The sequence below is a fragment of the Trinickia mobilis genome, assembly GCF_017315705.1.
GTDB lineage: Bacteria > Pseudomonadota > Gammaproteobacteria > Burkholderiales > Burkholderiaceae > Trinickia_A > Trinickia_A mobilis.
Genome location: NZ_JAFLRF010000009.1, coordinates 1 through 55,920, shown reverse-complemented (window position 1 = coordinate 55,920; position 55,920 = coordinate 1). Strand labels below are relative to the sequence as shown.

At 65.4% G+C, this 55,920-nt stretch carries 53 protein-coding genes, 1 tRNA gene and 1 riboswitch (1 of these 55 only partly in view); of the genes, 26 read left to right on the top strand and 28 right to left on the bottom strand.

Annotation, left to right across the window (positions count from 1 at the left end; translation table 11 throughout):
• On the top strand, nt 1-918 hold the 3' portion of the coding sequence (gene purM, locus J3489_RS14515; RefSeq protein ID WP_206999110.1) for a phosphoribosylformylglycinamidine cyclo-ligase. The gene continues 144 nt to the left of window position 1, outside the view; the window shows 918 of its 1,062 coding nt (coding positions 145-1,062); its start codon lies beyond the left edge, outside the window; its stop codon occupies nt 916-918.
• A 42-nt stretch (nt 919-960) separates the two neighbouring features.
• Here purM and miaA read toward each other — a convergent pair whose 3' ends face one another.
• Together miaA and mutL are read right to left on the bottom strand one after the other, a co-directional pair.
• Nucleotides 961-1,920 carry a tRNA (adenosine(37)-N6)-dimethylallyltransferase MiaA gene (miaA, locus tag J3489_RS14510; protein WP_309491371.1) on the bottom strand — a complete coding sequence of 320 codons (960 nt, stop codon included), beginning with the start codon at nt 1,918-1,920 and terminating at the stop codon, nt 961-963.
• 23 nt (nt 1,921-1,943) lie between these two features.
• On the bottom strand, nt 1,944-4,082 hold the full coding sequence (gene mutL / locus J3489_RS14505) for a DNA mismatch repair endonuclease MutL (protein ID WP_206999107.1): 2,139 nt from the start codon (nt 4,080-4,082) through the stop codon (nt 1,944-1,946).
• A 206-nt stretch (nt 4,083-4,288) separates the two neighbouring features.
• On the opposite strand from mutL, the gene J3489_RS14500 reads away from it, so the two are divergent.
• Both J3489_RS14500 and J3489_RS14495 read left to right on the top strand, forming a co-directional pair.
• Entirely contained in the window at nt 4,289-4,978 is a 690-nt protein-coding gene (locus tag J3489_RS14500; RefSeq protein ID WP_206999106.1) for a VTT domain-containing protein, read from the top strand.
• Between the two features lie 62 nt (nt 4,979-5,040).
• Nucleotides 5,041-5,667: a ParB-like protein gene (locus J3489_RS14495; RefSeq protein WP_206999105.1), complete on the top strand. Its 627-nt coding sequence runs from the start codon at nt 5,041-5,043 to the stop codon at nt 5,665-5,667.
• A gap of 34 nt (nt 5,668-5,701) precedes the next feature.
• Here the strand turns inward: J3489_RS14495 and xylB are convergent, their stop codons facing one another.
• Nucleotides 5,702-7,183, bottom strand: a complete 1,482-nt coding sequence (xylB, locus tag J3489_RS14490) for a xylulokinase (RefSeq protein ID WP_206999104.1) — start codon at nt 7,181-7,183, stop codon at nt 5,702-5,704.
• Between the two features lie 102 nt (nt 7,184-7,285).
• On the bottom strand, nt 7,286-8,608 hold the full coding sequence (gene xylA / locus J3489_RS14485; protein WP_206999103.1) for a xylose isomerase: 1,323 nt from the start codon (nt 8,606-8,608) through the stop codon (nt 7,286-7,288).
• Nucleotides 8,609-8,998: 390 nt separating this feature from the next.
• On the opposite strand from xylA, the gene J3489_RS14480 reads away from it, so the two are divergent.
• Together J3489_RS14480 and J3489_RS14475 are read left to right on the top strand one after the other, a co-directional pair.
• Nucleotides 8,999-10,225 carry a XylR family transcriptional regulator gene (locus tag J3489_RS14480; RefSeq protein ID WP_206999101.1) on the top strand — a complete coding sequence of 409 codons (1,227 nt, stop codon included), beginning with the start codon at nt 8,999-9,001 and terminating at the stop codon, nt 10,223-10,225.
• Between the two features lie 34 nt (nt 10,226-10,259).
• Nucleotides 10,260-11,342, top strand: coding sequence for an aldose epimerase family protein (locus tag J3489_RS14475; protein ID WP_206999099.1), 1,083 nt, complete (start codon nt 10,260-10,262; stop codon nt 11,340-11,342).
• A 61-nt stretch (nt 11,343-11,403) separates the two neighbouring features.
• Here J3489_RS14475 and J3489_RS37640 read toward each other — a convergent pair whose 3' ends face one another.
• The 10 genes from J3489_RS37640 to ydfG all read right to left on the bottom strand — a co-directional run bounded on the left by J3489_RS37640 (nt 11,404) and on the right by ydfG (nt 18,965).
• A complete protein-coding gene (locus J3489_RS37640) occupies nt 11,404-12,129 on the bottom strand; it encodes a hypothetical protein (protein ID WP_242540026.1) in 726 nt (241 codons plus the stop codon).
• Between the two features lie 316 nt (nt 12,130-12,445).
• Nucleotides 12,446-12,521, bottom strand: a tRNA-Lys gene (locus J3489_RS14465).
• A gap of 159 nt (nt 12,522-12,680) precedes the next feature.
• Nucleotides 12,681-13,430 carry a tol-pal system protein YbgF gene (gene ybgF, locus J3489_RS14460; RefSeq protein ID WP_206999097.1) on the bottom strand — a complete coding sequence of 250 codons (750 nt, stop codon included), beginning with the start codon at nt 13,428-13,430 and terminating at the stop codon, nt 12,681-12,683.
• 15 nt (nt 13,431-13,445) lie between these two features.
• Nucleotides 13,446-13,952, bottom strand: coding sequence for a peptidoglycan-associated lipoprotein Pal (pal, locus tag J3489_RS14455; protein WP_206999096.1), 507 nt, complete (start codon nt 13,950-13,952; stop codon nt 13,446-13,448).
• 19 nt (nt 13,953-13,971) lie between these two features.
• A complete protein-coding gene (gene tolB / locus J3489_RS14450) occupies nt 13,972-15,264 on the bottom strand; it encodes a Tol-Pal system beta propeller repeat protein TolB (RefSeq protein WP_206999095.1) in 1,293 nt (430 codons plus the stop codon).
• 117 nt (nt 15,265-15,381) lie between these two features.
• Complete coding sequence (gene tolA / locus J3489_RS14445) at nt 15,382-16,392, bottom strand: cell envelope integrity protein TolA (protein WP_206999094.1); 1,011 nt, start codon at nt 16,390-16,392, stop codon at nt 15,382-15,384.
• Nucleotides 16,389-16,838, bottom strand: coding sequence for a protein TolR (gene tolR, locus J3489_RS14440; RefSeq protein ID WP_206999093.1), 450 nt, complete (start codon nt 16,836-16,838; stop codon nt 16,389-16,391). The genes tolA and tolR overlap by 4 nt, the downstream gene beginning before the upstream one ends.
• Nucleotides 16,839-16,848: 10 nt before the next feature.
• Nucleotides 16,849-17,526: a protein TolQ gene (gene tolQ / locus J3489_RS14435; protein ID WP_136893234.1), complete on the bottom strand. Its 678-nt coding sequence runs from the start codon at nt 17,524-17,526 to the stop codon at nt 16,849-16,851.
• Between the two features lie 153 nt (nt 17,527-17,679).
• A complete protein-coding gene (gene ybgC / locus J3489_RS14430) occupies nt 17,680-18,159 on the bottom strand; it encodes a tol-pal system-associated acyl-CoA thioesterase (RefSeq protein ID WP_206999092.1) in 480 nt (159 codons plus the stop codon).
• 59 nt (nt 18,160-18,218) lie between these two features.
• The gene (gene ydfG / locus J3489_RS14425; RefSeq protein ID WP_206999091.1) at nt 18,219-18,965 is read right to left on the bottom strand and encodes a bifunctional NADP-dependent 3-hydroxy acid dehydrogenase/3-hydroxypropionate dehydrogenase YdfG; all 747 of its coding nucleotides are present in this window, start codon (nt 18,963-18,965) and stop codon (nt 18,219-18,221) included.
• A 331-nt stretch (nt 18,966-19,296) separates the two neighbouring features.
• Nucleotides 19,297-19,397, top strand: a riboswitch (ZMP/ZTP riboswitch).
• Nucleotides 19,398-19,565: 168 nt separating this feature from the next.
• Between ydfG and glyA the strand changes: the two genes are divergently transcribed.
• The 7 genes from glyA to J3489_RS14390 all read left to right on the top strand — a co-directional run bounded on the left by glyA (nt 19,566) and on the right by J3489_RS14390 (nt 24,223).
• Nucleotides 19,566-20,813, top strand: coding sequence for a serine hydroxymethyltransferase (gene glyA / locus J3489_RS14420; protein ID WP_206999090.1), 1,248 nt, complete (start codon nt 19,566-19,568; stop codon nt 20,811-20,813).
• A 6-nt stretch (nt 20,814-20,819) separates the two neighbouring features.
• The gene (gene nrdR / locus J3489_RS14415) at nt 20,820-21,302 is read left to right on the top strand and encodes a transcriptional regulator NrdR (protein ID WP_206999089.1); all 483 of its coding nucleotides are present in this window, start codon (nt 20,820-20,822) and stop codon (nt 21,300-21,302) included.
• Nucleotides 21,303-21,462: 160 nt separating this feature from the next.
• Nucleotides 21,463-22,038, top strand: a complete 576-nt coding sequence (locus J3489_RS14410) for a GspH/FimT family pseudopilin (protein ID WP_206999088.1) — start codon at nt 21,463-21,465, stop codon at nt 22,036-22,038.
• Complete coding sequence (locus J3489_RS14405; protein WP_206999087.1) at nt 22,035-22,457, top strand: type IV pilus modification PilV family protein; 423 nt, start codon at nt 22,035-22,037, stop codon at nt 22,455-22,457. The genes J3489_RS14410 and J3489_RS14405 overlap by 4 nt, the downstream gene beginning before the upstream one ends.
• Before the next feature lie 16 nt (nt 22,458-22,473).
• Nucleotides 22,474-23,307: a PilW family protein gene (locus J3489_RS14400; protein WP_206999086.1), complete on the top strand. Its 834-nt coding sequence runs from the start codon at nt 22,474-22,476 to the stop codon at nt 23,305-23,307.
• Nucleotides 23,304-23,783: a pilus assembly PilX family protein gene (locus J3489_RS14395; protein WP_242540025.1), complete on the top strand. Its 480-nt coding sequence runs from the start codon at nt 23,304-23,306 to the stop codon at nt 23,781-23,783. Before J3489_RS14400 ends, J3489_RS14395 begins: the two co-directional genes overlap by 4 nt.
• Nucleotides 23,780-24,223: a type IV pilin protein gene (locus tag J3489_RS14390; RefSeq protein WP_206999084.1), complete on the top strand. Its 444-nt coding sequence runs from the start codon at nt 23,780-23,782 to the stop codon at nt 24,221-24,223. Before J3489_RS14395 ends, J3489_RS14390 begins: the two co-directional genes overlap by 4 nt.
• Nucleotides 24,224-24,250: 27 nt before the next feature.
• Here J3489_RS14390 and J3489_RS14385 read toward each other — a convergent pair whose 3' ends face one another.
• From J3489_RS14385 to J3489_RS14375, 3 genes are all read right to left on the bottom strand, one after another.
• Nucleotides 24,251-24,715 carry a DUF3318 domain-containing protein gene (locus tag J3489_RS14385; protein WP_206999083.1) on the bottom strand — a complete coding sequence of 155 codons (465 nt, stop codon included), beginning with the start codon at nt 24,713-24,715 and terminating at the stop codon, nt 24,251-24,253.
• Between the two features lie 41 nt (nt 24,716-24,756).
• Nucleotides 24,757-25,146, bottom strand: a complete 390-nt coding sequence (locus tag J3489_RS14380; RefSeq protein WP_206999082.1) for a phage holin family protein — start codon at nt 25,144-25,146, stop codon at nt 24,757-24,759.
• Nucleotides 25,147-25,283: 137 nt separating this feature from the next.
• Nucleotides 25,284-25,586 (bottom strand): ElaB/YgaM/YqjD family protein, encoded by a 303-nt coding sequence (locus tag J3489_RS14375; RefSeq protein ID WP_206999415.1) that lies wholly within the window; start codon nt 25,584-25,586, stop codon nt 25,284-25,286.
• A 318-nt stretch (nt 25,587-25,904) separates the two neighbouring features.
• Between J3489_RS14375 and J3489_RS14370 the strand changes: the two genes are divergently transcribed.
• Nucleotides 25,905-26,543 carry a peroxiredoxin gene (locus J3489_RS14370; RefSeq protein WP_206999081.1) on the top strand — a complete coding sequence of 213 codons (639 nt, stop codon included), beginning with the start codon at nt 25,905-25,907 and terminating at the stop codon, nt 26,541-26,543.
• Nucleotides 26,544-26,601: 58 nt separating this feature from the next.
• Here J3489_RS14370 and J3489_RS14365 read toward each other — a convergent pair whose 3' ends face one another.
• Entirely contained in the window at nt 26,602-27,792 is a 1,191-nt protein-coding gene (locus J3489_RS14365; RefSeq protein WP_206999080.1) for an acyl-CoA dehydrogenase, read from the bottom strand.
• Nucleotides 27,793-27,964: 172 nt separating this feature from the next.
• Here J3489_RS14365 and J3489_RS14360 point away from each other — a divergent pair, with 172 nt between their 5' ends.
• Nucleotides 27,965-28,774, top strand: coding sequence for an IclR family transcriptional regulator (locus J3489_RS14360; protein ID WP_206999079.1), 810 nt, complete (start codon nt 27,965-27,967; stop codon nt 28,772-28,774).
• A gap of 14 nt (nt 28,775-28,788) precedes the next feature.
• Here the strand turns inward: J3489_RS14360 and J3489_RS14355 are convergent, their stop codons facing one another.
• Nucleotides 28,789-29,607: an EAL domain-containing protein gene (locus J3489_RS14355; RefSeq protein WP_206999078.1), complete on the bottom strand. Its 819-nt coding sequence runs from the start codon at nt 29,605-29,607 to the stop codon at nt 28,789-28,791.
• Between the two features lie 250 nt (nt 29,608-29,857).
• On the opposite strand from J3489_RS14355, the gene hmgA reads away from it, so the two are divergent.
• The gene (hmgA, locus tag J3489_RS14350) at nt 29,858-31,180 is read left to right on the top strand and encodes a homogentisate 1,2-dioxygenase (RefSeq protein ID WP_206999076.1); all 1,323 of its coding nucleotides are present in this window, start codon (nt 29,858-29,860) and stop codon (nt 31,178-31,180) included.
• Nucleotides 31,177-32,466: a fumarylacetoacetase gene (gene fahA / locus J3489_RS14345; protein ID WP_206999075.1), complete on the top strand. Its 1,290-nt coding sequence runs from the start codon at nt 31,177-31,179 to the stop codon at nt 32,464-32,466. The genes hmgA and fahA overlap by 4 nt, the downstream gene beginning before the upstream one ends.
• 24 nt (nt 32,467-32,490) lie before the next feature.
• Here the strand turns inward: fahA and J3489_RS14340 are convergent, their stop codons facing one another.
• From J3489_RS14340 to J3489_RS14330, 3 genes are all read right to left on the bottom strand, one after another.
• Complete coding sequence (locus J3489_RS14340; RefSeq protein ID WP_206999074.1) at nt 32,491-34,155, bottom strand: PQQ-binding-like beta-propeller repeat protein; 1,665 nt, start codon at nt 34,153-34,155, stop codon at nt 32,491-32,493.
• A 217-nt stretch (nt 34,156-34,372) separates the two neighbouring features.
• Nucleotides 34,373-35,545: an MFS transporter gene (locus J3489_RS14335; protein WP_206999073.1), complete on the bottom strand. Its 1,173-nt coding sequence runs from the start codon at nt 35,543-35,545 to the stop codon at nt 34,373-34,375.
• 225 nt (nt 35,546-35,770) lie between these two features.
• Nucleotides 35,771-36,586, bottom strand: coding sequence for a crotonase/enoyl-CoA hydratase family protein (locus J3489_RS14330; protein ID WP_206999072.1), 816 nt, complete (start codon nt 36,584-36,586; stop codon nt 35,771-35,773).
• 133 nt (nt 36,587-36,719) lie between these two features.
• On the opposite strand from J3489_RS14330, the gene J3489_RS14325 reads away from it, so the two are divergent.
• On the top strand, nt 36,720-37,196 hold the full coding sequence (locus J3489_RS14325) for a plasmid fertility inhibition factor family protein (RefSeq protein ID WP_206999071.1): 477 nt from the start codon (nt 36,720-36,722) through the stop codon (nt 37,194-37,196).
• Nucleotides 37,197-37,256: 60 nt separating this feature from the next.
• On the opposite strand, the gene J3489_RS14320 is transcribed toward J3489_RS14325, so the two are convergent.
• Together J3489_RS14320 and J3489_RS14315 are read right to left on the bottom strand one after the other, a co-directional pair.
• Nucleotides 37,257-38,231 (bottom strand): LysR family transcriptional regulator, encoded by a 975-nt coding sequence (locus J3489_RS14320; protein ID WP_206999070.1) that lies wholly within the window; start codon nt 38,229-38,231, stop codon nt 37,257-37,259.
• Between the two features lie 526 nt (nt 38,232-38,757).
• A complete protein-coding gene (locus J3489_RS14315; RefSeq protein WP_206999068.1) occupies nt 38,758-38,988 on the bottom strand; it encodes a hypothetical protein in 231 nt (76 codons plus the stop codon).
• Nucleotides 38,989-39,153: 165 nt separating this feature from the next.
• On the opposite strand from J3489_RS14315, the gene J3489_RS14310 reads away from it, so the two are divergent.
• Nucleotides 39,154-40,374 carry a pyridoxal-phosphate-dependent aminotransferase family protein gene (locus J3489_RS14310; protein ID WP_242540024.1) on the top strand — a complete coding sequence of 407 codons (1,221 nt, stop codon included), beginning with the start codon at nt 39,154-39,156 and terminating at the stop codon, nt 40,372-40,374.
• A 49-nt stretch (nt 40,375-40,423) separates the two neighbouring features.
• A complete protein-coding gene (locus tag J3489_RS14305; protein WP_206999066.1) occupies nt 40,424-40,759 on the top strand; it encodes a cupin domain-containing protein in 336 nt (111 codons plus the stop codon).
• 98 nt (nt 40,760-40,857) lie between these two features.
• Here the strand turns inward: J3489_RS14305 and J3489_RS14300 are convergent, their stop codons facing one another.
• Complete coding sequence (locus J3489_RS14300) at nt 40,858-42,069, bottom strand: MFS transporter (RefSeq protein ID WP_206999064.1); 1,212 nt, start codon at nt 42,067-42,069, stop codon at nt 40,858-40,860.
• Nucleotides 42,070-42,468: 399 nt separating this feature from the next.
• Between J3489_RS14300 and xdhA the strand changes: the two genes are divergently transcribed.
• The 6 genes from xdhA (at nt 42,469) to J3489_RS14270 (ending at nt 50,617) form a co-directional block, all read left to right on the top strand.
• Nucleotides 42,469-43,992 (top strand): xanthine dehydrogenase small subunit, encoded by a 1,524-nt coding sequence (xdhA, locus tag J3489_RS14295; protein ID WP_206999062.1) that lies wholly within the window; start codon nt 42,469-42,471, stop codon nt 43,990-43,992.
• 26 nt (nt 43,993-44,018) lie between these two features.
• Nucleotides 44,019-46,388, top strand: a complete 2,370-nt coding sequence (xdhB, locus tag J3489_RS14290) for a xanthine dehydrogenase molybdopterin binding subunit (protein ID WP_206999060.1) — start codon at nt 44,019-44,021, stop codon at nt 46,386-46,388.
• Nucleotides 46,385-46,969 carry a xanthine dehydrogenase accessory protein XdhC gene (gene xdhC / locus J3489_RS14285; protein WP_206999058.1) on the top strand — a complete coding sequence of 195 codons (585 nt, stop codon included), beginning with the start codon at nt 46,385-46,387 and terminating at the stop codon, nt 46,967-46,969. Before xdhB ends, xdhC begins: the two co-directional genes overlap by 4 nt.
• 314 nt (nt 46,970-47,283) lie before the next feature.
• Entirely contained in the window at nt 47,284-48,774 is a 1,491-nt protein-coding gene (locus J3489_RS14280; RefSeq protein ID WP_206999056.1) for a TAXI family TRAP transporter solute-binding subunit, read from the top strand.
• A 154-nt stretch (nt 48,775-48,928) separates the two neighbouring features.
• Nucleotides 48,929-49,573: a DsbA family protein gene (locus tag J3489_RS14275; RefSeq protein ID WP_206999054.1), complete on the top strand. Its 645-nt coding sequence runs from the start codon at nt 48,929-48,931 to the stop codon at nt 49,571-49,573.
• Nucleotides 49,574-49,657: 84 nt separating this feature from the next.
• A complete protein-coding gene (locus tag J3489_RS14270; protein ID WP_206999053.1) occupies nt 49,658-50,617 on the top strand; it encodes a LysR family transcriptional regulator in 960 nt (319 codons plus the stop codon).
• Here the strand turns inward: J3489_RS14270 and J3489_RS14265 are convergent.
• Nucleotides 50,603-51,568, bottom strand: a complete 966-nt coding sequence (locus tag J3489_RS14265; RefSeq protein WP_242540023.1) for a GlxA family transcriptional regulator — start codon at nt 51,566-51,568, stop codon at nt 50,603-50,605. The genes J3489_RS14270 and J3489_RS14265 overlap by 15 nt on opposite strands.
• 285 nt (nt 51,569-51,853) lie before the next feature.
• On the opposite strand from J3489_RS14265, the gene galU reads away from it, so the two are divergent.
• The gene (gene galU, locus J3489_RS14260) at nt 51,854-52,762 is read left to right on the top strand and encodes a UTP--glucose-1-phosphate uridylyltransferase GalU (RefSeq protein WP_206999049.1); all 909 of its coding nucleotides are present in this window, start codon (nt 51,854-51,856) and stop codon (nt 52,760-52,762) included.
• A 394-nt stretch (nt 52,763-53,156) separates the two neighbouring features.
• Here galU and J3489_RS14255 read toward each other — a convergent pair whose 3' ends face one another.
• On the bottom strand, nt 53,157-53,612 hold the full coding sequence (locus J3489_RS14255) for a GDP-mannose mannosyl hydrolase (protein ID WP_206999047.1): 456 nt from the start codon (nt 53,610-53,612) through the stop codon (nt 53,157-53,159).
• Between the two features lie 146 nt (nt 53,613-53,758).
• On the bottom strand, nt 53,759-55,756 hold the full coding sequence (locus J3489_RS14250; protein ID WP_374193454.1) for a hypothetical protein: 1,998 nt from the start codon (nt 55,754-55,756) through the stop codon (nt 53,759-53,761).
• Between the last annotated feature and the right edge of the window lie 164 nt (nt 55,757-55,920).

Genomic DNA, 55,920 nt, shown 5'->3' with positions numbered 1-55,920 from the left:
GGCATCGGCGGGTTCGGCGCGCTGTTCGAAGTGCCCAAGAAATATCGCGAGCCGGTGCTCGTGGCGGGCACCGACGGCGTGGGCACCAAGCTCAAGCTCGCGTTTCACCTGAACAAACACGATACGGTCGGCCAGGATCTCGTCGCAATGAGCGTCAACGACATCCTCGTGCAAGGCGCCGAGCCGCTCTTCTTCCTCGACTACTTCGCGTGCGGCAAGCTCGACGTCGGCACGGCGGCCACCGTCGTGAAGGGCATCGCTCAAGGCTGCGAGCTGGCGGGCTGTGCGCTGATCGGCGGCGAGACCGCTGAAATGCCGGGCATGTACCCGGACGGCGAGTACGATCTCGCGGGCTTCGCAGTCGGCGCGGTCGAAAAGAGCACGATCATCGACGGCAGCACGATCGCCGCGGGCGACGTGGTGCTCGGGCTCGCGTCGAGCGGCATTCATTCGAACGGTTTTTCGCTCGTGCGCAAGATCATCGAGCGCGCGAACCCGGACCTGTCGGCCGATTTCCACGGCCGCCCGCTCGCCGACGCGCTGATGGCGCCCACGCGCATCTATGTGAAGCCGCTGCTCGCGCTGATGCAGAATCTGACGGTCAAGGGCATGGCACATATCACGGGCGGCGGCCTCGTCGAGAACATTCCGCGCGTGCTGCGCGAAGGCCTCACCGCCGAGCTCGACAAGAACGGGTGGCCGCTGCCGCCGCTTTTCTCGTGGCTGCAAGAGCACGGCGGCGTTGCCGACGCGGAAATGCATCGCGTGTTCAACTGCGGGATCGGCATGGCGGTGATCGTTTCGGCGGCGGATGCCGACGAAGCGGTGCGCCAACTGACGGCTGCCGGCGAGCAGGTTTGGAAGATCGGCTCCGTGCGTGCCAGCCGCGAGGGCGAGGCGCAGACGGTGGTGGTGTGATATCGATGCGCGCGGTGACGGGCGCTGCGGAGTCCTTTTCGACTAGTCAGCAGCTTGCAGCACTTGCTCGATTGCGTTGACCGCTTGCGCCGTCGCGTCCTCCGCGCAGCAATCGACGACGATCCGCTCCGGCATCGCGCGCAGCCACGTCAGCTGCCGCTTGCAGAGCTGGCGCGTCGCGAACACGCCTTTGTCGCGCATCGTCGCGTAGTCGGTCGCGCCGTCGAGGTACTCCCACGCTTGCCGGTAGCCGACGCAGCGCATCGACGGCAAGCCCAAATGCAAGTCCCCGCGCGCGCGCAGGCGTTTCACTTCGTCGACGAAGCCGGCTTCCAGCATCGCGTCGAAGCGTTGCGCGATGCGTTCGTGCAGCACGCTGCGCTCGCACGGTTCGAGCGCGATCGGCACGAAGCGGTAAGGGACTTCCGCTTCGCGCGCGGGCGACGCGAGCAGCGCCGACATGGGCACGCCCGTGAGCATGAACACTTCGAGCGCGCGCTGGATGCGCTGCGAATCGTTCGGCGCAAGGCGCGCGGCCGTCGCCGGATCGACTCGCGCGAGGCGCGCGTGCAGCGCGGGCCAGCCGTCGCGCACGGCGTCGGCGTCGAGTTCGGCGCGCACGCCGGCATTCGCGGGCGGCAGGTCGTTCAAGCCTTGCGTGAGGGCCTTGTAGTAGAGCATCGTGCCGCCGACCAGGAGCGGTTCGTTGCCGCGTTCGAGGATCTCGGCGGCGAGCCGCAGCGCGTCGGTGCGGAAATCGGCGGCGGAGTAGCTGGCGGCGGGATCGATGATGTCGATCAGATGATGGGGGGCGGCCGCGCGTTCGGCGAGCGTCGGTTTCGCGGTGCCGATGTCCATCTCGCGGTAAACGAGCGCCGAATCGACGCTCACGATTTCCACCGGCCGCCGCGCGGCGAATGCGAGCGCGGCGGCGGTCTTGCCGGAGGCCGTCGGCCCGAGCAGGCAGGCGATCGGACGCGCGCTCGATGACGTCGAATTCACGTGATCCGCTTCGCTATTCGCCACTACTGACCGCGCATGAAGAGGCGGTCGAGGTCCGGCAGCGTCAACTGGTACCAGGTCGGACGCCCGTGGTTGCATTGGTCCGCGCGTTCGGTCGCCTCCATCTGGCGCAGGAGCGCGTTCATCTCGTCGAGCGTCAGGCGCCGGTTCGCGCGCACCGCATGGTGGCAGGCGAGCGTGCCGAGCAGCTCGTGCTGGCGCTCGGTCAACACGCGTGAGCCGCCGTAGGCGTGCAGGTCGGCGAGCACGGCGCGCGCGAGCGCTTGCAGGTCGGCGTCTTTCAGCAGCGCGGGCACCGCGCGGATCGCGAGCGTGGTCGGCGACAGCACGGCGAGATCGAAGCCGAGCGCGTCTAGCGTCGCGCGCTCTTCTTCGACCACGCCGATCTCGACGGCATCGGCCTGCATCGATACCGGAATCAGGAGCGGCTGGACCGCGATCGAGCGGTCGGCGAGCGCGTTCTTGAACTGCTCGTAGAGGATGCGCTCGTGCGCCGCGTGCATGTCGACGATCACGAGGCCGCGCGCGTTCTGCGCGAGCACGTAGATGCCGTGGATCTGGCCTAGCGCGAAGCCGAGCGGGTGGTCGTCGCCGGGGGCGAACGACGGGGCGCCGGGATAGGGCAAACCTGCCGCCGCAGCGGCGGTTGCGCCGTCTCCGAAAGCGGCGGGTACCGGCACGGCGGGTTCCGCTGCGGTATCGCGCGCTTCGTGAGCCGTCGTCGTGCCTTGCGCGGTGCCCGCGCCCACGTCCTTGCGGCCGAAGAGCGCGTCGTACAGCGCGAGCGGCTGCGCGACGGGCAGCGTGCCTTGCGTCATGCGCGCCTGCCGCAGCCAGGTGCTGCCGGGATCGACGCCTCGACCTGCGAGGTTGCCGGCGCCGAGTGCCGGTCCTGCGTTCGACGCTGCGCCCAGCGGCGCCGGCCCGAACGCCGCCGGCGTCATCGGCGCGATATGCGCGGCGTGGCCGCCCGCCGTCGTTTCCGGCGACGCGCCCGCGTGCCGCGCCAGCGCGCGTTGCACGGCATGGAACACGAACTGGTGAATCGAGCGCGAATCGCGAAAGCGGACTTCGATCTTCGACGGATGCACGTTCACGTCGACCGCTTCCGGCGGCAGATCGAGAAACAGCACATAGGACGGAAAGCGCTCGCCGTGCAGCACGTCCTCGTAGGCGGCGCGCACGGCGTGGGTGAGCAGCTTGTCGCGCACGAAGCGGCCGTTGACGAAGAAATACTGCTGATCGCCGCGGCCGCGGCTCGCCGTCGGCAGCCCGGCGCAGCCGTAGACCGCGAGCGGCCCCGCTGCTTCTTCGAGCGGCAGATGCGCGGTGGCGAACGTCTCGCCGAGAATCTTCGCGACGCGCGCCGCGGGATCGCTCGCGTTCCAGTGCTCGACCGCGCGCCCGTTGTGCAGCACCGAGATCGCGACCTCGGGCCGCGCAAGCGCCGAGCGCCGGATCATCTCGAGACAATGGCCGAGCTCGGTCTGCTCGCTCTTCAGGAATTTGCGGCGCGCGGGCGTGTTGAAGTACAGCTCGCGCACTTCGATCGTCGTGCCGGTCGTGCCGGCGGCCGGAGTCAGCGCGCCGGTTTGCGCGTCTATGCGCGTGGCGTGCGGGGCGTCGGCAGTGCGGCTCGTGATGTACATCTCCGCCACCGACGCAATCGACGCCAGCGCCTCGCCGCGAAACCCAAGCGTCGCGACCGCTTCGAGCTCGGCAAGCGAGCGGATCTTGCTGGTCGCGTGCCGCAGCAGCGCGAGCGGCAGTTCGGCTTCGGGAATGCCGCAGCCGTCGTCGGCAATCGAGATGCGCTTGACGCCGCCCTCGTCGAGCACGATGCGCAGCGTCTTGGCGCCCGCATCGAGCGCGTTTTCGAGCAGTTCCTTGACGACCGACGCCGGCCGCTCGACGACCTCGCCGGCCGCGATCTGGCTGATCAACTGGTCGGGCAACGGCTGAATCGAGCGCAATGGGCGTGGGGAGGGGGCCGGCTGGCGAGGCGGCGTGTGGAGTGGGTTCGGCGCGGCGTCCCCCAAGGGGATTTCCTTCGGGGCGCCCCCCAAGGGGACTTCCTTCGGGGCGCCCCCCAAGGGGACTTCCTTCGGGGCACCGGCTGGCTGATCGGAGAACTCGGACATTGCGAAATTATAGCGATTCGCTGCTGCGGGGCCTGGCGCCCGCCATTTTCGAGAAATCCGAAGGGCACTTTCGGTATCATGGCGCGGTCAGTTAGCTGGCGCCGTCCGGTGCACGTGATTTGCGGGTCGCGCGGCGCGAAGTCGACGCCCCGGAGGAAGTCCCCTTGGGGGACGTCACACCAACGCAACTTTCGAAAGGGACGCATTTGAACACGTTGCTGCAGTTTGCCGAGCTTGTCTTGCACATCGACACGTTTCTCGGCGTCTTCATTCATCAATACGGCGCGTGGGTGTATGCGGTGCTGTTCTTGATCGTTTTCTGCGAAACCGGGCTCGTGGTCCTGCCGTTCCTGCCGGGCGACTCGCTGCTCTTCATCGGCGGCGCGTTCTGCGCGGCCGGCGAGATGAACCTGGGGCTTCTGATCCTGCTGCTGCTGGCGGCGTCGGTCACCGGCAACAGCCTGAACTACGCGATCGGCACGGCGATCGGTCCGAAGGTATTCAATACGCGCGTTCCGGTGCTCGAACGCTTCCTCGACCGGGCCGCGCTGCAGAAGACCCACGACTTCTATGAAAAGCACGGCGGCAAGACGCTCGTGCTCGCGCGCTTCATTCCGGTCGTGCGGACCTTCGCGCCGTTCGTCGCCGGGGTGTCGTCGATGCGCTTTGCGCGCTTTCAACTCTTCAACATCACGGGCGCGCTTCTATGGGTGCTGCTGCTCGTCCTGTTGGGCTATTTCTTCGGCAACATTCCGTTCATTCGCCAATATCTGAACGTAATCGTGCTGGTCGGGATCGGCGCGGCGATCGTCCCGATCCTGATCGGCGCGCTTTGGAAGCTGCTGCGCGGCAAGGGCTCGGCGGGCGCCGTGCAAAAGCCGGGCAACAACCGTTGAGCGGACGCAAGGGGCGCCGCGGCGCTTCGCGATCCGTCGAACCATAAACGACAGGTGCAACGATGACCGTTCCGAACTCAGACATTCACTTGATCTCGGTCGAGCTCGAAAGCCTGCGGCCTACGCAGATGACCGTCGGCTACCACGAGGTCACAGCGAAACGCGATCATTGGAAGACGCTCGACAAGAAGGGCCGCGCGAATGCGATCGCGACGCACTGGTTCCCTGCCGTGCTGGGTCCGCAAAAGAACTACTTCGTGGTCGACCATCACCATCTCGGCCTGGCGCTGATCGAAGAGGGCGTCAAAGAGGTGAAGGTGATGGTGCTGCGGGACTTGTCGTGGCTCGACCCGGTGATTTTCTGGCGGATGATGGAGCACAACCAGTGGGTGCATCCGTTCGGCCCGGACGGCGCGCGCCACGACTACGAGAATCTGCCCGACGTGCTCACCGCCTTGACCGACGACCCCTATCGCAGTCTCGCGGGCGAGCTGCGCCGCGCGGGCGGCTTTGCGAAAGATGCGACACCGTTCAGCGAATTCCTCTGGGCCGATTTCCTGCGCCCGAGAATTGCAGTGAAGCTCATCAAGAAAGATTTCGCCAAGGCGCTGAAAGATGCGCTCGCATGCGCGCACGACCAGGATGCGCGCTACTTGCCCGGCTGGTCGGGAAAAATCGAAATGCGCTGAAAACGGCGGTCTGTCTTCAGGCGGATTGCCGCGTCTACGCGTTCGCGGCGAACACGGGTTCGAGCGCGCGATACAGCGCGCGAAACGTCGGGCGCCGCTCGTCGCGATACCACGCATGGCGCGCGCGATCGGGCTCGCGCACGGCGACGATCTCGGGCGTCGGGCAGATCGCGTCGAGTGAGGCCGCCGGTTCGAGCGCGAGATGCGCAAGCCGTGCCGCGCCCAGCGCCGGACCGACTTCGCCGCCGGCGCGCAGCGTCAGCGGCCGGCCGAAGATGTCGGCGAGCATCTGCGTCCAGTACGCGCTGCGAGAGCCGCCGCCGATCAGCGAGATGTCGTCGGGCACGAGGCCGGCCGCATGAAGCGCGTCCATGCCGTCGGCAAGCGCGAAGCCGACGCCTTCGAGCGTGCCGTTCGCGAGATCGGGGCGGATCGTATCGGGTGCGAGGCCGTGGAAGACGCTCTTCGCGTTCACGTTGTTGTGCGGCGTGCGCTCGCCTGATAGATACGGCAGGAACCACGGGCGGCGCGTACGCGCGGCGTGGGCTTCGGCATCGGCGAGGAGCGCGGCGACGTCCGCGTACCCGGTGAGTTGGGCGGTGAAGTCGATGCAGCCCGCGGCGTTGAGCATCACCGACATCAGATGCCACGTGTCTGGCAACGCATGGCAGAAGCTGTGCACGGCGGACGCCGGATTCGCGAGAAAGCCGTCCGAGACCGCGAAGTAGACGCCCGACGTGCCTAGCGACAGCATGGCCTGCTTCGGCCGCACGATGCCGACGCCGACCGCGCCCGCCGCGTTGTCGCCGCCGCCCGCGACGACCGGAATCTCGCGCAGCCCCCATTCGTGCGCGAGTTCGGGCTTGAGCGTGCCGGTCACGCAATTGCCTTCGAAGACGGCCGGCATTTGCTCGCGTGACAAGCCGCACGCCGCGAGCAGCGTGTCGCTGTAGTCGCGCTTGGCGACGTCGAGCCAAAGCGTGCCGGCTGCGTCGGACGGATCGGTCGCGAAGCCTCCCGTCAGCCGGTAGCGCAGATAGTCCTTCGGCAACAACACATGAGCGATGCGCGCGAAGACGTCGGGCTCGTGCTTGCGGACCCACAGCAGCTTCGGCGCGGTGAAGCCGGGCATCGCGAGATTGCCGGCCACCGCGTGCAATTGCGGCGCGGCGGTTTCGAGCTCGCGGCATTCGATGTCGCAACGTCCGTCGTTCCAGAGAATCGCGGGACGCAACACGCTGCCTTGCGCATCGAGGAGCGTCGCTCCGTGCATCTGGCCGGTCAGGCCAAGCGCCTCGATCTGCGTGGCGGCGATGCCTTGCCCGCGGGCCTCGCCGAGCAAAGCGGCGAGCGCCCCCATAGCGGCGATCCACCAGTCTTCGGGCGCCTGCTCGGACCAGCGCGGCTGCGGCCGGCTGACCGGCAGCGCACGCGACGCGCTGCCGCGCACGCGAGCGTCGCGATCGAGCAGCACGGCCTTCACGCCCGACGTGCCGAGGTCGATACCGATGAACATGTCTGCGTCCTCTTGGTCTCGTCAGTGCGCGCCGGGCCGCCCCAAGCGTACTGCCCCCCCTCGGGGGGCAGCGAACGCAGAGAGCGTGGGGGCTGTTTCATCTCAATGCGCGCCGTAGATCGTCTGGTTCACGACGTTTTCGAGCCGCTCCTGCTGCCCGCTCGCATGCTGCGGGTTGAGGGCGCGCGAGGCTGCGTCGGCGGCGAGCGTTGCGAGCGTGTAGCCGCCCGACAGGATCTTGCGTCCGAACTCCGTATCCCAGCCCGCATAGCGTTGCTGCTTGAACTGCTCGAGCCGGTCGTTCTCGACGAGCGCGGCGGCACGTTCGAGCGCGAGCGCGAGGTTGTCGATTGCGCCGACATGCCCGTAGAACAGGTCTTCGGGATCGGTGCTTTGGCGCCGCAGCTTCGCGTCGAAGTTCATGCCGCCGGTCGTGAAGCCGCCGTGCCGCAGGATTTCGTAGAACGCAAGCGTCAATTCCTCGACGCTGTTCGGAAACTGATCGGTATCCCAGCCGTTTTGCGGATCGCCGCGGTTCGCGTCGACGCTGCCGAAGATGCCGAGCGCGAACGCGGTCGCGATCTCGTGATGGAACGAGTGCCCGGCGAGCGTCGCGTGATTCGCTTCGATGTTGACGCGGAACTCGTTCTGCAGGCCGTATTGGGTGAGAAAACCGTGCACCGTCGCGACGTCGTAGTCGTATTGATGCTTGGTCGGTTCCTGCGGCTTCGGCTCGATCAAGAGCGTGCCGTTGAAGCCGATCTTGTGCTTGTGCTCGGCCACCATGTTCAGGAAGCGCGCGAGCTGCTCGCGCTCGCGTGCGAGGTCCGTGTTGAGCAGTGTCTCGTAGCCTTCGCGGCCGCCCCACAGCACGTAATTCTCGCCGCCGAGCTGCTGCGTCGCGTCGAGCGCATGACGCACCTGCGTCGCTGCGTAAGCGAACACTTCAGGGTTCGGGTTGGTCGCGGCGCCGGCCGCGTAGCGCGAATGCGAGAACAGGTTTGCCGTGCCCCACAGGAGCTTCACGCCCGTTTCCTGCTGCTTCTTCGCAAGGTGGTCGGTCATGCGCGCGAAGTTCTCGCTGTAGTGCTTGAGGCTCGTGCCTTCGGGGGCGACGTCGGTATCGTGGAACGTGTAGTAGGGCGTGCCGAGCTTCGAGAAGAATTCGAACGCGACGTCCGCTTTCATGTGCGCGCGCTCCATTGCGTCGCCGGGCTGGTGCCACGGCCGGTGGAAAGTCCCTTGCCCGAAGATGTCGCTGCCCGGCCAGCAGAACGTGTGCCAATAGCAGACGGCGATGCGCAGATGTTCTTCGAGCGTCTTGCCGAGCACGCGCTTGGTCTTGTCGTAGTGGCGGAACGCGAGCGCGTTGACCGATTGCGGGCCCTCGTAGCGGATCGCGGGAATGTTTTCGAAGTAGGACATGAGCGTCTCCTGTCGACCAGAGTTAGCGCTTTAGCTGTCGGCCGGAGTTAGTGCTTTAGCACTTACTCCGGCCCCATGCAGAGCGCTTACTCTGGTCCCATGCAAGGCTGTCGACCCGATGTCGATCCCATGCAAAGCTTATTTATGCTGCGATGCAACCCGCACGGCTTGCGCGCGCACGTTCGCAAAGTGAAGCCATGCTGCCAGCGCGGGGCGCGCACCGGCAATTGCGAAATTGCGCAGCGGCGGTGATGTTTCTCACCGCGCGCATGAAAGCGCTGACACGTCCCGGGGATTCGCAGCCTAAAATAACCAGACGCTTAAGAAACGCGTGGCCCGGTTCACGTTAATCCGCTGCCGCGCTACATGGGCCGCGTGCCGACGATTGCGATGACCCGTTCCCGAACGCCACAGATGCCTCAGACGCCCCACACGCTCCCGCCGCATCGAATCGCGCTCCTTTTCAACGCGAACAAGGTGTACGACCGCGAGATCATTACCGGCATCGGCAACTATCTGCTGTCGACGCGGGTCGCGTGGGACCTGTTTCTGGAAGAGGATTTCCGCTGCCGGCTGACCGGCATCGAGCGCTTCGGCGGCGACGGCATCATCGCCGACTTCGACGATCCGGCCGTTTGCGAAGCGCTGCGCGATTGCCCGCTGCCGGTGGTTGCAGTGGGCTCGTCGTACGAGGACCCGGCCGGCTATCCTCCGGATTTGCCGTACATCGCCACCGACAACGCCAAGCTCGTATCGCTCGCCTATACGCACCTCATCGGCGCAGGCTTGGAGAACTTCGCGCTCTACAGCCTGCCCGAAGCGCCGGAAAACCGCTGGGCGCAGCAGCGCGAACTCGCATTCAAGCACCTGAGAGCGGCCGACGGCCACGAAGCGGAAATCTACCGGGGCCTGCCGACGAGCGCGCCGGCCTGGAACGAAGCGATCGAGAAACTCACCGCCTGGCTCGCGACGCTGCCGACGCCCGTCGGCATCATCGCCGTCACCGACGCCCGCGCGCGGCAATTGCTGCAGGCCTGCCTGATCTCGGGCACGCCGGTGCCGGAGCAAGTCGCGATCATCGGCATCGACAACGACCCGCTCACGCGCACGTTGACGCGCATCCCGCTGTCGTCGGTGATTCAGGGCACCGAGGAGATGGGGCGCACGGCGGCGCATCTGCTGCATCAGATGCTGCGCGGCGCGCGCTTTCCGGGCCGGCGCATTCTCGTGCCGCCGGTCGGCATCAACGTGCTCGAATCGACCAAGCACGAGCCGCTCGCGAGCCCATACGTGATGCGCGCGCGCCACTTCATTCGCCAGTACGCGTGCCAGGGGATCAAGACGGAGCAGGTCGCCGATTATGTTGGCGTGTCGCGCTCGTCGCTCGAAGAGTATTTCCGGCGCGAGCTGCAGTGCACCGTGCACCACGAGATCCTGCGCCACAAGCTCGATGCGGCCAAGGCGCTGCTTGCGAAGCGCGACGCGGCGAGCGCGGAAGTCGCGATCCGCTGCGGCTTCACGTCGCTGCAATATATGTACGCGGTGTTCAAGCGCGAGCTCGGCTGCACGCCGCGCGAGTATCAGGAGCGCGTGAGTCCCTCGATTTCACGGCAATGAGCGCCACTTTCCCATTCCTTCGCTTTCCGACTCCATGATCAGCACCGCACGACTGTCTTCCGAACCCTGGGGCGCTTTGCCGGGCGGCGATGCGGTCCGCCTTTTCACGCTGCGCAACGCGCAGGGGATGAAAGTCGCGATCAGCGACCTGGGCGCGACGCTCGTGTCGTGGCATGCGCCGGATCGTGCCGGCCGGCTCGGCAACATTCTGCTCGGCCACGACACGCCCGCCGATTACTTCGCGGCGACCGCGTACATGGGCGCGATCGTCGGGCGCTGGGCGAACCGCATCGCGGATGCGCGCTTCGTGCTGGACGGCATCGAGTACACGCTCGATCGCAACGAAGGCACGAATCTGCTGCACGGCGGCGCGAGCGGGTTTCATCGCGCGCTCTGGAGCGCAGCGGAAGAGAACGGCGCGCTCGTCATGACGCTCGACTCGCCCGAGGGCGACGCGGGCTTTCCCGGCAACGTCTCGGCGCAAGTGCGCTACACGCTCGATGACGACGGTACGCTGTCGATCGAATACGAAGCGCTCGCCGACGCCCCGACGCCGCTCAACCTGACGAACCACGCGTACTTCAACTTGACGGGCGAAGCGGGCAGCGACATTCGCGGCCATACGATGTCGATCGATGCCGACGCGTTCTTCGAAGTCGACGCGGCCTTGATTCCGACGCGGCTCGCGGAAGTCGCGGGCAATGCGTTCGATTTCCGCCAGAGCGCGCCGATCGGCGCGCGGCTCGACTGGCCTCATGCGCAGCTCGTGCAGGCAGGGGGCTTCGATCATTGCTACGTGCTGAACTCATCGACGACGGACGCGGCTTCGCCGCAGCAGAACGTGAGGCAGGTGGCTTGCGCCTACGATCCGGCAAGCGGAAGGCAACTGACGGTTTTCACCGATCAGCGCGGCCTGCAGTTTTATACGGGCAACGATCTGCCGGGCGTCGCCGGACGCAGCGGCGTGACGTACCAGCGTCACGGCGGAATGTGCCTGGAAGCGGGCGCGTTTCCGAACGAAGTCAACATGGAAGATCAGGAGCGCGTGATCGTGCGTCCCGGCACGCGATATCGGCAGGTGACGCGCTACCGCGTGGACGTGCGGCGCGGTGTTTGAGCGCCGACGCGCGCGTTTGACGCGCCGTCAAAGCGTTGACGGCGGTTTGGGCGGGAAGCGCTCAGCACGAAGTGAACGGCAAGCGCGATTCGACGGCGTCCGGGTTGAAGGCCTGGGGAGGCTCGACGGCTGTCCAGCGCGTCCAATGCGGTGCCAGATCGGGCGCTTTGATGCGCAAGGTGCGCGAGCCGTCGACGAACACCAGCGACTCGACATTGAACGTGCTGCCTTCCGCCGCGTCCACTACGCGGCCCGATTGGCGAAAGAATTCGAGGTTGCCCTCGCGCAACAGGTCAAGGTGGGTCTCGAGGTCGGTGGTCGATGACTGGCCAATCCAACGGTTGAGAAGCGTAGCTGCGATTTCGGCGTCGAACATTGGGATCTCTCCTTGTCTGTGCGCCGTTTGGCGCGCGGGCAGCAGACACAATGAACACGCCGCTTGCGGTGCCCGTTGCGATCTGGAGAATTGAAGCCCTATCTCCAATAGTAGCGGAAAACGACCTGTATGATGCGACGCACAATGCAAGCACTTGTTAGCTTGCAACGCCATTTCAAGCGGTCGGCTGGCAGCGGCCGCACAGTAGGGTCGGATGCTGCCGGCGACCGGACGCGCTTGGCGCTGCAAGAGCCCGGCGTGGTCGTCGATAGACGCTTTTAGATTAAGCTCACGCCGCCGTTCACTGGAAAAGTCTGTCCGGGGACCATCGAGATCGACGACGCTTGCGATGCCGGTGTTTTTGACGAACACATCGACCGGGCCAGGTTGCGATCCGACCTGTCCGATCATTGTGTGGTCGTCGCCCGCTTGCGGAAGACGTACTGTTTGGTAATGCGAAGTATCAAAACTGAGCGCGGTGCTCGTGCGCCGTTTCGCAAAGGTCAGCAGGTCCGGCTGGAGTTCGAGCTTGTCGAGCCGGCTTCAGCTATGAACGTATCGCTTCGACCTGGGATCGGGATCGGCGACCCCGTCCGGATTCGTCAATTATCCAGATCGTAGGATTGCGCGCTGGAGGCGCGGGGGTAGGTCGGGCTATGCCGGGCGTCCAGAAAGCAAAAAGCCCGGTCGTGAGGACCGGGCTTTTTTGATACTGCGATACTGCATTTGGTAGGCCGTACGGGATTCGAACCTGTGACCAACGGATTAAAAGTCCGCTGCTCTACCAGCTGAGCTAACGACCCAAAGAGGGAAAAGTATAGCGGCGGATGCTTGCGTCTGTCAACCGATCGTGCCCGCCGCCGTCACCCGGCCCAAAAAAAGAAAGCCCGGAGCGTCGATGCTCCGGGCTTTCCAGCGAAAGACGCGCGTTGTGTCACTGGATACGCGTGTGACGGCTTCGTTTATTTGATTCCCGAGAGCGTGCTCTGTGCCTTTTGCGCGACGTCCGACGAGCCGTATTGGTCGACGATCTGCTGCAAGGTCTTGCGGGCAGCCGCCTTCTGACCTTGTTCCAGTTGATTGTTCGCAATCGCCAACAACGCTTCCGGCGCGCGCGGATGCTGCGGGTAGTTCTTCACGACGCCCTGCCAGGTGGCCGTCGAGCCCTTGTAGTCGCGCAGCGCATACAGCGCGTTGCCGAGCCAGTATTGCGCGGTCGGCTGATAGGGGCTCTGCGGATATTTCTGGATGAAGTCGCGGAACGATGCGGCCGCACCCTTGAAATCGCCGTTGCGGAACTGCTGCGACGCGGCGTTGAACGCCTCCGTTTCACCCGGCTGCACCGTGCCCTGGACGCCATCCACCGTCTGCTTCTGCGGCTCGAACTTCTTGAGCCGCGTATCGAGGTCGGTGTAGTAGTCCTTTTGCTGCTTTTGCAACGTGGTGACCTGGTTCGTCAGGTCCTCGTTCTGTCCGCGCAGCGTGGCGATCTGCTGGTTGAGCTGGTCGAGCCGGCTGGATTGATCGAGGATCGTGCGCTGGGCGGCCGCGAGCTGGCTAGCGAGATTGTCCGTCTTGCTGCGCAGATCGAGGATCGCCTGGCGCGCCTGATCGTCGTCGAACAAGCCAGCGTGCGCCGGTGCCGCGACGAGCACCGACCCGGTCACGCAGGCGGCTGCGGCAACCCGCAGCCAGGAGAAACGGTGCTTCATACGCCTTATCACCCGTTACTGTTGATAGACGAGGTCGGCGCGGCGATTCTGTGCCCACGACGCTTCGTCATGACCCGTCGCCAGCGGCTTTTCCTTGCCGAGGCTCACGGCTTCCACTTGCGAATCCGGCACGCCGAGCAGCGCCAGCGCACGGTGGACGGCTTCCGCACGCTTCTGGCCGAGGGCCAGGTTGTACTCGCTCGTACCGCGCTCGTCGGTGTTGCCCTGGATCAGGACATGGCGTTCCGGATGGCTCTTCAGATAGTTCGCGTGGACTTGCAGAAGCGACTGGTACTCGTCCTTGACCGAATAGCTGTCGAAGTCGAAGTAGACGCTGCGCTTGGCAAGCGGGCTGTTCGGGTTGTTCAGCTCGTCGACTACCACCGGCGCTACGGCATTCGGGTTCGGCTGAGTGCTGACCGCGCCCTGATTCGCGTTCTCAGTCTTCTTCACGCCGGAGCTGCAAGCAGCCAAAGCACCAACCAGCAACACGGCAAACGCAATACGACGATTGGACATCATTCGTTACTCTCCTTGTGTGTCATTGCATAAACGGGCCCCAGGACGGCTCGCGCACGCTGCCTCCCTGAACGGACAGGACCTGCCGCGTCCGACCATCGGTCGATACAGCGGCCAACACGCCACGGCCGTTCACCTGAGTGGCGTAAAGAATGTACTGACCATTCGCCGCGAAGCTCGGCGATTCGTCATGTGTTGTGTCGGTGAGCGCCGTTGCTACGCCGCTCTGCAGATCCTGAACATAGAGCTTGAAGGCGCCGCCCACACGCGAGATGTAGGCGAGCTGCTTGCCGTCGGGGCTGATGCGCGGGCTCGTGTTGTAGTTGCCGTTGAACGTCACGCGCTGCGCCGCGCCGGCGCTTTCGCCCTGGGCCGACATCTTATAGATTTGGGGCTGGCCGCCGCGGTCGCTCGTGAAGTAAATCCACTGTCCGTCAGGGGAGTAATACGGTTCGGTGTCGATGGAGGTGCCTTGCGTGAGGCGGCGCAAGCCGGTTCCATCGGCGTTGACTGCGAAAATCTGCGTATTGCCGGTACGCGAAAGGGCGACCGCCACCGTGCGGCCGTCAGGCGACCAGGCCGGCGCGCTGTTGTTGCCTTTCTGGTCGGAGACGATCACGCGGCGGCCGGTCGGCAGGTCGTGAATGTAGACGATCGGCTTTCTCTTTTCGAACGATACGTACGCGACCTTCGTGCCGTCGGGCGACCAGGCAGGCGAGATGATCGGCTCCGGGCTCGTCAGCGCGGACTGCGCGTTCTGGCCGTCGGAATCGGATATCTGCAGCAGATACTTGTTGCCGCTCTTGATCACGTACGACAGGCGCGTCGCAAACACGCCGCGCGTGCCGAGCAGTTGTTGATAGATGTAGTCGGCGATCTTGTGTGCGCTCATCCGGAGCCCGCTTTCCGGGCTGACGAGCGACAGGCCGCCGAGGCTCTGCTGCTTGACCGTGTCGTAGAGCTTGAAGCGCACTTCGTACTGGCCGTTCGCGAGTCGCGTGACGCTGCCCGCGACGAATGCGTCCGCCCCCTTGGCCTTCCAGCTGCCCAGATCGACGGAATCGGTTTCGGAAACCGGCGCGCTGCCGGCGTCGATGTTGTTGAACTTGCCGCTGCGTGCCAGATCCTGACGCACGATCGTGCTGATCTGCTGGGGGGAATTCACTTCGTTGGCAAAATTCGCCGTCGCGATCGGAAACTGGGTAGAACCGACGCCCGTCACGAGGACATTGAGTTGGGCATGGGCGGCAGCGCCCGCTGTAATCAGGCACGACGCCACAAGTGTTCTCAGGCCTAGCTTCGTCATCAAACTCATGCTTTAAAAATTCCCGAATAACGATATGTAACAACCACTGCATAACAGGAGAGAGACCGGCAAGCCCTCGATTCGTTCCCTCGTCGCTCCATGCCGGAGCGGGGGAGGGGGCTCGGTTCAGGCCGCCGGACGCATCGTGATCAAAAACGTTGCGGGAGCGCGGCCATCGGTGTCGAGCGGCATCGGGTCCGAGCGCTGGACGGCGCGCAATGCCGCGTCGTCCCACTGCGCGTTGCCGCTCGAGCGCTGGACCACTGCGGACAGCAACGTGCCGGTCGGCGAGCAGCGTACCGCAATCACAGTTTCCAGGCCCTGTGTGTCACCCGCCCACACGATGTTCGGGCGCACTCGGCGCTGCACCTTCTCTGCGTAACCCGGCGACGTCGCCGTACCGCCCGCGCCGCTGCCGGTGCCGCTCTTCGCCAAGCCGTTGCCGCTTGAACTTTCGCCGCCGGCCATGCCTTGCAACTGCGCAAGGCGCGCGCGCCGCTCCTGATCGAGCTGTTTCTTGGCCGCCTGCTGCTGAGCCAGCTGCTTCGCCTTCGCGGCCTTTTCCTCGTCAGCCTTCTGCTGCGCTTCGAGCTGCGCCTGTTCCTGCGCCTTTTGCTGCTCGAGCTGTTGCTGTTTCAGCTTTTGCTGTTGGGCCAGTTGCTGCTGCTTGAGCTTCTCGGCCTCGGCCTGCTGTTGCTTCAGCTTCTCCGCGGCAGCTTTCTGCTCGGCCAATTGCGCTGCCTGCTGTTCGGCAAGCTGCTGCTGGCGCTTCGCTTCCGCTTCCTGCTGGGCCTGAAGCTTCAGGCGCTGCTGCTCGGCGAGCAGCGCCGCTTTGGCGGCGGCCTCTTGCTGCTGGCGCTTCTTTTCCTGTAGCGCGATATCGGCTTGTTCGTCCTTCACCGGCGGCGCAGGCGCGACCTGAACGGGCGGCGTCACGACGGGAGCGGGGGCCGGCTGATTCGGAATCTCGGTCCAAAGCTCGGCCTCGGCGCCGGCCGGCGTGCTGTTCTGCCACTGGATGCCGTGATACAGGAACAGCCCGAGCAGGACATGCATCAGCGCGGCGAGCCCGAACGCCCGCCACGTGCCCCGCTCCTTCGGCGGGTAAAACGGATAAACGGACTTCTTCCGGTTCATTGCGATTTGACCAGCAAGCCTACGCGCTTGACGCCCCGCGCCTTCAGGTCGGACATCACGTTCATGACGACTTCATACTGGACGGTCTTGTCGGCGGCGATCACGACCGGCTGGTCGGGATGCGATGCCTGGCGATCGGTGACGAAACTGTTCAGATCGGCCCGCGTCATGTCTTCCTGCTGCGTCGCGCCCGAGTCGTCTTTGTATTTGACATTCATCTTGCCGTCCGCGCGGATGTTGACCACGACGGGCGGCGTTTGCTGCTGCGGCGCCGCGCCGCCGACAGTCGGCAGATTCACGATGGAAGGCGCAACGAGCGGGGCCGTCACCATGAAGATGACGAGCAGCACCAGCATCACGTCGATGTACGGCACGACGTTGATGTCGGCCATCGCGCGGCGCGAGCGGCCGCCGCGCATGCTGGAACGGTTGGTGGAGCCGGCCATCGAGTACTCCTTAATGCGCCTGGCGCTGCAGAATGTTCGAAAACTCTTCGATGAAAGTCTCGAAGCGGATCGCGAGGCGATCGATGTCGTGTGCGTAGCGATTGTAGGCGACCACCGCCGGGATGGCCGCAAACAGGCCGATCGCGGTCGCCGTCAGCGCTTCGGCGATGCCGGGCGCGACGTTGGCGAGCGTCGCCTGCTGCACGTTGGCGAGTCCGCGGAAGGCGTTCATGATCCCCCACACCGTACCGAACAGACCAATATACGGACTGACCGAGCCGACGGACGCGAGAAACGCGAGGTTGGCTTCGAGCACGTCCATTTCACGCTGGAACGCGGCGCGCATCGCACGGCGTGCGCCGTCGAGGATCGCGCCGGGATCGTTCAGACGCTTTTCCTTGCCCTTCAGAAACTCGCGCATGCCGGACTCGAAAATGCGCTCGAGCGCGCCGATCGTGTGACGGTTGTTTGCGGCGCTCTGATAAAGCGCCTGCAGGTCGCCGCCCGACCAGAAATCACGTTCAAAACGTTCAGTTTGCGCGCGTGCGCGGCGAATCGCAAACCACTTGCGGAAGATGAAAGTCCACGACATCAGCGACAGCAACAGCAGGAGCGCCATCACCGCCTGCGCGAGCACGCTCGCGTTGAGAACCAGGGAAATGATCGAAAGATCTTGTGCGTTGTTCATAGAGGTTTGCTTTAACGTCCCCGATGGGGCGTCCGGCTGCAAGGCTTTTCCAGGCTTTCAGTCGGGGACTCGAAAGCGTTCGCGGCCTCCCGCCGAACCATGCTTAGTATCGATGTGGGCGATACAAGTTCATTGGCAGTGTCTCAACGGTGTTTATGCACTTGCCGTTGACACGTTCGATGGATTTCCACTCGGCCCGCGCCGCAGCGCGGCGAGCACGGGCGCAGGAATCGCAGCGGGTTTCAGCGCGGCGCGATCGACGCAGCCGACGCGAATCTGGCCCGTCGCGAGCAGCACGTCGTCGCGCCAGGCCTCCTGCATGAAGTCGACTGACGCGCGACCGATCCGCTCGATGCGGCTCGCGATGGTCACCTCGTCGTCGAGACGGGCGGGCGCGTGATAGTCGAGCGCGGTACTCCTGACGACGAAAACGACTCCGTCCTCGCCGGCGAGCCGGCTTTGGTCAACGCCGCACGCGCGCAGCCACTCGGTGCGTGCGCGCTCGAAATATTTCAGGTAGTTCGCGTAGAAGACGATGCCGCCTGCGTCGGTATCTTCGTAATACACGCGGATCGGCCATGTGAAGCCGATTTCCGCTCCAGAACGGCTGGTGGTCAGTTTCATGCCCGGCATTTTACCGGAACGCGCGGGCGCGTCTCAAAACTCCGGGCGTCCCCAAAGATCGCATTCCCTCAGCCCCGATGCACCGAAAGTCCTGCGAACGATTGGGCGATCGGCATCAGTTCGATCATATTGATGTTGACGTGCTTGGGGCGCGTCGCGATCCAGTAGATCGACTCGGCGATGTCCTCGGGGGTCAGCGGCTGGACGTTGTCGTAGAGGCTCGCGACCTTGGCGCCGTCGCCCTTGAAGCGCACGCTGGAGAATTCGGTGCCGCCGCACAGGCCCGGTTCGATGTCGGTGACGCGCACCGCCGTGCCCGCCAGGTCCGCGCGCAGGTTCAGGCTGAAATGCCGCACGAACGCCTTCGTCGCGCCGTAGACGTTGCCGCCCGCATAAGCGTAGCTGCCCGCCGTGGAGCCGAGATTGACGATGTGCCCGCGATTGCGCTCGACCATGCCCGGCAAGAGCGCACGGGTGATGGTGACGAGGCCGGTGCAGTTGGTGTCGATCATCGTGTGCCAGTCGTCGAGATTGGCGCGTTGGGCGGGCTCGAGCCCCAGCGCGAGGCCGGCGTTGTTGACGAGCACGTCGACGGCGGCGAATTCTTCCGGCAGCGAAGCGGGCACCGCTTCTACGGCGGCGCGGTCGCGCACGTCGAGCTCGTAAGGCAGAAGGGCGGCGCCGAGTTCGGCGGCGAGCGCGTCGAGACGGTTTTTGCGGCGGGCGGTGGCGACGACGCGATGGCCGCCGCTGACGAATGCGCGGGCGATGGCGGCGCCGAAGCCGGCGGACGCGCCGGTGACGAACACGATCATTACTGCTCCCTGGTCGGGTCGGTGGATGGGGAAAGCGGAAGGTTGAGAGCCTACTTCCATTGCGATCTTGCGGCAAGAATGGCCTTTGGCCGATGGCGGGGCCAAAAAGCGGCTCGGCGTTCGCGCATGTCCGCAAACGATTGCGCGCGCCGGGCCCGCGCAGCGTTCCCGATGAAGCCCTGGCGGAAGGTGCCATTCGGACGTTTCGCGGGATCTGCCGCGGGGCCGGAAATCAGCCGTGAAGCCCGCCCCGCGGGGGCTTCGCACAGGGGTTCGAACCGGGTGCGTCATGCGGTTGCCTATTCAATGAGGTTCCAATAAACTAACGCGCTCATCCCTGCGTGACTGGCGATAGCACCCCATCGGGGGCAAGGTGGAGCCACCCACCGTGAAGCGCAGGGTGCCGTTTTGCCGTTCGCCTGGGCAGCCGTGAGCCGCGCGCCGTTGTTTGCGCTGCTGCTGGTTGCCGCGCCCCGCGTAACGGAACCTCAGGACTTCATCCGCCACGTCAGGGCTGGCCCAGCCGCCAGCAGCGCAGCGTACGATCGGTACGTATCCGCGCACGCTTCGGTCAACCTGCACACACTTAACGGAACCCGTATGTTTGACAGAGCCCAAAGCACCATCGCCGACGTCGATCCAGAAATCTGGAAGGCGATCGAACAGGAAAACCACCGTCAGGAAGAGCACATCGAACTGATCGCGTCGGAAAACTATACGAGCCCCGCCGTGATGGCCGCCCAGGGCTCGCAGCTCACGAACAAGTATGCCGAGGGCTACCCCGGCAAGCGCTACTACGGCGGCTGCGAATATGTCGACGTCGTCGAGCAGCTCGCGATCGACCGCGTGAAGGAACTTTTCGGCGCGGAGGCTGCGAACGTGCAGCCGAATTCGGGCTCGCAGGCGAACCAGGGCGTGTTCTTCGCGATGCTGAAGCCGGGCGACACGATCATGGGCATGAGCCTCGCCCACGGCGGCCACCTGACGCACGGCTCGCCCGTGAACATGTCGGGCAAATGGTTCAACGTCGTCAGCTACGGTTTGAACGAAGCGGAAGACATCGACTACGACGCCGCTGAAAAGCTCGCGCAGGAACACAAGCCGAAGCTGATCGTCGCGGGCGCCTCGGCGTTTGCGCTGCGCATCGATTTCGAGCGCCTCGCGAAAATCGCGAAGTCGATCGGGGCGTACCTCATGGTCGACATGGCGCACTACGCCGGCCTGATCGCCGCGGGCGTCTATCCGAACCCGGTGCCACACGCCGATTTCGTCACGACGACCACTCACAAGAGCCTGCGCGGCCCGCGCGGCGGCGTGATCCTGATGAAGGCGGAATACGAGAAGCCGATCAATTCGGCGATCTTCCCGGGCATCCAGGGCGGTCCGCTGATGCACGTGATCGCGGCCAAGGCCGTCGCGTTCAAGGAAGCGCTGTCGCCGGAATTCAAGGCTTACCAGCAGCACGTCGTCGACAACGCCCGCGTGCTGGCGGAAACGCTTGTCAAGCGCGGCCTGCGCATCGTGTCGGGCCGCACGGAAAGCCACCTCATGCTCGTCGACCTGCGCGCGAAGCACATCACGGGCAAGGCGGCGGAAGCGGCGCTCGGCGCAGCGCACATCACGGTCAACAAGAACGCGATTCCGAACGATCCGGAAAAGCCGTTCGTCACGAGCGGCATCCGCCTTGGTTCGCCGGCCATGACGACGCGTGGCTTCGGCGTGAAGGAAGCCGAGCAAGTAGGCAACTTGATCGCCGACTTGCTCGACAATCCCGAAGACGCGGCGACGATCGAACGCGTGCGCGCGCAAGTCGCCGAACTGACGAAGCGCTTCCCGGTCTATCGCTGATCGCCCATGCGCTGCCCCTTTTGCCGGCACGACGATACGCAAGTCGTGGATTCGCGCGTATCGGAGGAGGGCGCCGCGATTCGCCGGCGCCGCCGCTGCTCGGCTTGCGACAAACGTTTTACGACGTATGAGCGGGTCGAGCTGGCGTTGCCGGCGGTTGTCAAGAAGGACGGCAGCCGCACGGAATTCGACCGCCGCAAGATTGCCGCGAGCATGCGACTGGCGCTGAGAAAGCGCCCGGTGGCGGCCGACGCGATCGACGCGGCGGTCGCCCGCATCGAATACCAGCTTCTTGGCAGCGGCGAGCGCGAGGTGAAGAGCGACCGCCTCGGCGAACTCGTGATGAGCGAGTTGCGCCAGCTCGACACGATTGCCTACGTGCGTTTTGCTTCTGTCTACCGGCAGTTCGAAGATGTCTCCGAGTTCGCGGACATCATCGAAGAGGCCCGCCGGGCGGCGACGCCAGCCAAATCGTCGCGTAAGCGCTGATTCCTCGTATCGCTTCATCCCATTCCCTGCCTGCTTTTTCGCTGTGACACGACATTCTTGCGTGTGATTGCGCTCGTGCGCCACTAGGCCGAGCGGCCGATTGTGGAGTCCCGGCGTCACCGCTAGATTGGTCGCATGCGGACCGTGAGGAAACTTTGGAATGCAGAGCAAATTCGTGTCGGGAGCGCGGTCGCTGCGGGCCTGCTGCAGGGGCTTCACGCTCGTGGAATTGTTGGTCGTAGCAGTGATCGTTGCGCTTTTCTCGGTGATGGCGATGCCGTCTTTCATCGCGTGGCGAATGCGCGATCAAGTCGATGCGAGGGCGAGGGTGCTCGTTTCCAGTCTGACCTACGCACGCAGCGAAGCGATCCGGCGCGGCATGCGCGTCACGCTTTGCCGGATCGATGCCGCGCGCCGTTGTCTTGCGGCGCGCGCTCCGTGCGAAGGCGGTGCGCTCGATTGGTCGTGCGGATGGGCTGTGACTGCGGACGCGAACGCGGCGCCTTCCATTTTGCGCATGCAGCCGCGCGTTGCGGCCGTTGCCGTTAAGGGGAACGCTGCCGAAATCGCCTTTACTCCGCCTGCGGGACAGGTGATTGGCGGCTTCCGGAGTCTCGAGGTCGCGCCGCGCGACGTCGGAGCCGGCACGCGCGGCGACGGCTGGCATCGCTGCATCCGTATCGCCGCGGGCGGGCGCGCCCGGCTCACCGAAGGCCGCTGCGGGAGCGCGGCATGAAAGCGCGGTGGTGGCGTAAGGGGCGGGGCACAACGCTGCTCGAAGTGCTGGTCGCAGTCGCGCTGATGGCGGTAAGCGCGCTTGGCGTAATTTCCGCGCAGTTGTGGCTAGCGCGCGGCGAAAGCGAATTGGCGATGCGTGAGGGCGCCGTGTTGATCGCGGACTCGTTGGCCGAAGCGGCGCGCAATTTCACGCCGGAATCTGTCGCGCTGGAGCAATGGCGGACGCAAGCCGCGAGCATTTTGCCGAGTGCCGAATTGAGTGTCCGTGAGCAGGGCGGCCGCCTTGCTCTGTCGGTCGTGCGCTGGGCCGCTTGGCGGCGAGATTCGCGAGTGCCTTTCCATCGCCCGGTGGCGTGTGATGAAGCGGCGGTGTCTTCCGCGAGCCTGTCGTGCGCGTCGATCGCGTTCGTCCGATGAGTCGCATATGCACGGCATGGACCCCATTCGTGACCACGCCAAACGGCAACGCGGCCATACGCTGATCGAACTGATGATCGCGATGATGCTGGGGCTGATCGTGACCGGCGGCGCAGTGTCGCTCTACCGGTCGCAGCGTCAGGCGTTCTCGCAAGGGGCCGACGCGGCATCGATGCGCGATGCCGGCATGACCGCGCTGACGCTGATCGGCCAGCAAGTGCAAATGGCCGGCTTCGTGCCGCTCGATGCGTCGCCGGGCGGCTCGGCTCAAGCGGCGAACAGTCCCGCAGTCGTGCCGGCGCTCTTCGGCTGTTCCAGCGCGCGGCCAGTGGGTGCCGGCAGCACGCCGAATTGCGAGCCGCTCGCAAGCCGATCCGACGCGATCGTCGTGCGCTACATCGGCGACGCGGTGTCGACATGGCCGACAACGGCGGGGCAGGCAACCGACTGTCTAGGGCAAGGCGTGGGGGCTGCCGGCGCGCCCGAGCTGATCGTCAATCGCTACTACGCCAGGCTCAGCGGCTCGACGGGCGAGCCGGAGCTCTATTGCGAGGGCAACGGCAGGGCCGGCGTGGGTCAACCGCTCGTGGAGGGCATCGAGCGCTTGCGATTCAGGTATTGGCTGCAAGGGGCGTTGACACCGGTGGCTGCAAATATCGTGGCCGCCGACCAATGGAGCGACGTCGTCGCGGTCGACGTGTGCGTGCTCGCACGCGGCGCGCTGATGCAGCGGCGCGTGCGATATATCGATTGCGACGGCGCGGCGGTGATCGCCGCCGACCGGCGCGCGCGGCAGGCGTTCTGGCGCCGGGTTGCGGTGCGCAATAACGAGCCGGTGCCACCGCCATGAGCGTCGCGCTACCGATCGTCCTGACGATTTCGTCGATGATGCTGGCGACGTCCGCGGCATGGCTCGATACTTCGACCGCAAATATGCGGCGCGCCGCCAACATGCATGACTATCTGCAAGCGTTCCATGCAGCCGACGGCGCGCTCAAACTCTGCACCCGTGCGCTGCGCGCCGGCGTAGCGCCGAGCATGCCGCCCGTCGACCGCGAGCCAGCCGAGTGGAAGCGCGCGAGCGCATTCGACGGGCCGTTCGCGTTCACGCCACGCCCGCAATGGCCGGGCTCGGCGCGAGCGCCGCGTTGTCTGATCGAAGCATGGAAGCTCGTCAGCCGCCCGCAAGCAGAGGCTTATCTGCTGACGGCGCGTGGCTTCGGCGCGAGCCCGGCGACGCAGGTCTGGCTGCAGTTTGAAATCGTTTTTCATGAAGGGGCGATGACAGAAGCGCGCTGGCGGCGCATCGTCGCGAGCCCATCATGAGGGCCAATCCGTATCGGCGGCGCCGTAACGGCGTCACGATGCTCGAACTGGTCATCGCGGTGGCGATCGTCGCGATTCTGGCTGCATACGCCATTCCTTCGTATTGGAGCCACGTGGCGCGCGGCTATCGAATCGATGCTGCGGCCGCTGTCTATCGCGCGGCGCAATACATCGAAGCGAATGCCTTCGCCGGCGTTACGGCATTGCCGAGCGGGCTCGACCAGTCTCCGCAATACGGCACGGCGATTTACCGGCTGCGGCTCGAGCCGGGAGACGAGGTCAACGGCGGCTATGCGGTGGAAGCAAGGCCCGTCGATACCGGGCCGATGCGTGACGACACGTGCGGCACGTACAGGCTTGATGCGGCCGGCACGCGGTCGAACGGTGCCGTCGCTAAAGACGGCGCGCCAAGCACAGACGATTGCTGGTACACGCGCTGAAAGCGGTCGCGGATGCAGAAGGCGAAGCTACGAAGACGACGTGACGCCGTCGTCATCGTCTTGACGTGCCTTGTTTTGCTTGATTTGCCGCCAGATTCGATACGCTTCCCAGAGCGCGAGACCGAGGCCGCCCCACTTGAACGCGGGCTTTATGCCGGCCTTGAGGACGCCGCGAAGCGGCTTCGCGAGCAGCATCGAAGCGATCGAACTGACGAGCGGATATTGCGCGACAAGTTCGCTGAGACTCGCGTTGAGGCCTTTGCCCGAGCCGCGCAGTTGTTTGAAGCCAAAACCGGGCACAAGCAGCTTGAGCCAACTGAAATTCGAAACATTCCGCCGCAGGTCCGCGGTCGCTTGCCGGAGCTCCGCACGTTCGACGTCTGCGCGCAACAGCAATATTTCCTTACGTACCGCGCGCAGTTGCGGCGCGCTCAAGTCTTTCGAGAAGGTGCGCTTGCGGCGAACTGCGGAATCCGAAGAGTTCTGGCTCATGGGCGAGTGCGTGACGATTCAGGGGGATTCGGAGCCTGCGCTCACGGTTTGCGGAATGCTTCGCGGTCCTTCTCGAATTCTTCGAGCAGGCCTTCGAAGACGAGCGGCGCGTCGCGCAACCCGGAGCGCGCCCGCAGCGCGCAAACGAGCGCGGCGAGTGCGTAGACGATCGTGATGCCCGCAAGCGCCTGCCAGCGATAGGTGTCCCAGAACGCGATCGCGATCAGCACGGTCAGGCTGACGAGCGCCATCATGCCGAGCATCATCGCGGCCAGGCCGAGAAAGAGCACCACGAGCAGGCGTTCCTTTTCTTCCGCGAGTTCGATTCCGAGCAGTTCGAGCCGCGTCTGCAACAGCGCAAATACGGAGCCCAACATCCGACGCAATGGCCCATGTTGTGCGTGTTGCGATTGTGTTTCTTCGTTTGACATGGCTTGTGCGCGAGGCGTGCGGCAGATGCACCAAGAGAAGGCGACCGGCAGTTCGTGCGCCGGTTCGCCCGTGGCTGCGGGCAGGCCGTTCGATGGCTCGGCTTGCCTGACAGGCGTTCGCCTGCTTGGGGCCTTTCTTACTTGCGATTGATCAAGAGGCCGACCAGAACACCGACGCCGGCAGCGATGCCGATGGACGTCCACGGATGCTCGTGCACGTAGTCGTCGGTGGCGCGGACGGCCTTTTTACCCTTCTCGACGACAACGACCTGGACGTCCGCTGCCTTTTCCCTGGCCTGTTTGAGGCGGCTCAGCGCGGTTTCGCGCAGTTCCGAGGCACGTTCGCCCGTAGCGCTCGCGGCTTGCTTCAACAGGTCCTCGGCATCCGCGAGAACGGTTTTGATATCGGACATCAATCTCTCCTTGTTGACTTCTGACATTACAGCTCCCTTTTGTCGTGCCACGCGAACATCGTAACCAAACTAGCGGCGGCTGGCGAGCATGGCACCCCTAATGTGTGCCGTTCACGCACGGTGTGTTCCGAGCACGCCGGCGCGCGCCGGCTGGCCGAGCACGGGTGGAATTGAGTTGATGCGACCCGAAAAGTTTCTCTCAAATATGGAGGCATTACAAAAAATAATGTCGATGTGACGGAATATTCGTTCGTTGAGCGCGCCGATTTCCGTATATTCGTGGTTTCGACGAACCGTCGCTCGTTTTGCGCGAGCGCGGCTTTCCCGGACCTTCAAGGAGCCCCTATGAGTCTACGTCTTGGCGATATCGCACCGGATTTCGAGCAGGCATCGAGCATCGGCCGCATCAAGTTTCACGAATGGCTCGGCGGCAGTTGGGGCGTGCTTTTTTCGCATCCGGCGGATTTCACGCCGGTCTGCACGACGGAGCTCGGCCTGACCGCGAAGCTCGCGAGCGAATTCGAGAAGCGCAACGTGAAGACGATCGCACTGTCGGTCGATTCCGCCGAGTCGCACGTCGAATGGATCAAGGACATCAATGAGACGCAGGCCGCGAGCGTCGGCTTTCCGATCCTCGCCGACGGCGACCGCAAGGTCTCGCAGCTTTACGACATGATCCATCCGAACGCGAACGAGACGCTGACCGTGCGTTCGCTTTTCGTGATCGATCCGAAGAAGAAGGTGCGCCTCATCATCACGTATCCGGCGAGCACCGGCCGCAATTTCGACGAAGTGCTGCGCGTGATCGATTCGCTGCAGTTGACCGACAACTACCAGGTCGCGACGCCCGGCAACTGGAAGCAGGGCGACGATGTCGTGATCGTCCCGTCGCTGAAGGACGAGGAAGTCATCAAGCAGAAATTCCCGAAGGGCTACAAGGCGCTGCGGCCGTATCTGCGGCTTACGCCGCAGCCGAACAAGTAAAGCGGCGCGCGGTGGATGCGTGAGCAGGGCGCTCGCGCATCCACCGGACTCGGCAGAATCAGAAGAAGGCCTGAATCCCCGTTTGCGCGCGTCCGAGAATCAGCGCGTGAATATCGTGTGTGCCTTCGTACGTGTTCACGACCTCGAGATTGACCAGGTGGCGCGCGACGTTGAATTCGTCTGAAATGCCGTTGCCGCCCAGCATGTCGCGCGCGAGCCGCGCGATGTCGAGCGCCTTGCCGCACGAATTGCGCTTCATGATCGACGTGATTTCGGTGGCGGCGGTCCCTTCATCCTTCATTCGCCCCAAGCGCAGCACGCCTTGCAGGCCGAGCGTGATTTCGGTCTGCATGTCGGCGAGCTTCTTCTGGATCAATTGATTGGCGGCGAGCGGGCGGCCGAACTGCTTGCGGTCGAGCACGTATTGCCGCGCGGTGTGCCAGCAGGCCTCCGCCGCGCCGAGCGCGCCCCACGCAATGCCGTAGCGCGCGGAGTTCAGGCAGGTGAACGGGCCGCGCAGGCCGCTCACATTCGGCATCAGGTTCTCTTCGGGCACGAACACTTCGTCGAGCACGATCTCGCCGGTGATCGACGCGCGCAGGCCGACCTTGCCGTGAATCGCCGGGGCGGAGAGGCCCTTCCAGCCCTTCTCGAGAATGAAGCCGCGAATCGTGTCCTGGCCATTTTCCTCGAGCTTCGCCCAGACGACGAACACGTCGGCGATGGGCGAATTCGTGATCCACATCTTCGAGCCCGACAGCGAATAGCCGCCGTCGACCTTCTTCGCGCGCGTCACCATGCTGCCCGGATCGGAACCGTGGTTCGGCTCCGTGAGGCCGAAGCAGCCGATCCATTCGCCGGTGGCGAGCTTGGGGAGGTACTTGGCCTTCTGCGCATCCGAGCCGAATTCGAAGATCGGCACCATCACGAGCGACGACTGCACCGACATCATCGACCGGTAGCCCGAATCCACACGCTCCACCTCGCGCGCGATCAGGCCGTAGCTCACGTAGTTCAGGCCCGGGCCGCCGTACTGCTCGGGGATCGTCGGACCCAGGAGACCCAGCTCGCCCATCTCGCGGAAGATCTCGACGTCCGTTCGTTCGTGGCGGAACGCTTCGGTGACGCGCGGCCGGAGCTTGTCCTGCGCGTACGCCTGCGCGGCGTCGCGCACCATGCGTTCGTCTTCGGTGAGTTGCTGGTTCAAAAGCAGCGGGTCGTCCCACTGGAACTGGGCGGCGTCGGCCATGGCGGTATCTCCTGTGTCGATCAGACTTTGCGCTTTAGCGCTTAGTCTGATCCCATGCATCGCGGTCGATCAGACTTTGCGCTTTAGCACTTAGTGCTGGTCTCATACTTGACTGTAGTTCCGCTATGCGGAACAATGTTTTGCAAACCACGACCGAGTGTACCACCCTCCCATGTCCGCTTCCACTCCGTCCGATTTGGACGATTGCGCCGATTCCCCCGGTTCGATCGACGAGCGCAAGTTCGTCGTCGCCCTCGCGCGCGGCCTCGATCTGCTGCGCGCGTTCCGGCCCGGCGAGACGATGCTCGGCAACCGCGATTTCGTCGCGCGCACCGGTTTGCCGAAGGCGACGGTCAACCGGCTTGCGTACACGCTGACGGTGCTCGGCTACCTGCGTTTCGACGAAGCGCTCGGCAAATACGCGCTCGATGCGGGCGTGCTGTCGCTCGGCTACGCGCTGCTCGCGGGCACCGATACGCTCGAGCTCGCGCGGCCGCCTATGCGTGCGCTTGCACGCGAAGTCGGCGCCGCGGTGTCGCTCGGGTGCCGCGACGGGCTGGACATGATTTATCTGGAGACGATTCGCAGCGAAACCGCGTTGACGCTGGGGCTGGCATCGGGCTCGCGCTTGTCGATGCTCACGAGTTCGATGGGCCGCGCCTATCTGGCGGTGCAGCCGCTTGACGTCCGCACGGCGCTCCTTGCCGAGTTGAAACGCGCGGCCGGCGACGGCGCTCCCACGCTCGTCAAAGCAGCCGAGCGCGCGATCGAAGTGTTCGAAGACGAGCGCTGCTGCTATTCGTTTCGCGATTGGCACGAAGACGTGAACGCGGTTGCGGTGCCGTTTCGCGAACCGCGCGACGGACGCTGGCTCGTGCTGAGCTGCAGCGGGCCGGCGTCGTCGATGGGAGAGGACGTGTTTCGCGAGCGCGTCGCGCCGAGGCTCAAGGCGCTGGCGCGGCGGCTTGGGCAAGCGGAGTAGGGGGCGAGCCCGCCTCACACCGCCCGGTCGTGCGTCGTGAACAACGGCCCTTGCACGAAGCGCACGTCGTATTGCTGAAGCGTGTCGAACTGCGCTTCGTCAGCGACACGGCTGAAGATGAGCGGAATCTTGAGCCGGTTCGCGTAGCCCACGAGCGGCTTCACCATTGAATCGCGCAACGCCGCGCCCGCATCCATCTTGATGAAGTCGAGCCGCGCCATATCGGACACCGACAAGATGTGTCCCGCGTTCGGCAGATTCCCCGCCACCTTGAAGCCATAGAGCTGGTAGCTCTTCGTCAGATAGCCGAGAAACGTCCGGTGCGCGACCGCGGCGCTCGGCAGTTCGATCACGACCCGCGCCGGGTTCAGCCCGAACGACACCAAGACCGAAGAAAAATGCCGGCCATGGTCGTACTTCACGCTCTTCAAGAGCCGCTCGTGCACGCGCAGGAACAGGAGCCCGTGTCGCCGCGCGCCGAAGAAGTTGATCGCGTGCAGCGCGCGCGAAAGACGATCCAGCGCGACGAGTTCCTGGTCGTCGGCGACGGTATCGAACGGGTCGAAGGCTGTACCGTCGAGCCGTCGCGTGACCGCCTGAAAGCCCAGTTCGTCGCCGAAGCGATCGGCGCTGTCGGGCGACGACGTCAGCGTCTGCGGGATGCCGTGCATGCTGACGTCGAAGATGGGCTCATAGGCGCTGCCGATCTCGACATCGCGAAACCGCGCGCAGGCCGAACCGCTGTGCTCGCCTTCGCCCATCGCCAAGTGCCGGCCCAGGAACGGATGGCCGGCGGCATGGGCGACGAGCGCGGGAATGGTCGACGGGATCATTGAGGGGGTAGAGATGGCGCGAAAGTGCGGCAACAGGCCGCGTTTGTCGATGGTATCAGTCTGCGCGCCGCTGCTTTGAAAAATATACGCATAACGATTTCGAGCGTTTGCTCGTTGACCTAGGGTTTACGTTAATTTAACTATACGTAATTGGTTTTACTATGCGTAAATTGTCGGCCGACGGCGGTCCGCTCGCGTTTCGAGCGGCGTGAGCGCTTCGTTGCCGCTCGGGAACCCACGGAGACTAGACATGCAGACTTCCTCTCGCCACGAAATCGAACCTGGCTATCAGCCCGGCTTCGCGAACGAATTCGCGACCGAGGCGCTGCCGGGCGCCTTGCCGAGCGGCCGCAATTCGCCGCAGCGCGCACCGTACGGCCTTTACGCGGAGCAGATCTCCGGCACGGCCTTCACCGCGCCGCGCGGCCACAACCGCCGCTCGTGGCTGTACCGCATCCGCCCCGCGGCCGTGCATCAGCCGTTCACGCCGCTCGAATCGCACAAGCTCGTCGCGAACTTCCATGACGCGCCGCCGACCCCGCCCAACCAGCTGCGCTGGGACCCGCTGCCGATGCCGTCGGAGCCGACGGACTTCATCGACGGCTGGGTGACGATGGCGGGCAACGGCTCGGCCGATGCGATGAGCGGCTGCGCGATCCATCTCTACGCGGCGAACCGTTCGATGCAGGACCGCTTCTTCTACAGCGCGGATGGCGAGTTGCTGATCGTGCCGCAGGAAGGGCGCTTGCGGATTTTGACCGAGATGGGGCGCATCGACCTCGAGCCGCTCGAAATCGCCGTGATTCCGCGCGGCGTGCGTTTTGCCGTCGCGCTGCCGGACGGCAAGGCGCGCGGCTACGTCTGCGAGAACTTCGGCGCGCTCTTTCGCCTGCCGGATCTCGGGCCGATCGGCTCGAACGGTCTCGCCAACCCGCGCGATTTCCTGACACCGCACGCCGCCTACGAAGACCGCGAAGGTGCGTTCGAACTGGTCGCGAAGCTGAACGGCATTCTGTGGTGCGCGGACATCGGCCATTCGCCGCTCGATGTCGTCGCGTGGCACGGCAACTACGCGCCGTACAAGTACGACTTGCGGCGCTTCAACACGATCGGCTCGATCAGCTACGACCACCCGGACCCGTCGATCTTCCTCGTGCTGCATGCGCAAAGCGATACGCCGGGCGTCGATACGGTCGACTTCGTGATCTTCCCGCCGCGCTGGCTCGCGGCCGAGGACACGTTCCGGCCGCCCTGGTACCACCGCAACATCGCGAGCGAATTCATGGGCCTCGTGCACGGCGCCTACGACGCGAAGGCCGAGGGCTTCGTGCCGGGCGGCGCCAGCCTGCACAACTGCATGTCGGGGCACGGGCCGGATGCCGAAACGTTCGAGAAGGCGTCGGCGAGCGATACGAGCAAGCCGCACAAGGTCGGCGACACGATGGCGTTCATGTTCGAAACCCGCACGCTGATCCGCCCGACGCGCTTTGCGCTCGAAACCGCGCAGCTGCAGGCGAATTACTACGAGTGCTGGCAAGGCCTCGAGAAGCATTTCAATCCGGAGCAACGATGAGCGATCTTCAAGCAACCCGCGACGCGTCGCGCAAAAGCTGGCTTGCGTCGGCCAACGACGCTCAGTGCGACTTCCCGATCCAGAACCTGCCGTTCGGGATCTTCAGCGACAAACGCAACGCCGCGCCGCGAGCGGGTGTGGCGATCGGCGATTCGATCGTCGACCTCGCCGCGCTCGCCGACGCGGGCGAGCTCAAGCTCGCGCAGGGCGGCGCCGTGTTCGCGAAGCCCGTGCTGAACGACTTCGTCGCGCTTGGCCGCGACGCGTGGCGCAGCGTGCGGATTCAACTGAGCACGCTCTTCGAAGCGGGTTGCCCGACGCTGCGCGACGACGCCGCGCTGCGCGCGCGCGTGCTCGTGGCGCAGGCCGACGCGACGCTGCATCTGCCCGTCGACATCCCTGGCTATACGGATTTCTATTCGTCGAAGGAACACGCGACGAACGTCGGCTCGATGTTCCGCGATCCGAAGAACGCGCTCTTGCCGAACTGGTCGGAGATGCCGATCGGCTATAACGGGCGGGCGTCGTCGGTGGTCGTGAGCGGCACGCCGGTGCGGCGGCCGAATGGTCAGTTGAAGCTGCCCGAGCAGGAGCGCCCGGTCTTCGGCGCGTGCCGCAAGCTCGATATCGAGCTGGAGACGGGTTTCATCGTCGGGCGCGGCAATGCGCTCGGCGAGCCGATCGCCTGCGCCGACGCGGAGGATCATATCTTCGGCATGGTGCTCCTGAACGACTGGAGCGCCCGCGATATCCAGCAATGGGAATACGTGCCGCTCGGCCCGTTCAACGCCAAGACCTTCGCGACGACCATCTCGCCGTGGATCGTCACGCTCGATGCGCTGGAGCCGTTTCGCGTCGCGCAGCCGAAACAGGAGCCGGAGCCGCTCGCCTACTTGCGGCACGACGGCAAGCACGCGTTCGATATCGAGCTGGAAGTGCGCTTGCGTCCGGCTGGTGCCATCAAAGCGACGACGATCGCGCGGACCCAATTCAAGCACATGTACTGGTCGATGGCGCAGCAGCTCGCGCATCACACGGTGGCCGGCTGCAACACGCGCGTCGGCGACCTGATGGGCTCGGGCACGATCAGCGGGCCCACGGCCGGCTCGTTCGGCAGCCTGCTGGAGCTGACCTGGAACGGCCAGCGGCCGATCGAGCTGGCCAGCGGCGGGACGCGCTCGTTCATCGTCGACGGCGACACGCTGACGCTCGCCGGATGGTGCCAGGGCGACGGCTATCGCGTCGGCTTCGGGCTGTGCGAGGGCACGATCCTGCCCGCGCGGTAAGCGTGCCTCGGGCTGCTTTTCGAGTCAGTGGCTGCCCAGCAGCCCGAATACCGCCACGCCGGTCGTCGTCCCCACGTAGACCTTGCCGTTCGCGATCATGGGCGTGATGAACTTGTTGCCCTGGCCGAACTGGTCGCGCGCATTCGCCGCCTGGGTGCTGTTGTACAGCTCGTGCGAGAGGTTCGTCGCGTCATAGGCGTACAGCCCGGCGATATTGCCGTTCATCGCCACCCACACGATCCCGTTCGACGTGCCGTTCGCCGAGATGCTCGGCGTCGCGCCCGGCGTGCCGAAGCTCTCGGCCGACTGGCTGCTCGGCGCCGTCGCCACCTGCGCGTTGGCCACCGCAAACGCCTTGATCTTGTCGCCGATCGAGCCGAAGTAGATCGTGTCGTTGAAGTACGCGGGCATGCCGAACTCCGGCCCGACGAGCTGTCCGTTGATCTGCTGATAGATGTTGTTCGTGCTCGAATTGAATTTGCCCATCGAGTCGCGATTCACGACGTAGATGTTCGAGTCCTTGCCCGCGCCGACCGCGAGATGGCGGACGTTGCCGCTCGCGTCGGTCTGATCCGGCAGCACCAGCGCGCCGCCCGAGCCCAAATCTTCATCCGCTTGCGATTCGGCCGCCGTGTTCGACATGTTGAAGTAGTCGGAGACGGTCAGCCCGTTCGTCGTGCCGAGCTTCAGGAATGCGTTGCCGTAGTCGCCCTGCGACGGGAAGCCGTTTGCGGTGAGCGTCGTGTCGAAGGTGCCGTTCGCATCGAGGAAGTAGATCGACTGGCCGTCGGATGCCATGCCCGCGCCGCTCATCCAGATCGAGCCTTCGGTGCCGTTCGGCGTGAGGCTCAGCACGCTCGTCTGCAAGAGCGTGTCGGCGCTGTAGGCGATCACCCAGCCGTTATAGGGTTCGTTGTCGCAGTGCGAAGTCCAGCCCGTGTAGATGATGCCGTTCAACTCCAGCAGCGACTGGCGCTCCGCGTATTGCTGCGGATTGAACGTGACGACGCCGCCCGAGCCGTTCGGGCTGTTGCCGGGGTAGGACGCCTTGATTTCCGTCGGGCCGCCGAAGAGCTCGGCGCCCGTCGTGATGTCGAGCGCGTGGATGCGCTGGTGATAGCCGCCCGACGAGTCCTTCGACATCGCAACGACATAGATCGCACCGTTCGGCCCCTTCGAGCGGTCGATGACGGGCGTCGAGGTAATGCCGATCATCGGCGTGATCTGCAAGCACCCGAGGTCGTCGCTCGGCGTCTCGTTCGTGCCGAGCGTCGAGGCCTTCCAGAGCACGGCGCCGTTGTCGGCATCGAATGCGTACACGCTCGCATTCTCGGTCGCGACGTACAGCACGTTGTGCGTGCCGCCCGCGATCTTCAGCGACGCCAGGTAGAGCGGCTCGGCATCGATCTTGCCGTCGGCGGTATCGAAGCCGATCTTGCCGAACGTCGCCGAGTTCACGTTGGCGAGCGTGAGCGTCGTCTCGGCGAGCTGCTGGCCGGTGCGGGCGATGTCGTTGTGATAGGTCACGACGTCGGCGGCCATCGAAGCGGTTCCGCCCGACGAGCCGCTGCCCGAGCCCGTTCCGGCGCCTGAACCGGAGCTCGAACCGCCTCCACCGCCGCTGCAATTGGCGAAGATGGTGACGATCAGCAGCGCGAAAACGCGCTGCGGGCAACTCGAGCGTTTCATGTGCGCTCCCCCAACGCCTGCGCGTGTCGGCGCTGGCCGCAGGCGTGCGAACGTACCGCGTGCTGGTGAACCAGCGGGGCCGGCGGATCCGACAGCGGTTCAGCGATTATCCCGCTGCCGCGCCCGGTGCATGGCCGGCTGCCGAGGCTATTGGCGGGAAAGAGGGAGGGTTTGGCGGGAAGTGCGGCGCGCGGCGCGCCGCGCTACATCGAGCGCATCAAGTCGGTGCGCCGGCCGGCATCCGCCGCGTGCGCCGCTCGAGCTGCACCGACCACACCGTCAGCGCCAGCGCCGCAATGGCCATTGCCACGCCGACCCACGGCAGCGAGGTCAGCGGCGCGCCCGAGCCGATCGCTATGCCGCCGAGCCACGCGCCCGTCGCATTGCCGAGGTTGAAGGCGCCTTGATTGAGCGTCGACGCGAGGTTCGGCGCATGGCTCGCCCGATGCACGATCAGCATCTGCAGGGGCGGCACGATCGCGAACGCGAGCACGCCCCAGAAGAAGATCGTCGCCATCGCCGGATAGGCCGAGTGCAGCGTCCCGGCGAAAATCGTCAGCACGACGGCGATCGCGAGCAGAAAGGCAAGCAGCGACGGCATCAGGCGCCAGTCGGCGAGCTTGCCGCCGAGCGTGCTGCCGGCCGTGAGGCCGAGCCCGAAAAGCAGCAGCACGAGCGTCACCGCGTGCGGCGTGAAGCCCGTCACGTCTTCGAGGATCGGCGTGATGTAGGTGAAGACCGAGAAGAGGCTCGCCGACGCGAGCGCGCTGATGCCGAGCACCATCAGCACCTGCGGGTCCTTGAGCACGCCGAACTCGCGCACGAGGCTCGTCTCCTGCATCTCGATCTGCGCGGGCAGGCAGACGGCGAGCGCGAGCGCCGCGAGGACGCCGATGCCCGTCACGGCCCAGAAGGTCGCGCGCCAGCCGAATTCCTGCCCGAGCGCGGTGCCGAGCGGCACGCCAAGCACGTTCGCAAGCGTCAAGCCGGTGAACATCAGCGCGATCGCCTGTGCGCGGCGGTTCGGCGCGACGAGGCCTGCCGCGACCACCGAGCCGATCCCGAAGAACGCACCGTGGCAGAACGCGGTGACGACGCGCGCGGCCATCAGCACCGCGTAATGCGGGGCGATCGCGCACAGCAGGTTGCCGACGATGAAGACGCCGATCAGACTCATCAGCGCTTTCTTGCGCGGCATGCGGGCGGTGGCGATCGCGAGGATCGGGGCGCCGATCGTCACGCCGAGTGCGTAGCCGGAGACGAGCATGCCGGCCGCCGGGATCGTCACGTCGAGATCGCGTGCGACGTTGGGCAGGAGCCCCATGATGACGAACTCGGTGGTACCGATTCCAAACGCGGCAACGGCGAGGGCGAGAAGGGGCAACGGCATGGCGGGGGACTCAGGCAGAACCCTCCGGCGCGCGTTTCGAAGCGAGAGCGCGGGCGCCGGCTAGGGAAAACAGGTAAGGGATTCTACCTAAACCGAAATCGGCTCGCCGGGGCGCAAGCGGGACTGTTGCGGGGATGCTGAAACCTCTGCGGGGCGGGGGTTTCCGCGTGGTGCGACACGGCGGCCACGGCCGCTTTGCCGCACAGCGCGGGCTCGGCGGCGGCCTCAGCCGCCGCTGTTCGGCTCTCCATGCCGCCCGGCGCCCGCGACGAAGCGCGCCGCGCCCGCGAGGCCTTCGTCCAAGACTGCCCGATAGCCGCCCGCGCCCTCACGGCGCAACGCTTCGGCCAGATCGCCCAGCGCGCTGTTTTCGAGCGCTGAACGCCGGTCGGCGAGCAACGCGGCCTGTGGAAACGCCGCAAGCTGCGCGGCGAGCGCCACGGCCGCCGCGCGCGCCGTGCCCGGCGGCACCACGCGGTTCGCGAGACCGATGGCGAGCGCTTCGGCCGCATCGACCGCGCGCCCCGTCAGGATCAGGTCCAGCGCGCGCGACAGGCCGATCAGCCGCGGCAGCCGGATCGTGCCGCCGTCGATCAGCGGCACGCCGAAGCGGCGGCAGAACACGCCGAGCACGGCGTCTTCCTCGACGACGCGCAGATCGCACATCGCGGCAAGCTCGAGACCGCCCGCCGCCGCGTGCCCCGCGATCGCCGCGATCACAGGTTTCGTGAACGCCATGCGCGTCGGCCCCATCGGCCCAGGGCCGCTGCCGTCGGCATGCAGTTCGTTGCGGCGCGCGTCGTCGCCGAGCGCGGTGAGATCGGCGCCTGCGCAGAACGTCCCGCCGGCGCCGAACAGCACGGCGGCGCGCCAGCCAGGCTCGCTTTCGAAACGCTCGAATGCGGCGCGCAGTGCGTCGGCGGTCGGCCGGTCGACGGCATTGCTGCGATCGGGCCGATCCAGCACGATGGTGGCGACGGTGTCCTCGGCTTCGAGCCGGACGTGAGCGCCGAAGTGCTCGGTGAAGTGCTGTGTGCTCACGCGCGTCTCCTGGTCGGCCAATGCTTTCCTACACTGTCATAGAAGCGTCACGATGGCTTGCTAGTCTGCAACGCCATTTTTAAGCGAGCGCTGCTTTTTGGTGCGTTGCGCACGGCTTTTTGAGTGCCCGTCTATGTTATCCCCCGAGTCCCATCGCGAAGTCGCCGCGGATGCCGATCCCGTCTGGATCGTTCCGTTGCCCCGCCATTCGCACTATGACCACGTCCGCTTGAAGCGCGTGTTCGTGGACGACGGCACGCGCCACCAGGTCGTGATGGTCGACGCGCACAAGCTGCTGCAATGCGCGAACCGCGACGATACAGACTACGTTCTGAAATCCGTCGACGATTGGCATGCCGGCAAGATCAGGGGCATCCGCGAATTTCTCGATCCGGACAACGCGCGGATTCCCGAGATGCCCTACGTGACGATCACTCAGCGCAAGAAGCGCAGTCTCATGGGCTGGCTCGGCATCGAGCACGAAGGCGTGGTTGGGTTTCGCAACGGACAGCACCGCGCGCGCTACCTGGCGTACGCCGGCGCCGAGACTTTTCCCGTCGAAGTGGCGGAGCGCGAAGCGGAGCTGTTGATCAGCTTGTGCGGCGCCTGACGCGGCTGCTGAACAGAACCGCACGCACGGTGTGCCTCCCGTTATCGGAGGCGGCCGCCGTCATGACGGCACGCCGTGCAATTCATGAAGCGTCGCCGGAATCCGTCTTGTGCTCGCGTGGCCTCGGTCGACCGGCTCGCCGCTGTCGAAATGCTCGAGCGTGTGGTCGATGAAGCTGCGTGTTTTCGCGGGCAGGAATTGGCGCTCGGGGTAGACGATCGACACCTTTGCGTCAGGGGCGTCGATCACGTAGTCCTCCATGATGCGCTTGAGCTCACCGACCGCAAGGTCGTCCGCGACAAACGGCAGCGGCAGGATCGCGATGCCCATGCCGGCGAGCGCGGCAAGACGCACCATCGGCACGCTGTTGACGGTATAGACGGGCGGCAGGCTGACCTCGTGCACGCGCGAGTTGCGGTCCATCAGGCGCCAGGCCGGCTCGTGCTGGCCGGCCGGCAGCGAGACGAACGCGTGCCCGGGCAGCTCGCACGGCGCGTGCGGCTCGCCGTGCTGCGCGAGATAGTCCGGCGACGCGCAGGGGACGAGCGCATGAACGCCGAGCGGGTGCTCGACGAGCGCGGCGTTTTGCGCTCGGAAGGCGGTCACGATGGCGACGTCGTAGTTGTCGCTCGCGAGGTCGGCCTGGTGCTCGGCGAGCGTCAGGCGGATCTTGACCGACGGATAGCGCCGGCGAAAGCCGTCGATGAGCGGCGTCACCCGCAACGGCGACAGCGCCGCGGATACCGCGACTCGCAACGTCCCGCTCGGGCCGTGCTCGGCACTCGCCACCGTGGCGTCGAGCTGGTCGAGTTCCTCGAGCATCGAGCGGCAGCCCTCCAGGTAGCGGAGTCCCGCATCGGTCAGCGAAAGATTACGGGTAGTCCGATTGATAAGCCGCGTATTTAAATGCGATTCGAGCATGGCAATGCAGCGCGTAACAAACGCATTCGAGACTTCGAATTGACGTGCGGCACGGCGAAAACTCCTCGTTTCGGCAACGCCGACAAAGACCCGCATGGCTTGAATTTGATTCATGGTATTAACGAAATAGTCTGGCTATTTGATTGGCCGGATCGCATAATGTAATAGTTGTAGAAAACGCTGTATTTCTGCATCAATTCGACATTTCGTCAATGATCAATTACTGTAAAAAATCACGTTGACACTGGCTTAAAATCAGAATAGGTATTATCCCCCCTGCCTGGTATAAAAGTCTGAGGAATACTGGGGCTGGTGTTTAACTCGACTGAAATCTACAAGATGGGATGAATGAGCGGTGTACTGATGTGTACGCCTGGCCGCTTAACGCGGCTGACGGTTGCGCAGTGCCGCTTTGCGGTCTCTTTGGCGCGATGGGCGATATTAAACTCAATCGTGAATTTGCTTTCGTTGATTGTCCGTCCGCTTTCAAACTAGCCGGTCCCAATATGTGACTGTTTAGTTAATTTGGCGGACGCCTGCTTCGAATTAATCGAGTCGCGGAGAGCGCCTGAAAATGATCGACGAATGGCTAAGCGAGCGGCCCGAATTTGCGTTGTGTGCCAGTCTCGCGCACGGTTATCTAATTGGTTCGTTCAAGGTCGGCCCCATTCAGCTTGGCGGCGTTTGCGGCGCGTCGATTGTCGCACGGGTGCGTCGGAAAAGCGGCGTCCGCATTAATCCCGATCTGAAAAATAGCGCTTTTGCCGTATTCAATTTCGCGCTGGGATTTACCGGCGACCCCCGATTCTTTGCCGATGCCGGCCGCGGCCGGCGCAAGCTCGGCGGCGACGGCGCGCTCGAAGGCGCGCACGGCACGATTGGGCCAATGAGCGGGCAATTGACTTGCGCAATCGCACAGAAGGGGGAATGATCGAAAACCCGCTGTGTGCGTTTTTCTTCGGACGCTTGACTCATCCGGTCGCGCACGGCGTCTCGAACCGTAAGACCGGAATCCGCTCAACCTTCTACATCGATCATGTCTACGCCGTCCACTCCCATTGATTGCCCTGATGTCGTCTCGCTCGACGAGATCCTCCCCGAAGAACCGTTGTTGATGATGGGCGCCGGCCCGGTGCCGATTCCCGCCGCCGTCGCCAAGGCGAACGCGATCGTCATCAACCATCTGGGCGCGACGATGGTCAAGGTGATCGGCCAAGTGAAGGAGATGGCGCGCTATGTGTTCCAGACCCGCTCGAAGTGGGTGCTGGGCGTCGCCGGCCCCGGCTCGGCCGCGATGGAGATGGCGATTTCGAATCTCGCCTGGCCCGGCACGCGCGTGCTGTCGATCAAGAACGGGTTCTTCAGCGAACGGATGGCGGAGATGGCCCGCCGCACCGGCGCGCACGTCGCGACGCTCGACGTGCCGGACCGCTCGGTCGCGCGCCTGGAAGACGTGGCGGCGGCATTGCGCCGCGAGCGGCCCGATGTCGTGACGATCGTGCAAGGCGAAACGTCGAACACCGTTTGGAATCATCAGCTCAAGGACCTTGCCGCGCTGGCGAAGGCGGCGGGTGCGCTGGTGGTCGTCGATGCGGTGTGCACGCTGTCGACGATGCCGCTCGAAATGGACGCCTGGGGCATCGATGCCGTGATCACCGGCGGGCAGAAGGGCTTGTCGTCGATTCCGGGCGTGTCGCTGATCGCCTTTTCCGACGCCGCGTGGGAGCGCGTGAAGGGCCGCGACCATGCGAACACGCACTGGTGCCTCGATGCCTCGCTCGCCGAGAACTTCTGGCACAACGCGGGCTATCACTACACGGCGCCGGTGTCGGGCGTGCTGGCGCTGCACGAGGCATTGCGCCTCGTCTGCGCCGAGACGCTCGAGAAGCGCTTCGCACGGCACTTGAAATGCTCGCTCGCGCTGCAGGCCGGGATTTCGGCGCTCGGCCTAGCGCTGTATGCGCCCGAGCCGTGCCGCTTGAATTCGGTGGTCGGCATCGAAGTGCCGAAAGGCTTGAGCCCGGCGGATATCTGCGGACATATCTCGCGCCAGCATCAGGTCGAGATCTCCGGCTCGTTTGGCTTGCCGATCGTCCGTATCGGGCAGATGGGCGAGCAGTGCCGCGAGCACAACCTGTTCAGGACGCTGCACGCGTTCGGACGCACGATGGTCGATCTCGGCGTGCGGGTCGACCTGCCGGCGGGCGTGGCGGCGCTGGAACGGTCGCTGGCGGGGAATGGGCGAGGGGCGGGGTAGGCGCGTGCCCGGGGCCGCCGGACGCGACAACCGAAGGGGGGATTCGACGATGCTCACCAACCTGTTCATCGGGCTTCCGCCGGCCGCCGACCTGGCGGCCGCAGAAACGTTCGATGAATTGCTCAGCCGGCCCGGCGTGCGTATCGAGCGCATCGTTTCGGGGGGCCAGGGCAGTCCGCCGGGATTCTGGTATTGCCAGCCGGGGGGCGAGTGGGTCGTGGTGCTCGCGGGGGCGGCTGGCTTGTTGCTGGAGGGGGAGCCGAAAGAGCGCGTACTGCGTGCCGGCGATTTTGTCGATATCCCCGCGAATTGCCGCCACCGGGTCGAATGGACCGATGACGACATGCCGACCATCTGGCTCGCGGTGCACTATGGCGCCGGGTAATCCGGCGTCGCGGCGGCTTAGCGCCTCTTCACGCCGGCAAAAGGCCCGAAAGATTCCATTGGCGCTTTAGTAACGGCGGCGAGCCTTCCTTCGCTTCCTCACAGCGCCGCAGGTGCATTCGGCACCCGCGCGTTGCGCAGATAGAGGCTCGTCGACAGCACCACGGCCGCCGCCGCCGCAATGGCCGCGAACAGGAACACCGACTCATATCCGAACTCGCCGGCGACATAGCCCGCGAGCGGCCCGGTGATCCCGAGCGACAGGTCGAGAAACACCGAGTACGCCGACAACGCCGCGCCGCGGCTTGCCGGCGGCACGAGGCCGACTGCCTCGACGCCGAGAGCCGGGAACACCAGCGCGAAGCCGAAGCCGGTCAGCGCGGCGCCCGCAAGCGCGACGTGGGGCACGGGTGCGAGCCACAGCATCAAGAGGCCCGCGCATTCGAAGCAGAACGACACGATCGCCACTCGGAAGCCGCCATACGTCTTGATCGTATTCGCGAACAGGAGGCGCGCGCCGACAAAGAGCGTGCCGAACACCGTCAGCGACAGCGCCGCGTTCGGCCAATGCCGAGCCGCATAGAACAGCGTGATGAATGTCGCGATCGAGCCGAAGCCGGCCGAGCCGAGCGCGAGCCCGATGCCGTGCGGCAGCACGCGGGTGAACACGCTCGCATACGACATGCGCTCGCCGTGGACGACCGGCACCGGCGCGATCGACTGCGCAAGGTAATAACCGATGGCCGCAAGACCGATGATGAAGACGCCGAGCGCCACGGGCCCCAGCGCGTGCGAGAGCCAGACGCCGAGCGGCGCGCCGATCGCGAGCGCGCCATAGGTGGCGATGCCGTTCCACGAAATCACCTTGGCGTTGTGCGAGGTGCCCACGCGCCCGATTCCCCACAGGATCGCCCCTGTGCCGCACAGGCTTTCGCCGAAGCCGAGCACGAGCCGGCTCAGCACCAGAATTGCGAGGCTCACGAGCGGCCAGTCCTTGCACAGCACCGCGAGCAGCAACAGCACGCCGCTCGCGCCGCAGCCGATCAAGCCGATCGACACCGTCCGCTTCGGGCCGAGCGTGTCGGCCGAGCGGCCCGCGAGCGGCCGCGAGGCGAGCGTCGCCAAGTACTGCACGCTGATCGCCGCGCCCGCGAGCACCGCGCTGAAGCCGAGATCCGTGTGCACGAAGCCGGGGAGCACGGCGAGCGGCGCGCCGATCGTCAGATAGCAAAGAAACGTGAAGAAAACGACCGGAATGATCTTCAGGGTCGTCGCGAAGTCGTTGCGAGACGCGGTGGAATCGGTGGACATAGGGGAAAACGAGACTTGAAAATTGCAAGAAGTCGCAATTCTCCCATGGAACCGATTTGCGCGTGAATCAAAAAATTATCCTTTTAGTACATAAAAAACGGTGCCGGAAGCAACCCAGACAGGGACAGATGCTGAGATCGGCATTGGCGATCGCTGCGAGCGGGCGATAGCGATGGGGTGGATGGCACAATCCACGTAGAAACAATGAAATCGTCGCTAGTCAGCCGATTTTGGGTCTGACGTAATCTTTTCGAAAGTGAGCGACATATGGATTCAAGAATATGTCCTGCATGTGTCAGTGCCTATGGGTTATGCCACTTGTCGGTGATAGCGTTCGAACCGTTACTGCAACGCCGTGCATCAGCCCCCAACTGAACACACGAAAACGAGATACGAGACATGAGCCAGCCAATCCGCTTCTACCATCGCAACGCGATCCGCGAAGTCAGCGACGCGCCCGTCACCCGCACCGTCCTGCAATACCTGCGCGAAGACGCGCATTGCACCGGCACCAAGGAAGGCTGCGCGGAAGGCGACTGCGGCGCGTGCACGGTCGTCGTCGGCGAGCGCGACGAGGCGGGCGGCGTGAGCTTCAAGGCGGTCAACGCATGCATCCAGTTCCTGCCGACGCTCGACGGCCGTGCGCTCTTCACCGTCGAAGACCTGCGCCAGCCGGACGGCTCGCTGCACCCGGTGCAGGAAGCGATGGTCGAATGCCACGGTTCGCAGTGCGGCTTCTGCACGCCGGGCTTCGTGATGTCGATGTGGTCGCTCTACGAGAAGCACGGCCATGAAACCTGCGAGACGAGCTGCGCGGGGAAGACGGTCCCGTCGCGCCAGGAAATCAACGATGCGCTGACCGGCAACCTGTGCCGCTGCACGGGCTACCGTCCGATCGTCGACGCGGCAGTGCGGATGTTCGACGCGCGTCCGAAGGCGCCGGTCGACATCAACGCACTCGCGCAAAAGCTCGCCGGTTTGCAGCGCGGCGAGACGTTCCATTACGAGCACGCGGGCCAGGCGTTCGACGCGCCGCGCACCGTGGCCGAGCTCGCGCGCATCAAGGAAGCCAAGCCCGCCACGCGGATTCTCGCGGGCAGCACCGATATCGGCCTGTGGGTGACGAAGCAAATGCGCCAGCTCGGCGATATCGTCTATGTGGGCCAGGTCGAAGCGCTGCAGAAGATCGAGACCTCGGCCGATTGGATCGAGATCGGCGCGGGCGTGACGGTCGAGCGCGCATACGCCGAGCTCGCCAAGCACTATCCGGAACTCGATGAGATGTGGAAGCGCTTCGCGTCGCTGCCGATCCGCAACGCGGGCACGCTCGGCGGCAACGTCGCGAACGGTTCGCCGATCGGCGATTCGATGCCCGGCCTGATCGCGCTCGGTGCGCGCGTGATCGTGCGCGGCGGCGAGATCGAGCGCGAGATGCCGCTCGAAGACCTCTACCTCGCGTATCAGAAGAAGGACATGGCCGAGCACGAGTTCGTCGTCGGCCTGAAGGTGCCGACGCGCACCGGCGCACGCAGGAACCTGCAGTTCCGCACGTACAAGCTCTCGAAGCGCTTCGATTCGGACATCTCGGCCGTATGCGCGGCGTTCGCGTTCATCGCCGACGGCGACGCGATCCGCGAGCCGCGCATCGCGTTCGGCGGGATGGCCGCGACGCCCAAGCGCGCGGCGAACGCCGAAGGCGTGCTGAACGGCGCCGACTGGCACGAGGCCACCGCGCAGGCGGCGATGCAGGCGCTCGCGCAGGACTACGCGCCGCTCACCGACATGCGCGCGACCCACGTCTATCGCCTGGAGACGGCGCAGAACGTGCTGTACCGCTTCTGGCTCGAAACGCGCCCGAACGATCCGCTGACGGCGGAAGCCCTCAGCGTGCGCGCAGTCGTGGCCGAGCCCGCCAGCGTCTAAAGCAACGAGGAACCGGAGACAACCGAATGAACCAGCAAGCCGAACCGTTCCTGAAAGAACTTCGCGAACTCGACGACTTCAAGCAAGTCCACGTCTCGCGCCCGCACGAATCCGCACACCTGCACGTGAGCGGCCGCGCCACCTACACCGACGACATCCCGCTCGTCGCCGGCACGCTGCACGCCGCGCTCGGCCTCTCGACGAAGGCGCACGCGAAGATCGTGTCGATGTCGTTCGACGCGGTGCGCGCGACGCCCGGCGTCGTCGCCGTCTTCACCGCCGACGACATTCCTGGCCATAACCAGTGCGGCCCGATCATCCACGACGATCCGATTCTCGCCGAAGGCGTCGTGCAGTACGTCGGCCAGCCGATGTTCATCGTCGTCGCGACGTCGCACGACATCGCGCGCCTGGCCGCCCGCCGCGCGCAGATCGAATACGAAGAGCTGCCCGCAATCCTGACTGCGCAAGAGGCGCGCGCGGCCGAGCAGTACGTGCTGCCGCCGATGAAGCTCGCGCGCGGCGCGGCCGCCGCGAAGATCGCCCACGCTTCGCGTCGCGAAGCCGGCGAGATGACGCTCGGCGGCCAGGAGCAGTTCTATCTCGAAGGCCAGATCTCGTACGCGGTGCCGAAGGACGACGAAGGCATGCATGTCTTTTGCTCGACGCAGCACCCGAGCGAAATGCAGCACCACGTCGCGCACGCGCTCGGCGTGGCGTCGCACAACGTGCTCATCGAATGCCGGCGCATGGGCGGCGGCTTCGGCGGGAAAGAATCTCAGTCGGCGCTGTTCGCGTGCTGCGCGGCGGTGGCCGCGTGGAAGCTGCTGTGCCCGGTGAAGCTGCGTCCGGACCGCGACGACGACATGATGGTCACCGGCAAGCGCCACGATTTCCATTACACGTATGAAGTCGGCTACGGCGACGACGGCGTGATCGACGGCGTCTCGGTCGACATGACCTCGCGCTGCGGCTTCTCGGCGGACCTCTCCGGCCCGGTGATGACGCGCGCCGTCTGCCACTTCGACAACGCGTACTACTTCCCGGACATCGCGATCGAGGGCTATTGCGGCAAGACCAACACGCAGTCGAACACCGCGTTCCGCGGCTTCGGCGGCCCGCAAGGCGCGTTCGCGATCGAGTACATCATCGACGACGTCGCGCGCTCGCTGAAGCTCGATCCGCTCGACGTGCGCCGCAAGAACCTCTACGGCAAGACCGAGCGCAATCTGACGCCGTACGGCCAGACCGTCGAAGACAACGTGATCCACGAATTGCTCGACGAGCTCGAAGCGACGAGCGGCTACCGCAGCCGCCGCGCGGCGGTGCGCGCGTTCAACGCGAAGAACACGGTGCTCAAGAAGGGCATCGCGATCACGCCCGTGAAGTTCGGCATCGCGTTCAACGTCACGCACTTCAACCAGGCCGGCGCGCTCGTTCACATCTACACCGACGGCTCGGTGCTCGTGAACCACGGCGGCACGGAAATGGGGCAGGGCCTCAATACGAAGGTCGCGCAAGTCGTCGCGCACGAACTGGGCATCAGCTTCTCCCGCGTGCGCGTGACGGCGACCGATACGAGCAAGGTCGCGAACACGTCGGCGACGGCTGCTTCGACCGGCTCCGACCTCAACGGCAAGGCCGCGCAGGATGCGGCCGGCCAATTGCGCGAGCGTCTGGCGGCGTTCGCGGCGATGAAGTACGGCGCGGGCGCGGTGAGCGCGAACGACGTGCGCTTCGCCGACGATTGCGTCGTGGTCGGCGAAGTCGCGGTGCCATTCGAAGAGATCATCAAGAACGCCTACGTCGCGCGCGTGCAGCTGTGGTCCGACGGCTTCTATGCGACGCCGAAGCTCTACTGGGACCAGAAGACGCTGCAGGGCCGGCCGTTCTTCTACTACTCGTACGGCGCGGCGGTGTCGGAGGTCGTGATCGATACGCTCACCGGCGAAATGCGCGTGCTGCGCGCCGACGCGCTGCACGACGTGGGCGCGTCGCTGAATCCGCAGCTCGATATCGGGCAGGTGGAAGGCGGCTTCATCCAGGGGATGGGCTGGCTCACGACCGAGGAGCTGTGGTGGAACCCGGGCGGCAAACTGATGACGCACGCGCCGTCCACTTACAAGATCCCGACGGTCAACGACACGCCGCCGGACTTCCGCGTGAACCTGTTCAAGAACCGCAACGCCGAGGACAGCATCCACCGTTCGAAGGCAGTCGGCGAGCCGCCTCTGTTGCTGCCGTTCTCGGTGTTCTTCGCGATCCGCGATGCGGTGGCGAGCGTCGGTGACTACGAGGTGAATCCGCCGATGAACGCTCCGGCGACGGCCGAGGAAATTTTGAAGGCCGTTAAGGCGGTGAAGAACGCGCGTGCGGCACAAGGGGAACGGTCGTGACGACCGTGCTGCCCGGCGGTTCCGGCGTGCGCATCGGGCGCCGCGGCGCCGCCGAGCCGCGGCGCGGGCCGATGCACGTCGTGCTGTTCGGCGCGGGGCATGTGGGGCACGCGCTGATCGCGCTCCTGGGCCGCCTGCCGTGCGTGGTGCAGTGGGTCGACGAGCGCGACGAGCTGTTCCCCGACGAGGTGCCCGCGAACGTGCAGATCGAGGCCACCGACACGCCCGACGCGATCGTCGATACGGTGCCGCCCGGCGCCTACTTCCTCGTCATGACGCACAATCACGCGCTCGACTTTTCGCTCGCCGCGCGCATCATGCGGCGGCGCGATTTCACCTACTTCGGGATGATCGGCTCGAGGACCAAGCGCGTGAAATTCGAGCGGCGCTTGATCGAGCGCGGCGTCGAGCCGGAACGGCTCGCCGAGATGACGTGCCCGATCGGCGTGGCGGGGATCGTCGACAAGGCGCCGGCTTCGATTGCGGTGGCGGTCAGCGCGCAGCTGTTGCAAGTGAGGGCGCAGCAGGGGGTGCAGGGCGGCGGCTTGCCGTTGTCGTCCGCAGAGGCGCGGCTCGCGTAGGCGAGCCACGCCTCCCGCCCAAGCGGCAGCGACGCACGATTGAGTGCAGGTCGCGGGCAAGCGAAAGGGTTTACCAGCGGCGGCAGAGGCGGGTGCGGGCTTCTTGCAACACGCGCTGCCAATTTTTATTGCCTGTTTGCGCGCCTTGCCATTCTGCCGCGCGCCGTTATCCCACAAATCTCATGTACCATCGGCGCCAAGCGCGCGCGGAATCGCCGCGCCCGCATGCCGATGCATCCGGGCGGTCGCGGCCCCGCACAGCACGAATGCCCAGGCACGCCTTTCCCTAGTACGCACCGCCTCAAGAATTGCCGATGAAGCCTTCCAACGGCCGCCGCCGACCGGCACCCCGTCTCGTCGCCCGTTTCGTCGCGATCTCATGGCGCGATCTGGCGGTCTCGTTCGGCCCGATACTCCTCATCAGCGCGCTCGCCATCTGGGTGGCGATCCGCCTGATCCAGCCCGCGCCGCCCAATACGCTCACCGTCACCGCCGGACCGGTCGGCAGCTCGTTCTGGAACGCGGCGCAAAAGTACAAGACCATTCTCGCGCGCAACGGCGTCACGCTCGTCGTGCTCCCTTCCGAGGGTTCGTTGCAGAACCTGCAGCGTCTGGCCGATCCCAAGTCGAACGTCGACGTGGGCTTCGTGCAGAGCGGCCTGAAGACGTCGGGTGGGCAGGGCATCGTCGACGGCAACACCGGCGACCTGATGTCGCTCGGCAGCGTCTCGTACGTGCCGCTCGTGATCTTCTACACCGGGCAGACGGAAGCGCGGCTCTCCGAGTTCCGCGGCAAGCGCATTGCGATCGGTCCCGAAGGCAGCGGCACGCGCCAGCTCGCGCTGACGCTCTTGAAGGCGAACGGCATCGACCCCGGCGGGCCGACCGAGCTGCTGCCGCTGACGGGCGAGGCAGCCGCGAAGGCGCTGACCTCGGGCAGCATCGATGTCGCGTTCCTCACCGGCGATTCGGCGCAGCCGCCCGTGATGGCGGCGCTGTCCCGTACGCCCGGCATCCGCCAGTACAGCTTCACGCAGGCGGAGGCCTACGCGCGGCGCTTTCCGTACCTCACGCAGATCGACCTGCCGATGGGCGCGTTCGACCTCGGCAAGAACCTGCCGCCGGCGACGATTCATACGGTCGCGCCGACCGCCGACCTGATCGCGCGCGATTCCCTCCATCCGGCGCTTTCCGATCTTCTGATCGAGGCGGCGCGCGAAGTGCACGGCCGCGCGAACCTGCTGCAGCACGCGGGCGAGTTCCCGGCGCCGCTCGTGCACGACTTCCCCTTGGGCGATGACGCCGCGCGCTACTACAAGTCCGGCAAGAGCTTCCTGTACCGCACGCTGCCGTTCTGGCTCGCGAGCCTCGCCGACCGGCTGATCGTGCTGCTGGTGCCGATCATCGTCGTGCTGATCCCGGGGCTGCGGCTCGTGCCGTCGCTGTACGCGTGGCGCGTGAAGTCGCGGATCTACCGCTGGTACGGCGCGCTGATCGCGATCGAGCGCGGCGCGCTCGCGGAGACGTCGGAGACCGAGCGCAGCGTGCTGATCGAAAAGCTCGACGCGATCGAGGAGTCGGTCAACGAGCTCAAGATGCCGCTCGCCTATGCGGACCAGTTCTATGTGCTGCGCGAGCATATCGGCTTCGTGCGCGGGCGTCTCTCGTCCGGCTACGGACAGACGGGCGACGAGCGCGGCCAAGGCGGCGATCGAGACGGTGGCAAAGGCGGCCAGGCCGGCGCGCAGGCCGCCGAGGCGCCGGCCGGCGGCGAGCCGGCCGCCCCCGAACGTCACGACGCATGAACCGGCACGCTCCGACACACCTGACATCGCACCAGGGAGACGAGATGAACCACCCCCACGCTCACTTGCTTTGCATGGGACCGGAGTACGCGCTAAAGCGCTACTCCGGATCGACACGTTCGCTGCCGCTCGGGGCGGCCCAGCGGGAGGCAATATGACAAAAAGCCGCGACCCCGCACCGCCACCGCTATGGTGCTACGACTTCATCTCGCCGTTTTCGTACTTGCTGCTCGAGCAGCACGACAACTGGCCCGAGGTGCCGTTCGAATTGATGCCGGTCTCGCTCTACGGACTCTATCGCCATTGGGGGCAGCGTCCGGGCTATGAAGTGCCGCAACGGCGCATCTTCACGTTCCGGTATGCGCTCTTTCGCGCGGAGCAGCTCGGCATTCCGTTCAAGATGCCGCCCGCGCATCCGTTCGATTCGACCAAAGCGCTGCTCCTGGCCACGGCAGCGCGGGCCGACGTGGCGTGCACGCGCGCGATCTTTCGCTTCATCTGGCGCGAAGGGCGCGACCCGTCGACGGACGAGGGCTTTGCCGACCTGTGCCGTTATGCGGGCGTGCCGGATGGCGAGCGCTTGATCGCGCTCGAGGAAACGAAGGCGCAATTGCAACGCAATGGGGAAGAGGCGATTCGCATCGGTATCTTCGGTGTCCCGACCTTCCGCTTCAACGACCAGTTGTTCTGGGGCGAAGATGCGCTGCCGATGGTGCTCTACTGCGCGCGCACGCCGAACTGGCTCGAATCGAAAGAGGTGAAGCGCATCAGCAAGCTGCCGCTCGGCGTCGTGCCTTAGGCACTGATCCCGGCCATACCGGCGCCGCTATGCCGGGCAACGGCGATTGGGCCTAACGTTAGGCGTTTGGTAATTCGACATCGCATGGACGACTACGACGACCGCCCCGCCACCCTCGATATCTGGCTCGTGCGTGTCTTGCGCACGCTCCTGATCGAGCGCAGCGTGACGCAGACGGCGTTGCGCCTGAACCAGACGCAGCCCGCGATCAGCACCGCGCTCAGGAAGCTGCGCGAGACGCTGAACGACCCGATCCTCGTGCGCGGCAAATCCGGCATGGTGCCGACCGAATACGGCGCGTCGCTGCTCGGCGCGGCGCAGCGCGCGCTGCGCGAGGTCGACTTCGTCGCGACGCCGCACGGCGATTTCGATCCATCGCGTTCGCGCCGCACGTTCCGGATCGCCGCGCCCGACTACCTGAACGACTTCTTCATGCCGACGCTGATCTCGCAGTTCCGCACCGCGGCGCCGAACGCGCATCTCGAGATCGATTCGCTGAATCCGACGCTCGATCACGAAGCGGCCCTCGATGCGGGCGAGCTCGATCTCGTCGTCGGCAACTGGCCGAAGCCCGATCCGCGCTTCGTGCGAAGCGACCTGTTCGCCGACACGATCGTCTGCATGATGCGCGCCGGCCATCCGCTCGCGCGCGAGCCGCTCACGCGCGACGCCTATCTCGCCGCCGCGCATCTCGCGCCGACGCCCTATAGCGGCGCGCGGCGCAATGCGATCGAAATTGGCCTGGCGCGCGCGGCCATCGCGCGGCGCGTCGTGATCACGCTGCCTTACTTCGGCCTCGTGCCCCAGGTGCTGCTGCAATCGGACCTGATCTTCACGACGACGCGGCGCTTCGCCACGCACTACGCGGCCATGCTGCCGCTTGCGGTCGTGAACGCGCCGATCCCGTTTCCGCGCATCAAGTGCTACCAGATGTGGCATCCGCAGCCGGACCGGCCGAGCGATGTCGAATGGATGCGCGATTTGATGGCGTCGGTGTCGGCGATGCTGACGTCGCGCGCCAAGAAGGGCTCAACCGTCGTTTGAGCGGCGCCGGCCTGCGATCCGATACTCGGTCGGCGAAATCGACAGGCGCTTTCGGAAGATCTTCGCGAGACCGTCCCCGCTTCCCACCCCGCAGCGCCGCGCGATCTTGTCGACCGGCAGATCGGTCGCGACGAGCAGCAGGCAGCTCGCATCGAGCCGCGCGCGCAGCAGGTATTCGGACGGCGTGAGCCCGATCTGCGACTTGAAGCGGCGCAGAAAGCTGCGCTCGCTCATCGCGGCGACCTGGGCCGCTTCCGCAACCGATATCGGCCGCCCGTAGTTCTCGCGGATCCAGCGCGCGGCCGCATTGATCTTCTCTCGCGCGCCGCCTTCGTCGAGATCGCCGAGCACGGCGCCGAGGCGCCGCCACGCGCCGGGCATCGAACGTTCGGAGATCTCGCGGGCCGCGGCCGAGCCGTAGTCGCGCTTGATCACCGACAGCGCGGCGGCGATCGGCCCGAGCGGATCGTCGAGCGCGGCCGGCTGTTCGACGGCGGTGAGCGCGTGCGGCGGCGCGTGCGAATCGCGCGCGGCGAACGTCGCGCCCGACGGAAACTCGACACCGCTCCTTTCATGCACGAGATTGGCTGCGGCGAGAATCGCCGCGCCTTCGCCGATCGCCTTCACGACTCGAGTCTTCTGCAGCATCGCGCGCAAGCGCCGCACGAGGTGCTCGTCGTCCTTCGTGTGCTGCGCGCCCGGTCCGCCCGCGATGAAGAGCGCATCGAACCCGGTCAACAGCGGCGCGTCGAGGTTCTCCGACCAGACCCGCATCGAGCAGCTGCTCGCGACGCTGCCGCCCGCGCTCGAGAACACCACCAGCACATACGGTTCGGCTTCGCTCGCCCGTTCGATCTCCATTTCGTTGGCGAGTCGGAACACCTCGGCGATCGAACTGACCTCGACGAGCGAGAACCCGTCGAAGATCAGGATAGCGATGCGTTTGGCCATGTGCGCGGCTCTGTCGATGTCGTTGAGCGGACGAACATCTGCGCGCCGATCGAATCCTGACCGCGTCCTTTGCGCATGAGGCATCGACGCTTCGTGGTCTGCGAAAGCGTTTCGGCGTACAGCGAGGAGACAGGATGGAAAGGCATGCCTGATGCGTCGCATCATACGCGGCGCCCCTTGCGCCATGCGCGTGCCGTCTGAAAAGGGCGAGATGTTGGCAGATGCCATCGGTACCTGGGGAATACGCTGGCCCAACAAGTTTCTTATGGTTCGAGTGGGGGGGCCATGCTCAACTTCAACAAGGCGGTGTTCCCGGTCGCGGGTCTCGGCACGCGTTTTCTGCCTGCAACGAAGGCGAGTCCGAAGGAGATGCTGCCGGTCGTCGACAAGCCGCTGATCCAGTACGCAGTCGAAGAGGCGATGGCCGCGGGCATCACGCAGCTGATCTTCGTCACGGGGCGCAGCAAGCGCGCGATCGAGGATCACTTCGACAAGTCCTATGAGATCGAAGCGGAGCTGCAGGCGCGCGGCAAGCTCGAGTTGCTCGAACTCGTGCGCGGGATCAAGCCGAGCCATGTCGACTGCTTCTACGTGCGGCAGCCCGAACCGCTCGGGCTCGGGCATGCGGTGCTGTGCGCGGAGAAGCTCGTCGGCGACGACCCGTTCGCCGTGATGCTCGCCGACGACCTGCTCGACGGCACGCCCCCCGTGCTCACGCAGATGGTGCAGGTGTTCAATCATTACCATTGCTCGGTGGTCGGCGTGGAGCAGATCCGGCCCGAGGCATCGCGCTCGTACGGCGTGGTCGACGGCCGCGCATGGGACGATCGCGTGATCAAGATGCATGGCGTCGTCGAAAAGCCGGCGCCGGAAGAGGCGCCGTCGAATCTCGGCGTGGTGGGGCGCTATGTGCTGATGCCGGGGATCTTCGCGCACTTGCGGCGCGTGAAGCCGGGCTTGGGCGGCGAGATACAGCTGACCGACGCGATCCAGTCGCTGCTCGGCGACGAGCAGGTGCTCGCGTTTCGCTACAAGGGGCAGCGGTTCGACTGCGGCAGCAAGCTGGGCTACTTGAAGGCGACGGTCGAGTTTGCCTTGCGGCATCCGGAGCTGAAGGCGTCGTTCGAAGACTATCTGCGCACGAAGTTCGGGCCGGTCGACGCACCCGCGGGGCTTTCTTCGCTGGCCGCTTGAGAGGCGGAGGGGCGTTGCCTTCCGCTGGGCCGCCCAGAGGAAGGCAACCGCCCCCTCGGGGGGAGCTTTGCATGGGACCGGAGTAAGCGCTAAAGCGCTAACTCCGGTCGACAGCGAACGATAGTGAGCGTGGGGGTCGTTCGAATTTGCCGCCAATTCCGACAATATCCCTTCCGCATCCGGCAGTTCCGCACGCGCACATTGAATCGACACGAACCGTCGCCTTCAATGAAATCGGCGCTACCCCTGTGGCGCTCTAAATGGTCCTTTCGCCCGCCTCAACATAGCGGGCGTTTTTTTGTCGACCCGAGTTAGCGCTTTAGCGCTTACTCGGGTCCCATGCACCGCGGTCGACCCGAGTTACTCGGGTCCCATGCAACGCTGTCGGGCCCCACTACCGGCAATACGCCTTCGTATTCTCGTGCACGTCCCGGCTCGCGAGCAGTTCATCCGGCGTGAGCCACGCATATCGGCTGTGCTGGTCGAAGCGGCCGATCGGCGCGCTGCCCGTCAGCGTCATCGCGTACGCGAGCACCACATAGTGAGTCGAGATACCGGGTTCGCCGGCGAAGTTGTCGTCCGGGTAGCGGTGCTCGAAGACGCCGTAAAAGCGCGCGGCCGACCGCTCCATGCCCGAGATGCCGAGCTCGCTCTCGACGATGCGCGTGAACGCGGCATCGAGCGTTTCGTCTTTCTGCACGCGTCCGCCCGGCACGAACCAGGTGCCGCGCGCCGGCCGGTTGCGGCGCTGTCCGACCAGAATGCGCCCGTGGACGTCGGTGACGATCAGATCGATCGACACGAGCGGTGTTAGGCGAACCACATCGAGGAAATCGAGTTCGGTAAGCATCGGGTCTCCGCCAAAGTTGTCGTCGTGCCGTGTCGCGAGTCTAGCGCGGCGTAGACGCAAGAATCGCGCAGCGGCACTGGCGCCAAGCGCCGAAATATCGCTTTGTGCAGTCAGATTCCGGCGTGCCGCGTTCGCGTGCCGCGCAGTCAGTGTGCGGCGTAGCCCGCCGGCGCCGTGACATGGGCGCGCATCGCCGCTGCGTTCGCCGAGACGACGTAGATCGGCGATTCGGTCAGCGTGAGGGTGACTTGTCCGTCGCTGTAGGGCAGCGTCCAGGCGTTGCCCATGGCATCCAGCACGGCGACTTGTCCTTGAGTGTGCGGCGCGTCGACGCGCAAGCGGTAGGTCACGTCGTAGCCCGGGCTGAAGCCGTCCTTGGCGTTCCAATGCGCGTTGTCGTGCGTCCAAAGCGCAGTCACGATCTTGCCGCCGTTCAGGCGTTGGAACGCGTACGCGTACACGCCGCCCGGCACGTCGTTCAAATAGCCGAGCGTGAGGGTGCCGTCGACGATGCGCGTCATCGCGGCCAATTCCATCGCGGCGGGCTTCGGGCTGATGCGGCTCGGGCCATACGCCCCCTGGGGATCGGCGAGATCGAAGAAGACGCCGTAGCCGGGCGGCTTGTCGGGGGGATCGGCCATGTAGAAGACGTAGGTCAGGTCCGCGCCTTCGCCGAGCAGGATCAGATGCGTGCGCGCGACCACGGCGCCTTGCGCGTAGAGCACGTTCTGCGTCGGGTAGTTCGGGCCGTACGAAGTATCGATGTCGTAGCTGATGCCCGTCTCGGTCGCGAACAGCTTGGCGCCGGGCTTCAAGTACTTGACCATGCGCTGCCTCAATTCGCGCATCGAAGCCGACAGCGCGCCGGCGGCCTTGGCGGCGTCGCTGTCGCCGGCGAGCCGCTCGGGCGGATGCGACGGCGACGAGCCGATGTCGTAGTAGCCGTGAATCGCGACGCCGTCGAGGTAGCGTCCGATGCCAAGCGGCGCGAGCCGGTCGAGCCATTGGATGTTGGTGCGCACGGAGTTGTTGGCCGTGCCCATCACGACGGCGTTCGGGTCGGTCGCGTGGATGCCTTGATACGTCGCGCGGTACAGGTCGACAAAGCTCGCGTCCGTGCCTTTCCACGGCAGGCCGCCATCGTAGTCGGGTTCCCAGGTCACCTGATAGTAGTTGTTCGACTGGTTCGGGAAGTAGGCCGCGCGGATCTGCGCGGAATCGGCGCCGACGCGGCTCATGTAGTCCTGATAGGCGGCCAGCGAGACGGGCGCGTAGCTATGGGTCTCCTTGCCGTCCGGACTGGCCCATGCCGGGATGCCGTCGAGCTGGATCAGCCGCATGATGTCGCCCTTCCTGAAGTACGGCGCAAGCGTGTCGCGCGACGGCGCGAACGTGTTCGGCCCTTTGGGCTCCTCCATATACCAGTTGCGGTTGTCGTTCGCCCATGAGAGGCCGAGATCGGTGTAGAGCGGACGGTAGCCGTCGCCGTCGCAGCAGTGCTGGCCCGGCGCGAGATACGCGGTGCCCTGGCCGCCGAAGCGGTGCTGGTCCTGATGCGCGTAGCTCGCGGCGGGCAGGGTCGCGCTGAGTTGGGGCAGCACGCCGAACGTCGCGATGCCGGCGGGACGCGTGCCGCGCGAGGGCAATTGGCCGCCTGCTTTGGCGAGCATGGCTTGAATGGCGAAGTAGCCTGCGCGCGACGACGTGCAGCTGAGCGTCACTGTCTGCGCGCCGGCTGCGGCGGGGAACTGCCCGCTCGCGCGCACGACGTTCCAGTTGTCGAGCACTTGCCAGCGAACGGTGTCCTCGTTGTTCACGCGGGTCGTGAACGCGATGTCGAAGGCGCTGCCGGCGGCGAACAGGCGGGTGCCGTCGCCGCCGGGGGTGTCGGCTTCGAGCGGATCGCCGTTGGCCGATGCGGCCGGCGACGGCGCGGACGGCGCGCCGCATTTCATCGCGAGCGCGGCGGAGTCGGGCGCCGTGGCCGCGGCAGCCTTGGACGCGGCGTCAGGCGCGTCGCTGCCGTTGCTGCGGCTGCAGGTGACGAGCAATACGCACGCTACGCAAAGGACGAAGGACACGAATCGCGCGGCGCGCGGCGTGATCGGTGATGCTGCGCAGGTGTGCCTGAAGGCTGCATGCATGTAAGACGTTGCCGACGAAATCCAGGCCTTTAACTGCAGCATGGCAGCAGCGTACTGACTGTGTCTTAGCGAACACTCCGCGAGTAGTGGGCGCGCCGGCGCGAAGTGCGATTTTCGAACCCAACGCCAGCCCCATGGGCGGGGCACCGGCTATGTCTATGGGT

Bases quoted from the DNA above. Each gene is read 5' to 3' on its own strand.
- galU (WP_206999049.1), top strand. From the start codon at position 51,854: ATGCTCAACTTCAACAAGGCGGTGTTCCCGGTCGCGGGTCTCGGCACG.
- J3489_RS14265 (WP_242540023.1), bottom strand. From the start codon at position 51,568: ATGGCCAAACGCATCGCTATCCTGATCTTCGACGGGTTCTCGCTCGTC.
- J3489_RS14385 (WP_206999083.1), bottom strand. From the start codon at position 24,715: ATGAGCCAGAACTCTTCGGATTCCGCAGTTCGCCGCAAGCGCACCTTC.
- J3489_RS14495 (WP_206999105.1), top strand. From the start codon at position 5,041: ATGACCGTTCCGAACTCAGACATTCACTTGATCTCGGTCGAGCTCGAA.
- ybgC (WP_206999092.1), bottom strand. From the start codon at position 18,159: ATGCCGGGCATGAAACTGACCACCAGCCGTTCTGGAGCGGAAATCGGC.
- J3489_RS14365 (WP_206999080.1), bottom strand. From the start codon at position 27,792: ATGGCCGACGCCGCCCAGTTCCAGTGGGACGACCCGCTGCTTTTGAAC.
- J3489_RS14270 (WP_206999053.1), top strand. From the start codon at position 49,658: ATGGACGACTACGACGACCGCCCCGCCACCCTCGATATCTGGCTCGTG.
- J3489_RS14250 (WP_374193454.1), bottom strand. From the start codon at position 55,756: ATGCATGCAGCCTTCAGGCACACCTGCGCAGCATCACCGATCACGCCG.
- ydfG (WP_206999091.1), bottom strand. From the start codon at position 18,965: ATGATCGTGTTCGTCACCGGCGCGTCCGCCGGCTTCGGCGCCGCCATC.
- J3489_RS14275 (WP_206999054.1), top strand. From the start codon at position 48,929: ATGACAAAAAGCCGCGACCCCGCACCGCCACCGCTATGGTGCTACGAC.
- J3489_RS14380 (WP_206999082.1), bottom strand. From the start codon at position 25,146: ATGTCAAACGAAGAAACACAATCGCAACACGCACAACATGGGCCATTG.
- nrdR (WP_206999089.1), top strand. From the start codon at position 20,820: ATGCGCTGCCCCTTTTGCCGGCACGACGATACGCAAGTCGTGGATTCG.
- J3489_RS14390 (WP_206999084.1), top strand. From the start codon at position 23,780: ATGAGGGCCAATCCGTATCGGCGGCGCCGTAACGGCGTCACGATGCTC.
- J3489_RS14335 (WP_206999073.1), bottom strand. From the start codon at position 35,545: ATGCCGTTGCCCCTTCTCGCCCTCGCCGTTGCCGCGTTTGGAATCGGT.
- J3489_RS14340 (WP_206999074.1), bottom strand. From the start codon at position 34,155: ATGAAACGCTCGAGTTGCCCGCAGCGCGTTTTCGCGCTGCTGATCGTC.
- tolR (WP_206999093.1), bottom strand. From the start codon at position 16,838: ATGGCCGGCTCCACCAACCGTTCCAGCATGCGCGGCGGCCGCTCGCGC.
- xylB (WP_206999104.1), bottom strand. From the start codon at position 7,183: ATGTTCATCGGTATCGACCTCGGCACGTCGGGCGTGAAGGCCGTGCTG.
- J3489_RS14255 (WP_206999047.1), bottom strand. From the start codon at position 53,612: ATGCTTACCGAACTCGATTTCCTCGATGTGGTTCGCCTAACACCGCTC.
- xdhA (WP_206999062.1), top strand. From the start codon at position 42,469: ATGAGCCAGCCAATCCGCTTCTACCATCGCAACGCGATCCGCGAAGTC.
- J3489_RS14320 (WP_206999070.1), bottom strand. From the start codon at position 38,231: ATGAATCAAATTCAAGCCATGCGGGTCTTTGTCGGCGTTGCCGAAACG.
- J3489_RS14325 (WP_206999071.1), top strand. From the start codon at position 36,720: ATGTTATCCCCCGAGTCCCATCGCGAAGTCGCCGCGGATGCCGATCCC.
- J3489_RS37640 (WP_242540026.1), bottom strand. From the start codon at position 12,129: ATGATCGGACAGGTCGGATCGCAACCTGGCCCGGTCGATGTGTTCGTC.
- tolA (WP_206999094.1), bottom strand. From the start codon at position 16,392: ATGAACCGGAAGAAGTCCGTTTATCCGTTTTACCCGCCGAAGGAGCGG.
- fahA (WP_206999075.1), top strand. From the start codon at position 31,177: ATGAGCGATCTTCAAGCAACCCGCGACGCGTCGCGCAAAAGCTGGCTT.
- ybgF (WP_206999097.1), bottom strand. From the start codon at position 13,430: ATGAAGCACCGTTTCTCCTGGCTGCGGGTTGCCGCAGCCGCCTGCGTG.
- J3489_RS14475 (WP_206999099.1), top strand. From the start codon at position 10,260: ATGATCAGCACCGCACGACTGTCTTCCGAACCCTGGGGCGCTTTGCCG.
- xylA (WP_206999103.1), bottom strand. From the start codon at position 8,608: ATGTCCTACTTCGAAAACATTCCCGCGATCCGCTACGAGGGCCCGCAA.
- tolQ (WP_136893234.1), bottom strand. From the start codon at position 17,526: ATGAACAACGCACAAGATCTTTCGATCATTTCCCTGGTTCTCAACGCG.
- J3489_RS14370 (WP_206999081.1), top strand. From the start codon at position 25,905: ATGAGTCTACGTCTTGGCGATATCGCACCGGATTTCGAGCAGGCATCG.
- J3489_RS14305 (WP_206999066.1), top strand. From the start codon at position 40,424: ATGCTCACCAACCTGTTCATCGGGCTTCCGCCGGCCGCCGACCTGGCG.
- J3489_RS14300 (WP_206999064.1), bottom strand. From the start codon at position 42,069: ATGTCCACCGATTCCACCGCGTCTCGCAACGACTTCGCGACGACCCTG.
- glyA (WP_206999090.1), top strand. From the start codon at position 19,566: ATGTTTGACAGAGCCCAAAGCACCATCGCCGACGTCGATCCAGAAATC.
- J3489_RS14375 (WP_206999415.1), bottom strand. From the start codon at position 25,586: ATGTCAGAAGTCAACAAGGAGAGATTGATGTCCGATATCAAAACCGTT.
- J3489_RS14310 (WP_242540024.1), top strand. From the start codon at position 39,154: ATGTCTACGCCGTCCACTCCCATTGATTGCCCTGATGTCGTCTCGCTC.
- J3489_RS14400 (WP_206999086.1), top strand. From the start codon at position 22,474: ATGGACCCCATTCGTGACCACGCCAAACGGCAACGCGGCCATACGCTG.
- J3489_RS14360 (WP_206999079.1), top strand. From the start codon at position 27,965: ATGTCCGCTTCCACTCCGTCCGATTTGGACGATTGCGCCGATTCCCCC.
- mutL (WP_206999107.1), bottom strand. From the start codon at position 4,082: ATGTCCGAGTTCTCCGATCAGCCAGCCGGTGCCCCGAAGGAAGTCCCC.
- xdhB (WP_206999060.1), top strand. From the start codon at position 44,019: ATGAACCAGCAAGCCGAACCGTTCCTGAAAGAACTTCGCGAACTCGAC.
- pal (WP_206999096.1), bottom strand. From the start codon at position 13,952: ATGATGTCCAATCGTCGTATTGCGTTTGCCGTGTTGCTGGTTGGTGCT.
- J3489_RS14395 (WP_242540025.1), top strand. From the start codon at position 23,304: ATGAGCGTCGCGCTACCGATCGTCCTGACGATTTCGTCGATGATGCTG.
- J3489_RS14280 (WP_206999056.1), top strand. From the start codon at position 47,284: ATGAAGCCTTCCAACGGCCGCCGCCGACCGGCACCCCGTCTCGTCGCC.
- J3489_RS14405 (WP_206999087.1), top strand. From the start codon at position 22,035: ATGAAAGCGCGGTGGTGGCGTAAGGGGCGGGGCACAACGCTGCTCGAA.
- hmgA (WP_206999076.1), top strand. From the start codon at position 29,858: ATGCAGACTTCCTCTCGCCACGAAATCGAACCTGGCTATCAGCCCGGC.
- J3489_RS14410 (WP_206999088.1), top strand. From the start codon at position 21,463: ATGCAGAGCAAATTCGTGTCGGGAGCGCGGTCGCTGCGGGCCTGCTGC.
- J3489_RS14480 (WP_206999101.1), top strand. From the start codon at position 8,999: ATGACCCGTTCCCGAACGCCACAGATGCCTCAGACGCCCCACACGCTC.
- tolB (WP_206999095.1), bottom strand. From the start codon at position 15,264: ATGAGTTTGATGACGAAGCTAGGCCTGAGAACACTTGTGGCGTCGTGC.
- J3489_RS14355 (WP_206999078.1), bottom strand. From the start codon at position 29,607: ATGATCCCGTCGACCATTCCCGCGCTCGTCGCCCATGCCGCCGGCCAT.